50 protein-coding genes (2 of these 50 cut by a window edge) are annotated in these 57,671 nt (G+C 63.0%); 28 read left to right on the top strand and 22 right to left on the bottom strand.

Annotation, left to right across the window (positions count from 1 at the left end):
* On the bottom strand, positions 1-257 hold the 5' end (the start) of the coding sequence (locus tag NKJ67_RS13895; protein ID WP_352581677.1) for a phosphogluconate dehydrogenase C-terminal domain-containing protein. 571 nt of this gene lie to the left of the window's left edge; only the first 257 of its 828 coding nucleotides appear in the window; it begins with the start codon at positions 255-257; its stop codon lies off the left edge, out of view.
* A gap of 280 nt (positions 258-537) precedes the next feature.
* Entirely contained in the window at positions 538-1,212 is a 675-nt protein-coding gene (locus NKJ67_RS13900; protein WP_013533053.1) for a GntR family transcriptional regulator, read from the bottom strand.
* 219 nt (positions 1,213-1,431) lie between these two features.
* On the opposite strand from NKJ67_RS13900, the gene NKJ67_RS13905 reads away from it, so the two are divergent.
* From NKJ67_RS13905 to NKJ67_RS13935, 7 genes are all read left to right on the top strand, one after another.
* Positions 1,432-2,559, top strand: coding sequence for a sugar ABC transporter substrate-binding protein (locus NKJ67_RS13905; RefSeq protein ID WP_127255110.1), 1,128 nt, complete (start codon positions 1,432-1,434; stop codon positions 2,557-2,559).
* 83 nt (positions 2,560-2,642) lie between these two features.
* The gene (locus NKJ67_RS13910; RefSeq protein WP_352581678.1) at positions 2,643-4,175 is read left to right on the top strand and encodes a sugar ABC transporter ATP-binding protein; all 1,533 of its coding nucleotides are present in this window, start codon (positions 2,643-2,645) and stop codon (positions 4,173-4,175) included.
* The gene (locus tag NKJ67_RS13915) at positions 4,172-6,256 is read left to right on the top strand and encodes an ABC transporter permease subunit (RefSeq protein WP_352581679.1); all 2,085 of its coding nucleotides are present in this window, start codon (positions 4,172-4,174) and stop codon (positions 6,254-6,256) included. The genes NKJ67_RS13910 and NKJ67_RS13915 overlap by 4 nt, the downstream gene beginning before the upstream one ends.
* Before the next feature lie 13 nt (positions 6,257-6,269).
* On the top strand, positions 6,270-7,076 hold the full coding sequence (locus NKJ67_RS13920; protein WP_352581680.1) for an SDR family oxidoreductase: 807 nt from the start codon (positions 6,270-6,272) through the stop codon (positions 7,074-7,076).
* Between the two features lie 11 nt (positions 7,077-7,087).
* Positions 7,088-8,035: a 3-hydroxyacyl-CoA dehydrogenase gene (locus tag NKJ67_RS13925; RefSeq protein WP_352581681.1), complete on the top strand. Its 948-nt coding sequence runs from the start codon at positions 7,088-7,090 to the stop codon at positions 8,033-8,035.
* Positions 8,032-8,994 (top strand): 3,5-dioxohexanoate:acetyl-CoA acetone transferase, encoded by a 963-nt coding sequence (gene kce, locus NKJ67_RS13930; RefSeq protein WP_352581682.1) that lies wholly within the window; start codon positions 8,032-8,034, stop codon positions 8,992-8,994. Before NKJ67_RS13925 ends, kce begins: the two co-directional genes overlap by 4 nt.
* Positions 8,995-9,041: 47 nt before the next feature.
* Entirely contained in the window at positions 9,042-9,920 is an 879-nt protein-coding gene (locus NKJ67_RS13935) for an SMP-30/gluconolactonase/LRE family protein (protein ID WP_127319829.1), read from the top strand.
* Positions 9,921-10,049: 129 nt separating this feature from the next.
* Here the strand turns inward: NKJ67_RS13935 and NKJ67_RS13940 are convergent, their stop codons facing one another.
* Complete coding sequence (locus tag NKJ67_RS13940) at positions 10,050-10,811, bottom strand: GntR family transcriptional regulator (RefSeq protein WP_081738640.1); 762 nt, start codon at positions 10,809-10,811, stop codon at positions 10,050-10,052.
* 149 nt (positions 10,812-10,960) lie between these two features.
* Between NKJ67_RS13940 and NKJ67_RS13945 the strand changes: the two genes are divergently transcribed.
* From NKJ67_RS13945 to NKJ67_RS13970, 6 genes are all read left to right on the top strand, one after another.
* Positions 10,961-12,208 (top strand): enolase C-terminal domain-like protein, encoded by a 1,248-nt coding sequence (locus NKJ67_RS13945; protein ID WP_128309001.1) that lies wholly within the window; start codon positions 10,961-10,963, stop codon positions 12,206-12,208.
* Positions 12,209-12,270: 62 nt separating this feature from the next.
* Positions 12,271-13,347: an ABC transporter substrate-binding protein gene (locus NKJ67_RS13950; RefSeq protein ID WP_128364341.1), complete on the top strand. Its 1,077-nt coding sequence runs from the start codon at positions 12,271-12,273 to the stop codon at positions 13,345-13,347.
* Positions 13,348-13,360: 13 nt separating this feature from the next.
* Positions 13,361-14,851, top strand: a complete 1,491-nt coding sequence (locus NKJ67_RS13955; RefSeq protein WP_292135723.1) for a sugar ABC transporter ATP-binding protein — start codon at positions 13,361-13,363, stop codon at positions 14,849-14,851.
* Positions 14,852-14,912: 61 nt separating this feature from the next.
* Positions 14,913-15,818, top strand: coding sequence for an ABC transporter permease (locus NKJ67_RS13960; RefSeq protein WP_352581761.1), 906 nt, complete (start codon positions 14,913-14,915; stop codon positions 15,816-15,818).
* Positions 15,815-16,753, top strand: a complete 939-nt coding sequence (locus NKJ67_RS13965) for an ABC transporter permease (RefSeq protein WP_352581683.1) — start codon at positions 15,815-15,817, stop codon at positions 16,751-16,753. Before NKJ67_RS13960 ends, NKJ67_RS13965 begins: the two co-directional genes overlap by 4 nt.
* Complete coding sequence (locus NKJ67_RS13970) at positions 16,750-17,454, top strand: cyclase family protein (protein ID WP_164895539.1); 705 nt, start codon at positions 16,750-16,752, stop codon at positions 17,452-17,454. Before NKJ67_RS13965 ends, NKJ67_RS13970 begins: the two co-directional genes overlap by 4 nt.
* Positions 17,455-17,461: 7 nt before the next feature.
* Here NKJ67_RS13970 and NKJ67_RS13975 read toward each other — a convergent pair whose 3' ends face one another.
* The gene (locus tag NKJ67_RS13975) at positions 17,462-18,478 is read right to left on the bottom strand and encodes a Zn-dependent oxidoreductase (protein ID WP_256747206.1); all 1,017 of its coding nucleotides are present in this window, start codon (positions 18,476-18,478) and stop codon (positions 17,462-17,464) included.
* A gap of 376 nt (positions 18,479-18,854) precedes the next feature.
* Between NKJ67_RS13975 and NKJ67_RS13980 the strand changes: the two genes are divergently transcribed.
* Positions 18,855-20,294 carry a DHA2 family efflux MFS transporter permease subunit gene (locus NKJ67_RS13980; RefSeq protein WP_256747207.1) on the top strand — a complete coding sequence of 480 codons (1,440 nt, stop codon included), beginning with the start codon at positions 18,855-18,857 and terminating at the stop codon, positions 20,292-20,294.
* Positions 20,295-20,401: 107 nt separating this feature from the next.
* On the opposite strand, the gene NKJ67_RS13985 is transcribed toward NKJ67_RS13980, so the two are convergent.
* From NKJ67_RS13985 to NKJ67_RS13995, 3 genes are read right to left on the bottom strand one after another with little or no spacing between them, the layout of a single operon-like run.
* Entirely contained in the window at positions 20,402-21,664 is a 1,263-nt protein-coding gene (locus NKJ67_RS13985) for a RhtX/FptX family siderophore transporter (RefSeq protein ID WP_127272287.1), read from the bottom strand.
* Positions 21,661-22,041 (bottom strand): hypothetical protein, encoded by a 381-nt coding sequence (locus NKJ67_RS13990; protein WP_352581684.1) that lies wholly within the window; start codon positions 22,039-22,041, stop codon positions 21,661-21,663. Before NKJ67_RS13990 ends, NKJ67_RS13985 begins: the two co-directional genes overlap by 4 nt.
* 1 nt (position 22,042) lies before the next feature.
* Entirely contained in the window at positions 22,043-24,124 is a 2,082-nt protein-coding gene (locus NKJ67_RS13995) for a TonB-dependent receptor (RefSeq protein ID WP_352581685.1), read from the bottom strand.
* Between the two features lie 559 nt (positions 24,125-24,683).
* On the opposite strand from NKJ67_RS13995, the gene NKJ67_RS14000 reads away from it, so the two are divergent.
* The 4 genes from NKJ67_RS14000 to NKJ67_RS14015 all read left to right on the top strand — a co-directional run bounded on the left by NKJ67_RS14000 (position 24,684) and on the right by NKJ67_RS14015 (position 29,641).
* A complete protein-coding gene (locus tag NKJ67_RS14000) occupies positions 24,684-25,409 on the top strand; it encodes a helix-turn-helix transcriptional regulator (RefSeq protein ID WP_164898579.1) in 726 nt (241 codons plus the stop codon).
* A 149-nt stretch (positions 25,410-25,558) separates the two neighbouring features.
* Entirely contained in the window at positions 25,559-26,215 is a 657-nt protein-coding gene (locus tag NKJ67_RS14005) for a GntR family transcriptional regulator (RefSeq protein ID WP_352581686.1), read from the top strand.
* Positions 26,216-26,295: 80 nt separating this feature from the next.
* Positions 26,296-27,084: a DeoR/GlpR family DNA-binding transcription regulator gene (locus tag NKJ67_RS14010; RefSeq protein WP_127266984.1), complete on the top strand. Its 789-nt coding sequence runs from the start codon at positions 26,296-26,298 to the stop codon at positions 27,082-27,084.
* Between the two features lie 82 nt (positions 27,085-27,166).
* Positions 27,167-29,641 carry a GcvT family protein gene (locus NKJ67_RS14015; protein WP_352581687.1) on the top strand — a complete coding sequence of 825 codons (2,475 nt, stop codon included), beginning with the start codon at positions 27,167-27,169 and terminating at the stop codon, positions 29,639-29,641.
* Here NKJ67_RS14015 and NKJ67_RS14020 read toward each other — a convergent pair.
* Positions 29,638-30,507, bottom strand: coding sequence for a LysR substrate-binding domain-containing protein (locus tag NKJ67_RS14020; protein WP_352581762.1), 870 nt, complete (start codon positions 30,505-30,507; stop codon positions 29,638-29,640). The two genes, NKJ67_RS14015 and NKJ67_RS14020, sit on opposite strands and share 4 nt — an antisense overlap.
* A 152-nt stretch (positions 30,508-30,659) precedes the next feature.
* Here NKJ67_RS14020 and NKJ67_RS14025 point away from each other — a divergent pair, with 152 nt between their 5' ends.
* The 8 genes from NKJ67_RS14025 (at position 30,660) to NKJ67_RS14060 (ending at position 42,817) form a co-directional block, all read left to right on the top strand.
* Positions 30,660-32,366: a Na/Pi cotransporter family protein gene (locus NKJ67_RS14025; protein ID WP_352581688.1), complete on the top strand. Its 1,707-nt coding sequence runs from the start codon at positions 30,660-30,662 to the stop codon at positions 32,364-32,366.
* 139 nt (positions 32,367-32,505) lie between these two features.
* On the top strand, positions 32,506-33,705 hold the full coding sequence (locus NKJ67_RS14030) for a 2-aminoethylphosphonate--pyruvate transaminase (RefSeq protein WP_352581689.1): 1,200 nt from the start codon (positions 32,506-32,508) through the stop codon (positions 33,703-33,705).
* 24 nt (positions 33,706-33,729) lie between these two features.
* Entirely contained in the window at positions 33,730-34,989 is a 1,260-nt protein-coding gene (gene phnA / locus NKJ67_RS14035; RefSeq protein ID WP_127266988.1) for a phosphonoacetate hydrolase, read from the top strand.
* Between the two features lie 262 nt (positions 34,990-35,251).
* Entirely contained in the window at positions 35,252-36,709 is a 1,458-nt protein-coding gene (gene phnY / locus NKJ67_RS14040; RefSeq protein ID WP_127266989.1) for a phosphonoacetaldehyde dehydrogenase, read from the top strand.
* A gap of 71 nt (positions 36,710-36,780) precedes the next feature.
* Positions 36,781-38,139, top strand: coding sequence for a (R)-1-hydroxy-2-aminoethylphosphonate ammonia-lyase (gene pbfA, locus NKJ67_RS14045; RefSeq protein ID WP_127408610.1), 1,359 nt, complete (start codon positions 36,781-36,783; stop codon positions 38,137-38,139).
* Positions 38,140-38,539: 400 nt separating this feature from the next.
* A complete protein-coding gene (locus NKJ67_RS14050; RefSeq protein ID WP_127381958.1) occupies positions 38,540-39,565 on the top strand; it encodes a putative 2-aminoethylphosphonate ABC transporter substrate-binding protein in 1,026 nt (341 codons plus the stop codon).
* A 122-nt stretch (positions 39,566-39,687) separates the two neighbouring features.
* Positions 39,688-40,821 carry a putative 2-aminoethylphosphonate ABC transporter ATP-binding protein gene (locus tag NKJ67_RS14055; RefSeq protein WP_352581763.1) on the top strand — a complete coding sequence of 378 codons (1,134 nt, stop codon included), beginning with the start codon at positions 39,688-39,690 and terminating at the stop codon, positions 40,819-40,821.
* Entirely contained in the window at positions 40,805-42,817 is a 2,013-nt protein-coding gene (locus tag NKJ67_RS14060) for a putative 2-aminoethylphosphonate ABC transporter permease subunit (protein ID WP_127320015.1), read from the top strand. The genes NKJ67_RS14055 and NKJ67_RS14060 overlap by 17 nt, the downstream gene beginning before the upstream one ends.
* A 27-nt stretch (positions 42,818-42,844) precedes the next feature.
* On the opposite strand, the gene NKJ67_RS14065 is transcribed toward NKJ67_RS14060, so the two are convergent.
* From NKJ67_RS14065 to NKJ67_RS14100, 8 genes are all read right to left on the bottom strand, one after another.
* Positions 42,845-43,300, bottom strand: a complete 456-nt coding sequence (locus tag NKJ67_RS14065) for a MaoC/PaaZ C-terminal domain-containing protein (RefSeq protein ID WP_164781743.1) — start codon at positions 43,298-43,300, stop codon at positions 42,845-42,847.
* A complete protein-coding gene (locus tag NKJ67_RS14070) occupies positions 43,297-44,370 on the bottom strand; it encodes a Gfo/Idh/MocA family protein (protein WP_352581764.1) in 1,074 nt (357 codons plus the stop codon). The genes NKJ67_RS14065 and NKJ67_RS14070 overlap by 4 nt, the downstream gene beginning before the upstream one ends.
* Positions 44,366-44,695 (bottom strand): L-rhamnose mutarotase, encoded by a 330-nt coding sequence (locus tag NKJ67_RS14075; RefSeq protein WP_352581690.1) that lies wholly within the window; start codon positions 44,693-44,695, stop codon positions 44,366-44,368. Before NKJ67_RS14075 ends, NKJ67_RS14070 begins: the two co-directional genes overlap by 5 nt.
* A gap of 9 nt (positions 44,696-44,704) precedes the next feature.
* Complete coding sequence (locus NKJ67_RS14080) at positions 44,705-45,817, bottom strand: mandelate racemase/muconate lactonizing enzyme family protein (RefSeq protein WP_352581691.1); 1,113 nt, start codon at positions 45,815-45,817, stop codon at positions 44,705-44,707.
* 5 nt (positions 45,818-45,822) lie between these two features.
* Complete coding sequence (locus tag NKJ67_RS14085) at positions 45,823-46,920, bottom strand: ABC transporter ATP-binding protein (protein ID WP_352581692.1); 1,098 nt, start codon at positions 46,918-46,920, stop codon at positions 45,823-45,825.
* Positions 46,921-46,924: 4 nt separating this feature from the next.
* Positions 46,925-47,791 (bottom strand): carbohydrate ABC transporter permease, encoded by an 867-nt coding sequence (locus NKJ67_RS14090; RefSeq protein WP_127267476.1) that lies wholly within the window; start codon positions 47,789-47,791, stop codon positions 46,925-46,927.
* A gap of 2 nt (positions 47,792-47,793) precedes the next feature.
* The gene (locus NKJ67_RS14095) at positions 47,794-48,690 is read right to left on the bottom strand and encodes a carbohydrate ABC transporter permease (protein WP_352581693.1); all 897 of its coding nucleotides are present in this window, start codon (positions 48,688-48,690) and stop codon (positions 47,794-47,796) included.
* A gap of 134 nt (positions 48,691-48,824) precedes the next feature.
* Positions 48,825-50,144, bottom strand: coding sequence for an ABC transporter substrate-binding protein (locus tag NKJ67_RS14100; protein ID WP_352581694.1), 1,320 nt, complete (start codon positions 50,142-50,144; stop codon positions 48,825-48,827).
* Between the two features lie 169 nt (positions 50,145-50,313).
* Here NKJ67_RS14100 and NKJ67_RS14105 point away from each other — a divergent pair, with 169 nt between their 5' ends.
* Complete coding sequence (locus NKJ67_RS14105) at positions 50,314-51,099, top strand: IclR family transcriptional regulator (protein WP_127267478.1); 786 nt, start codon at positions 50,314-50,316, stop codon at positions 51,097-51,099.
* Between the two features lie 65 nt (positions 51,100-51,164).
* On the top strand, positions 51,165-52,004 hold the full coding sequence (locus NKJ67_RS14110; protein WP_352581695.1) for an amidohydrolase family protein: 840 nt from the start codon (positions 51,165-51,167) through the stop codon (positions 52,002-52,004).
* A 9-nt stretch (positions 52,005-52,013) separates the two neighbouring features.
* Here the strand turns inward: NKJ67_RS14110 and NKJ67_RS14115 are convergent, their stop codons facing one another.
* The 6 genes from NKJ67_RS14115 to NKJ67_RS14140 form a co-directional block, all read right to left on the bottom strand.
* Positions 52,014-52,985: an ABC transporter permease gene (locus NKJ67_RS14115; RefSeq protein ID WP_352581696.1), complete on the bottom strand. Its 972-nt coding sequence runs from the start codon at positions 52,983-52,985 to the stop codon at positions 52,014-52,016.
* 1 nt (position 52,986) lies between these two features.
* Entirely contained in the window at positions 52,987-53,937 is a 951-nt protein-coding gene (locus NKJ67_RS14120; protein ID WP_352581697.1) for an ABC transporter permease, read from the bottom strand.
* Entirely contained in the window at positions 53,934-54,692 is a 759-nt protein-coding gene (locus NKJ67_RS14125) for an ATP-binding cassette domain-containing protein (protein WP_352581698.1), read from the bottom strand. Before NKJ67_RS14125 ends, NKJ67_RS14120 begins: the two co-directional genes overlap by 4 nt.
* Positions 54,685-55,422, bottom strand: coding sequence for an ATP-binding cassette domain-containing protein (locus tag NKJ67_RS14130; protein WP_352581699.1), 738 nt, complete (start codon positions 55,420-55,422; stop codon positions 54,685-54,687). Before NKJ67_RS14130 ends, NKJ67_RS14125 begins: the two co-directional genes overlap by 8 nt.
* 70 nt (positions 55,423-55,492) lie before the next feature.
* Positions 55,493-56,680 (bottom strand): ABC transporter substrate-binding protein, encoded by a 1,188-nt coding sequence (locus tag NKJ67_RS14135; protein ID WP_352581700.1) that lies wholly within the window; start codon positions 56,678-56,680, stop codon positions 55,493-55,495.
* A 26-nt stretch (positions 56,681-56,706) separates the two neighbouring features.
* Positions 56,707-57,671, bottom strand: partial view of an extracellular solute-binding protein gene (locus tag NKJ67_RS14140; protein ID WP_256747222.1) — the 3' portion only. 205 nt of this gene lie beyond the right edge of the window; the window shows 965 of its 1,170 coding nt (coding positions 206-1,170); its start codon lies off the right edge, out of view — the gene reads right to left on this strand; its stop codon occupies positions 56,707-56,709.

Below are 57,671 nucleotides of genomic sequence, written 5' to 3' on the forward strand. Positions count from 1 at the left end.
GTGCCTTGCGCCAGCTTGCTCTCGATGCTGGCCGCTACCTTGCCGATATGCGTGTCGGGGACGGCCAGGATCACCACATCGGCGTCCTTGAGCGCCTCGTCGGCACTGACCGTATCGAAACCCAGTCCGGTCTTCAGCCGTTCGCGGCCGGCATCGCTGACCTCGACATGGCGTATCGTGTAGGGCGACCCGCGAAAATTGGTCGACAGGCGGTAGCCCATTTTCCCGCCAGCCCCGAACAGCGCAATCGTTGTCATCTGGTCACCACTCCTGTTCTTCGCCGACGGCATCGCCCGTCGTCAACTGATCAACTGGTATAATCACGCTACCAGATTTTGGCAATCCGATAATGACCATGCGTGCGTTCGCCGCGTCATCGGCTGCCGCCGGCAAGCTCCAGCACGAGAACCATGGAGGGCGCGCTCGGGATATGATCTCTAGAGAAGCCCGCGCTTGCCCGCTGAGTGCGCATGAGTGCTGCTCTGCCATCCCCAGAAATAGGAGGCATGTGATAGGGGTCGGAGGCCGGGCCGGGCGCTACTTCAAAAGATCGACCAGCATGTCGAAAGCCGCATCGATATCGCCGCGAACCGCCGCCTGAACTGCCTGCTCGTCCCGGTCGCGCAGGGCCGCAAACATCTGTTGATGGTATGTGTTCGCGGTCGAGTAGGACCCATGCAGCATATTGAAATAGGGGCTGATCTGCAGCCATAGATCCTTGATGATCTTGAGCAGGGTTTCGGATCCCGCTGCTCGGTAGATTGCGAAGTGGAAGGTGTAATTCGCTCTGAGATAGGCCTTTACGTCGTCCGCGCCATTCGCGCGTTCCAGCGAGTCCAGATCGCGCGCGAAAATCGCAAGATCCGCATCACTCCGGTTCTGTGAGGCCCAGCCGGCGGCGATGGCCTCTATCTCAAAACGTACATTGCGCAAATCGGTGAGCCGCTCGCGGCTGAGCGCCGGAATGCCAATGGAGCGCCCGGATACCACGGTCAGCGCGTTGGCTGCCGTCAGGCGCCGCAGCGCTTCCCTGACCGGCATCGGGCTGACGCCAAAGGCGTCGGCGAGGCTCTGAACCGTGACCATCTCGCCCGGTACGATGCTGCCGTCGAGGATCAGTTCGGTGACCTGATTGTAGACCCGGTCCTGCAGAGTTTCCTTGGACAGTGGAATGATCTCGACACCAGGCTTCCTGAACGCCGATCCAGCCATCTCCGGTCAACCTTCCCGCCCAAGGGCGACACTATTGCTTGTGTCGGAATGCAAGGTTCGTGGTGCCACGTCAAGCGGCCAACATAGCCCGTTTTGATATAAACGATTTCATCATTGATATTTGATCAAATCATGTTACGGTCGCTGGCATCGAATGGCAAGGGTTACGTTTTGTGCCCTTGGGAGGCATTCGGTCGTTCTGTTTGGGAGGAGTTTCACATGGGTATCGGATCGAAAGTCCGGCGGCTCGCGCTGCTGGCTGGGATGGCTGCATGCGCCTTCGGCCTATCCGCCGCGCAGGCAGCCGAGAAGCACAAGATCTTTCTCAGCATGAGCTACATCGGCAATGATTGGCAGGCGGAGGCAGCCAACATGGTCAAGGCCATGGCCGCCCACAAGAGCCTGGCCGACAAGGTCGACCTGCAGGTCCAGGTCGCTGGCCCCAACGCGCAACGCCAGATTCAGCAGATCAACGCAATGGTGCAAAGCGGCGCCGAGGCCATCGTCGTATATCCGATCTCGCCGACCGCGCTCAACCAGGTCGTCAAGAATGCCTGCGACAAGGGCGTGAAGGTCTTTGCCTACGACGCCGAGATCACCGAGCCTTGCGCCTACAACGTCCACATCGACCAGCTGGAAGCCGGCAGGGTGACCGCCGAATGGCTGGTCAAGAAGCTCAACGGCAAGGGCAACATTATCGCCATCACGGGTGTCCCGGGAACATCCGTTGACGATCAGCGGACAAAAGCCGCCAAGGAAGTCTTCGCCAAATATCCTGATATCAAGATCGTCGGCGAGGCTGTCGGCATGTGGAGCCAGGCGGTCGCCCGCACCGAGCTTTCGAAAATCCTGGCCACCCGCAATTGGGACGACATCAACGGGCTGTGGATGCAGGTCGGCTGCTTCACCGCCAACTCGATGCAGCTCGAGGCCGGCAAGAAGACCAGCGAACTCCTGCCTTGCGCCGGCGAAGGTTCCAATGGCGGCCGCATCCAGATGCTGCCGGAGGGCACCGAAGTCGAAGGTGCCGCTCCCCCTTATGCACCGGCGGGCGCACAACGCATTTCCTATGCCTCGCCGCCTTATTCGGGTGCGCTGGCGCTGAAGCTTGCCGTCGAGGCGATCGAAGGCAAGGACGTGCCGAAGACCACCATCCTGCCGCTGCCGGTCGTCACCAATGAGACGATCAAGCTGTGCGACGAAGGCACATGGGCGGAGATGAAGGCCGGCTGCAACGCCTTCAAGCCGTCGCTGGTCTCCAATCCGGGCTGGTTTGCCTCGATCTTCTCGGACCAGACACCCGAGGTCGGCCTCGCGGCTGCCCTCGTCGGACAACCGGAAGAATAAGCCTCCCAAGGCGATCTTGACGATGCGCGGACATTTTCTGTCCGTGCATCGTCGGTCCATGCCAAGCCCGGCGATCGAGGACAATGACAGAACATTCCGAGCTTCCCGCCATCGAGATCGACGGCATCAGCAAGGCGTTCGGACCGACCGTCGCGCTGGACGGCGTGACGTTTGCGATCGCGCCCGGCAGCGTCCATGCCCTGCTCGGTGAAAACGGAGCGGGCAAGTCGACACTGGTGAAGCTGCTGTCCGGACTGGTCCGGCCGAGCCAAGGCCATGTCCGTGTCTTCGGCAAGGAGATCGCTTACGGCGCCCCGCGCGCAGCCCATGCGCTCGGTATGCAGACTGCGTTCCAGGAGATGACCCTGGTGCGCGACCTCTCCGTCCTCGACAACATGATGCTGCCTTACGCCCCCGTGGGCGTCTCCGGCCTGATCCGCCGCGGTGCTGCCCGCAAGGCCGTCCGTCGCCATATCGAAAATCTCGGTTTTTCCGTCGATCTCGATGCCGAGGTGAGCGAACTTGAGCTTTCGGTGCGCCAGAAGATCGAAATCGCCCGTGCCGTCTACCGTAAGCCGCGCATCCTTTTGCTCGACGAACCGACCTCCACGCTCGCCGGCCGCGACGTCGACTGGCTGGGCGCGATCATCGCCAGGCTGAAGGCGGCGGGCACCACCATCGTCTTCATCACCCATCGCATGCGCGAGGTCCGCGCCTTTTGCGACACGCTGACGATCCTGAGAAACGGCCGCCACATCGTCACCGCGCCGGTCGCCGATGTCTCGGATGCCGACGTCATCGAAAAGATCATCGGCCGCAGCATCGAACAGACCTTCCCGCCTAAGCCGGACAGCGCCCAGGCTTTCGGGCCGCCGGTTCTGGGCGTGCGCGACCTCAAGGTCGGGCGCAAGCTCGACGGCGCCGGCTTCGATCTGCGCAAGGGCGAAATCCTCGGCGTCGCCGGGTTGCAGGGCATGGGCCAGCAGGACCTGTTCCTGGCCTGTTTTGGCATGGCCGAGATCGAGCGCGGCCACATCCTCGTCGACGGCCGCAAGGTCTGGCTCGGTTCGCCGGCCGATGCTTTGCGCCCCAACATGGCCATCGGCCTGGTGCCGGAAGACCGCAAATCCGAAGGCCTGTTCCTGAAACTGTCGGGCAGCCAGAACGCCACGCTGCCGGTGATATCGCGCTTCACACGGCTAGGCCTTGTCGACGCGCAAGCCGAGACCCGCTCCGTCGAGGCGGCATTCGCCACTGTCGAGGTCGACCGCCGCGCGCTTTGGACGCGGGCCGGTGCGTTTTCCGGGGGCAACCAGCAAAAAATCGCCATCGCCAAATGGCTGGTGGCGCAGAGCCGCATCCTTCTGTTGTTCGATCCCACCCGAGGCATCGACGTCGGCACCAAGCACGAGCTTTATGTGATGATGCGAAACTATGTGGCTTCGGGCGGTTCGATCTTGCTGCACTCGACGGAGATCCCCGAACTCGTTCACCAATGCGACAGAGTCCTGGTCCTCTATGACGGGCGCATCGCGGCCGAACTCGAAGGCGACGCCATCACCGAACCGGCCATCATGCGCCCGGCGCTTGGCCATGCCGGGGAAGCCGCCGCATGAGCAGCGCAGCATCCTCATCCCCTGTTCCCGGCCGCTTCGGACTGCGCCGTGCGCTGGTGCGCAATCGCGGCGCGCTGATCGCCGCGGCCGTCCTGGCGATCCTGCTCTTCGTCGTCGACTGGATCAGCGCCGGGCCGCTGACCTATTTCGACGTGTCGTTCCTGTCGAGCGGCGGCGCCACCTCGGCGCTCGCGGCGATCGGTCAGACCATCGTCATCCTGTCGGGCGGCTTCGACCTGTCCGCCGGGGCGGTGATATCGCTGGTCAATGCCGTGCTGGCATCGAGCATGGACCCGATGGCGCCAGGCGCCAGCATCATCCTGTGGACCGCCGTCGGCATCGGCGTCGGCATGGCGGTGGGCGCCTTCAACGGCTTCTTCATCGCCGTGCTGCGCATGCAGCCCATCGTGGTGACGCTGTCCACCATGTTCATCCTGCAAGGCGTGACGCTGCTGGTGATGGACAAGCCCGGCGGCTTCGTGTCGCCCGATCTTGGCACGTTTTATCTCGGCGACGCGATCACCGGCTGGCTGCCGATGCCGCTGGTGGTGATCGGCGTCGTCCTGCTCGCCTGGTTCTGGCTGAAGGGAACCCGCTTCGGCACAGCACTCTACGCGGTCGGCAGCGATCCGGAGTCGGCCGCTTCCGTCGGCATCAATGTCGTGCTGGTGCGCTTTGCCGTCTATGTCATCGCCGGCGGCTGCTATGGCCTTGCCGGCGTCTTCATCAGCGCCCAGACCGGCAGCGGCGATCCGCTGGTCGGCAATCCGCTGCTCTTGTCGATGTTCGCGGCGGTCGTCGTCGGCGGCACGCGCCTCGGTGGCGGGCAGGGCGGCCCGGTGGGCTCTGTCTTTGGCGCCTTTATCCTGATGATCGTGGTGAACATCCTGCTGGTGCTCAACGTATCGGCCTATTATTCGACCATTGCCGAAGGTACCATTCTGGTGCTGGCGGCACTTGCCGGCTCGATCTCGCATGCATCGGTGCTTGCCGTGCAATTGCGCGCCGCGCGCGCCCGGCTTGCCGCCTGGCGCGCCGGCATATTGCCCTCGCAACTCGAGCGCGTGGACCGGCGTCTCAAGATCGCCGAGCCAGCCCATGCCCAGCGCAGTCCGGCATCGCCGCGCCCTGCCTTCCATCTGCGCAATGCGGAAACGCTGCGCTATGCGCTGCCGGCCTATGTCTGCCTGCTGCTCATCGTGCTCGTCACCCAGATCTGGCTCGGCCGCGCCATCCTCAATCCGGGGTACTGGAATTCGCTGCTGGTGCTGTCGTCCTTTCTAGCCGTCCTGGCGCTCGGGCAGGGAACCGTCATTCTGACCGGAGGCCTCGACCTCTCCGTGCCGTGGACGATCGGCATCTCCGGCATCATCCTGGCAGGCATGGTCAACGGCTCCGACGCCGCCCTTGTCTACGCCTTGCCGGTCGTACTGGTGATGGCCTGCGCCATCGGCTTCGCCAATGGTTTCGGCATCGTCTATCTCGGCATCTCGCCGATCGTCATGACGCTCGCCACCAACGGCATTCTGCAAGGCTGTGCGCTGCTCTATTCGCAGGGAACGCCGGCCGGGTTTTCCTCGCCGATGCTGCGCTGGGTCATGACGGCCAAGCTTGCCGGCCTGCTGACCCCAATCGTCCTGCTGATGGTCGTCTTTGTCGTCGCGGCGGTATTGCTGCTTGGCCGCACCCCGTTCGGACGACGCGTCTACGGCATCGGCAATGGGCTACGCGCGGCGCGCTTGTCGGGCATCGGCGTCGAGCGCACGCTGATCCTGGTCTATATGCTTTCGGCCGTCTGCGCGGCTGTTGTCGGCATCATGCTGACCGGCTTTTCGGGTCAGGCAAGCCTTGGCATGGGCGACGACTATCTGTTGCCGTCGATCGCCGTGGTGGTGGTCGGCGGCGCGCTGATCACCGGCGGACGCGGCCACTATCTCGGCATGCTCGGCGGCGTGTTGTTGCTGACCGCACTGCAGATGCTGCTCGCCGGCACCACGCTTCCCTTTGCCACGAGGGCAATTCTTTACGGACTGGTCGTTCTGGGCGCCGTCATGGCGCTGCGCGAACGGCGGCTGCAATGAGAAGGACAGGACCATGAGCACAAGGGCGCCGGCATTGGCGGACGAATTTTTGACCGGGCTGAAAGGCCAGCGCGTGCTGGTCACGGCGGGCGCCGGCGGCATCGGGTTTGCCATAGCCGACACGCTGTCACGCCTCGGCGCCCGCATCGTCGTCTGCGACGTTTCCGACGAGGCGCTGGCCGCTGCTCCCGGCAAGATCGACCTGGTCGCTGCGGTCAAGGCCGATGTCTCGCGCGACGAGGATGTCGACCGCCTGTTCGAGGCGGTCGAGAAAAAACTCGGCGGGCTCGATGCGTTGATCAACAATGCCGGCATTGCCGGGCCGACCGGCGGTGTCGACGAGATCGACCCTTCCGATTGGCGGCGCTGCATCGACATCTGCCTGACCGGCCAGTTCCTGTGCGCCCGTCGCGCAGTGCCGCTGATCAAGGCGGCGGGCGGTGGTTCGATCGTCTCGATGTCGTCTGCCGCCGGCCGCCATGGCTACGCCTTCCGCACACCCTATTCGGCGGCCAAGTTCGGTGTCATCGGTTTCACGCAGAGTCTCGCCAAGGAGCTCGGACCGCACGCCATCAGGGTCAACGCCATCCTGCCCGGCATCATCGAGGGGCCCCGCATCGAAGGTGTCATCTCGGCGCGCGCCAAGCAGGTCGGTATCAGCCACGAGGAGATGACCGGACGCTATCTGCAGAACATCTCGCTGCGCCGCATGACCAGCCCCTATGATGTGGCGTCGATGGTCGCCTTCCTGCTCTCCGATGCGGGGATCAACATTTCCGGCCAGTCGCTCGGCGTCGACGGCAATGTCGAAACACTTTGAGGAGCCTATCCATGGCCAATGTCGCAATTGTCGGAAGCGGGTTCATCGGGCGGGCCTGGGCGATCAGCTTTGCCCGCGCCGGCCATGACGTGCGGATGTGGGACCAGTTGCCCACTGCCACGGGTGGCGCCCGCGACTACATTGCCGGCGTGCTCGGCGATCTCGCCCAGAACGACCTATTGCGGGGACAGGCGATCGACACCGTGCTCGGTCGGATCACCATTGTCGCCGAGCTGGCAGAGGCGCTGGCTGGTGCGGTCCATATCCAGGAGAACACGCCTGAAAACCTCGAGGTGAAGCGGGAGGTGTTCTCGCTGATCGACAGCCTTGCCGATCCGCGGACAGTCATCGCCAGTTCCACCTCGGCGCTGTTGCCGTCGAAATTCACCGACCATCTGCAAGGGCGGCATCGCTGTCTGGTCGTGCATCCGATCAACCCGCCCTATCTCATTCCGGCGGCCGAAATCGTGCCGGCGCCATGGACGTCCGCCGAGACGGTCGAGACAACCCGCGCCTTCCTCATTGACGCCGGTCATGCGCCCCTGGTGATGAACCGCGAACTCGACGGCTTCATCATGAACCGCCTGCAAGGCGCATTGCTGGAGGAGGCTTTCCGGCTTGTCGCCGACGGCTACGCCAGTGTCGAGGATGTCGACATCGGCATCCGCGACGGGCTGGCGCTGCGCTGGTCGTTCATGGGTCCATTCGAGACCATCGATCTCAATGCGCCTGGCGGCGTGCGCGACTATGTCGAGCGTTATCAGGGCATCTATTCCAACATCTTTCCCCAGACGCAGCGACGCGTCGACTGGGCCGGCAAGGTCATCGACACGGTCGAGGCTGATCGCCGCAAGCGACTGCCACAGCAAAGCCTCGGCGAACGGCAGGTATGGCGTGATCGTCGGCTGATGGCGCTGGCGGCACACAAGAAAAAATCGGACCAGGAGTACGGACAATGATAGAAACGAGCCGCAAGCCAGGTGCTGCGCAGACCAGGGGCAAGGTCATCATCACCTGCGCGGTGACAGGTGCCATCCACACGCCGACGATGTCGCCTTATCTGCCGATCACGCCAGACCAGATCGCTTCGGAGGCGATCGCGGCTGCCGAAGCCGGTGCCGCAATCCTGCATCTGCATGCGCGCGATCCGGAAACCGGCAAGCCCGACCAGACGCCGGAGGCCTTCGCTCGCTTCCTGCCGCGCGTCAAGCAAGGCACCAACGCCGCCATCAACATCACCACCGGTGGCAGCCCGTACATGAAGGTCGAGGAGCGCGTGCGCCCGGCCGCCCAGTTCAAACCGGAAGTCGCCTCGCTCAACATGGGCTCGATCAATTTCGGGCTCTATCACCTCGCCGACAAATACGAGACTTTCAAGTTCGACTGGGAAAAGCCGCATCTGGAAGCGACCCGCGACCTCGTCTTTCGCAACTCGTTCAAGGACATCGAGTACATCCTGGCGACCTGCTACGACAACGGCACGCGTTTCGAGTTCGAGTGCTACGACATCGCCCATCTCTACAACCTTTCCCACTTCGCCGACCGCGGACTGGTGAAGCCGCCTTTCTTCGTGCAGTCGGTGTTCGGACTGCTCGGTGGTATCGGCACCCATCCCGAAGACGTCGCCCACATGAAGCGCACTGCCGACCGGCTGTTCGGCGACCAGTTCCGCTGGTCGGTTCTCGGCGCTGGCGCCAGCCAGCTCCGCATCGCCGCGCAATCGGCAGCGCTTGGCGGCAACATCCGCGTCGGGCTGGAGGACAGTCTGTGGGCTGGCAAAGGCAAGCTTGCCAAATCGAACGCTGAGCAGGTCTTGCTGGCCCGCAAGATCATCGAAGGGCTCGGCATGGAGGTCGCGACGCCCGACGAGGCACGCCAGATCCTGTCATTGAAAGGCGGCGACAAGGTCGCTTTCTGAGGCGGCCCGAGCAATCGCCGCGAGACGCAAAAACGGAGGAGGACGGCATGAAGATCGAAGTCGTGGTGGACGTGAAGACCACACTGGGCGAGGGGCCGCTGTGGGACGTCGAACAGGAACGACTCTACTGGATCGACAGCTTCGACGGGCGCGTGTTTCGGGCGACCGCCGACGGACGCGAGATCCGGTCATGGGACGTGCCGATGAAGATCGGCTCGATGGCGCTGCGTAAGGATGGCAGCGGCGCCGTGGTGTCGCTGCAGCGCGGCTTCCATCTGCTCGATTTCGCCTCCGGCGATGTGACGCTGATCCACGATCCCGAGCCGGACAAGCCGATGAACCGGCTCAACGACGGCAAGGTCGACCGGTACGGCCGTTTCTTCGCCGGCTCCATGGATACGATGGAAGAGGGGCCGTCCGGCGGGCTCTACAGGCTCGATCCGGACTTCTCCGTCACCCGGATCGATTCCGGCATCATCTGTTCCAATGGTCCATGCTGGAGCCCCGACGACCGCACCTTCTATTTCGCCGACACCTGGACCGGCGAGATATGGGCCTACGACTACGACATCGCGACCGGTGCCGCCACCAACAGGCGCACCTTCGTGCGCGTCGACACCAGCCGGGGCGGTGCGGCGGACGGCTCGACCGTCGATGCCGAGGGCTATCTGTGGAATGCGCTGGTCTATGACGGAAGACTGGTGCGCTATGCGCCCGATGGCAGCATCGACCGCGTCATCGATATGCCGGTCAAGAAGATCACCAGCGTCATGTTCGGCGGGCCGAAGCTGGACACCCTCTACGTCACCTCGATGGCCAAGCCGCCGCTGCCGCGTTTTCCCGGCGACGGCGTTTTGCGCGGCAGTCTGTTCGCCATCACGGGCCTTGGCATCACGGGCGTCGCGGAGCCGCGCTTCGGCGGTTGACGCCAGGCAAGCGAAGCGCCCGTAGCATACGCGGATCAGGCCTTGGCGCGCAGGAATTCCTCATCAAAAATGTGGCAGCACGTCCGCGGCGCTGCTCTTCACCCAATGGCACAATGAGCGGTCAATGGCTCATTGGCCAAAGAGGTCCGGGCGGGCCACGTTGAGCCGTTGAACCGTGCGGAGCACTTCGCGCAAATGCGCCGCCATACGCGCGCCTGCCTGCTTTGCCTCGCCGGTCTCCACAGCCTCAAAGATCGCCACATGCTGAGCGAGCAGCGTTTCAAGGTGGCCGGGTTCGGGCAGGCTCAGATAGCGCACACGGTCCATCTGCAGCTTGACCACCTGGATCACCCGCCAGCTCTTGGGCAGGCCGGCCTCTTCGCAAAGGCTGCGATGGAAGCCCTCGTCAAGCTCAAGAAACAGCTCGCGGTCGCCCTCGGCCACTGCCTTGGCCTGTTGGGCAAGGTTCACCCTGCCTGCCGCGATGAAGGCGCTCGAACCGTGTCCGGCCAGCTTCTGCACGACGGAGACTTCAAGCGCCTCGCGAATGAACTGCGCTTCCTCGACGTCACTTAGCCGGATCGGCGCGACGAAGCTGCCGCGTTGCGGCAGGATGTCGATCAGCCCTTCATCGGCAAGCCGGATCAGCGCCTCGCGCACGGGTGTACGGCTGACACCGAGCTGCTGGGCAAGGTCCTGTTCGCTGAGCGCTTCCGACGGCAACATCGCCAGCGTCGTGATGGCGCGGCGCAGGCGCTCGTAGATCTGCGGTGAGATCGGCATGCGATTGTTGACCGGCTCCAGAACCCGCGAGGGTTCGCGCTGACCGGCGTTTTTCAGCCTGGCAGCATTGCCTGAAAATCTGGTCGCTCCCGAAAGCTTGGTCCCCATGACGAATCCGTTGCTGTGAATGGCGCTGCACTGCTCCGGTCATGACACTGCGCACGCCCCAACTCAAGCGGCAAGCAGGATTGACGCTGTATTGACATACTACCATGGTAGTGTGTATGACGCCGGTAGGCCAGGGGAGAGGAGCCGGCATGAAGATCACGGACATCAAGGCGACCACCATCACCGTTCCGCTGGAAGCAGCATTGCGGCACAGCAACGGTACGCATTGGGGACGCTTTGTCCGCACCGTGGTCGAGGTCGAGACCGACGAAGGCATTGTTGGGCTCGGCGAGATGGGCGGCGGCGGCGCCGGCGCCGAACTCGCTTTCGCCGGGCTGAAATCCTACCTTGTCGGCCACGATCCCTTCGACCTCAACCGCATGCGCTACGCCATCTGCAATCCGACGGCGTCGCTCTACAACAATCGCACGCAGCTCCACGCAGCGCTGGAATTCGCCTGTCTCGACATTATCGGCAAGAAGCTCGGCGTGCCGGTCTACCAACTGCTTGGCGGGCGTGTGCGCGACCGGATCGGCTTTGCTTCCTATCTGTTCTTTCGCTATGCCGACCGCCGCAGCGGCAAGGGCGAGGTCCGCACCATCGATCAATTGCTCGAACATGCCCACGCGCTCAAGGCCGAGCATGGTTTTCACGCCCACAAGCTCAAGGCCGGCGTGTTTCACCCCGACTACGAGTTGGAATGTTTCAGGGCGCTCGCCGCCGAATTTCCTGCCGACACACTGCGCTACGATCCGAACGCAGCCCTGTCGGTCGAAGAGGCGCTGCGTTTCGGCCAAGCCATCTCCGATCTCAGGAACGACTATTTCGAGGACCCGACCTGGGGCCTTGCCGGCATGCGCCGCTTGCGCGAGAAGCTCTCCATCCCGCTGGCCACCAACACCATCGTCATCGATTTCGAACAGCTCGCCACCAATGTGCGCGATCCTGCGGTCGACGTAATCCTGCTCGACACCACCTTCTGGGGCGGCATCCGCGCCTGCGTGCGCGCGGCGCAGATCTGCGACACGTTCGGCCTGGGCATTGCCGTGCATTCCTCTGGCGAACTCGGCATCCAGCTCGCCACCATGCTGCATCTTGGCGCTGTGCTGCCCAACCTCGTCTTCACCGCCGACGCGCATTACCACCACCTTGCCGACGACATCATCGTCGGCGGCAAGATGCGCTACGAGAATGGTGCGATCGCGGTGCCGGAGGCACCGGGCCTCGGTGTCGAGCTCGATCGCGACAAACTCGCAACCTATGCCGAGCTCTATCGCTCGCTGGGCGGCTACGCCTACGACCGCGATCCTGGCCGTCCGGGCTGGTATCCGCTGCTGCCCAACACCAGTTTCGCCGACCATTTGAACGATGCCGTGCCCGATCTCGGGCTGGGCTGACATTTTTCGTTCGAAAGGATCGGCGGGAGGACGCTATGACTTTCAACCGGAGGAGAACAACAATGAGCAGGACCACAGCCTTATTCCTTGCAGCCATGCTCGGCTGCACCAGCTTTGCAACGCTGGACGCGCGCGCCGATGACGGCGTCGCCAAGGGCGACACTTCGGCCAAGAAGATCGCCTTCAGCAATTCCTACGCCGGCAATTCCTTCCGCCAGGTGATGATAAAGAGCTTCGAGGAAATGGGCGCCAAGGCCGTGGCCGACAAGCAGGTCGCCGCAACAGCCGTCGTCAGCTCGAACAATTCGGTGACCGAACAGGCCAGCCAGATCGAGAACCTGATCCTGCAGGGCTACGACGCGATCATCGTCCTTGCCGGCTCCGACACCGCACTCAACGGCGCCATCAAGGATGCCTGCAATGCCGGTATCACGGTCGTTGCCTTCGCCAGCGGCGTCACCGAGCCTTGCGCCTATGTCGTCGACTACAACCTTGACTCCTATGCCAAGGCAGAACTGGATTTCATCTCCAGCAAGCTCGGCGACAAACCGGCCAACATCCTCGAGATCCGCGGTATGGCCGGCGACGGTTTCGACAAGCGCCTGCATGAGGGCGTCGAGAAGGCGATGAAGGCGCACGCCAGCTACAAGGCTGTCGGCGAGGTCTATGGCCAGTGGACGGCGACCGTGGCACAAAAGGAAGTGTCGGGCATCCTGCCGTCGCTGCCTCAGGTCGATGCGGTGCTGACGCAGGGCGGCGACGGCTATGGCGCGGCGCAGGCATTCAAGGCCGCCAACCGGCCGCTGCCGATCATCATCATGGGCAACCGCCAGGACGAATTGGCGCTGTGGAAGCAGGAGCATGATGCCGGCGGCTACGAAACTTTCTCGCTGGGCGCCACGCCCAGCGTCTCGCAGGTCGCGTTCTGGGTCGCGCAGCAGATCCTGGCCGGCAAGCAGGTGCCGAAATTCGTCGAGGTGCCGCTCCTGCAGATCAATCAGCCTGACCTCGACGCCTGGCTGAAGACGGTTCCCGCAGGCGGCGTTGTCAATGCCGAATATCCGCAGGAGCTGGTGGCCAAGATCATCGACGCCAACGTAAAGAAAGAACCTCTGCCCGGCGTACCCGCGCCGAAATGAGCAGCATGGCCGAATGATGAACGATCCCACGTCGCCCAAAAAGGACGCAGCAGAGAGAGGCGATGCTGACAGCCCTCTTGTCGAGGTAGGCAATGTCCGCAAGAGCTATGATGCCGTGCATGCCTTGGGCGGCGTGGATTTTCATCTGAACCCCGGCGAGGTCGTTGGCCTGGTCGGTCACAACGGCGCCGGCAAGTCGACGCTGATGAACGTGCTGGCCGGCACCATCGAGCGCAGCAGCGGCAGCTTTCGCGTCGGCGGACGTGAGATCGGTGCCTGGAGTGCGGCCAGTGCCCAGCAGGCCGGTCTGCGCTGTATCTTTCAGGAACTGTCGCTCTGCGCCAATTTGACGTCGGCGGAAAACACCCGCATCGTGCACAGGTCCTTGCGTGGGTTGGGCTGGCGGCGGCGCGCGCGCCAGGTAATCGGTCCGGTGCTGGACGAGATCTTCCCTGGCCACGGAATCGACCTCGACAGGAAGGTCGCCGACCTGCCGATCGGCGAGCGACAGATGGTCGAGATCGCTCGCGCCTTCACGCAGACCAGCATCAAATTGCGCGCCGTCATTCTCGATGAGCCAACCTCGGCGCTCGGCCATGAGGCGACGGAGCAACTGCTCACCCACATTCGTCGTGCCGCCGGACGTGGTATCGCCTGCATCCTGATCACCCATCGACTGAACGAGATCCTCGCCGTCTGCGACCGCACCGTCGTCATGGTCGACGGCAAGGTCGTCGCCGAGCGGGCGACCGCCGGCCTGTCGCGCGCCGCGCTTGTCGAATTGATGGGCAGCATCGAGCGGCCCCGCGATCGCTCCGCAGGCAAGGCGTCGTCGGTGCAAGCTCCGGTTATCCGGCATGCCGGCCGCGACACCGCTGATCTGACCATCGAAGTCGGCAAGGGCGAGATCATCGGTTTCGCCGGGCTCGACGGCCACGGCCAGCGCGAGCGGCTGCGCGCGATGTTCTATGCCGCGCGCCGGCAGCGCGAGGCCTTGCCGGGTGCCTATGTTGCCGGCGACCGCGGCTCTGAAGGCGTGTTCTCACTGTGGTCTATCGCCGACAATCTGACCATCCGCAGCCTGAATGCGCTGACGCGGGGCGGTATGATTTCAGGCGCCGCCGCTCGCAAGCTGGCCGAGACCTGGTCGGAGCGGCTCAAGGTAAAGGCGCCTTCGATCGACACGCCGATCATGTCGCTGTCCGGCGGCAACCAGCAGAAGGTGCTGTTCGCTCGTGCGCTGGCGTCGGACGCCGAGGTGATCTTCCTCGACGATCCGATGCGCGGCGTCGATGTCGGCACCAAGCAGGAGGTCTACCGGCTGATCCGCGCGGAGGCCGAGAACGGACGCGCCTTCGTCTGGTACACAACCGAACTCGAAGAGCTGACCAATTGCGAGCGCATCTATGTCTTCCGCGAGGGCCGCGCCGTGACCAGGCTGGAAGATGAGGCCATCGAGACCGGCCGTATCCTGCAGGCGTCGTTCGGAGGCGACCATGTCTGACGCGGCTGCCCGAGTTCCGGCCCGTTCTCCTTCCAATCCGCGTTCGGCCTTGCTCAATGCCATGCAGGTCGGCCTGCCGGCTATCGCGCTGCTGGTTATGCTGGCCATCATCTTCAGCATCCGCCCGGCGGCGATGAGCTATTTCGGCTTCCATCTGCTGTTCAAGCTCTCGGTGCCGCTGGTCTTTGCCGCGCTGGCGCAGATGATGGTGATCATGCTGGGCGACATCGACCTGTCGAACGGCGCCTTTGTCGGGCTGATCACCTGCGTCACGGCGCTCTATCTCGGGGACGCGCCGGCAATCGCGGCGCTGTGCTACATCGTCCTGATCGCCGCCTATGCCGGTTTCGGCCTGCTTATTCATGCACGGCAATTGCCCTCGATCATCGTGACGCTGGGCATGTCCTTCATCTGGCTCGGCATCGCCGTGATCCTGTTGCCGGCACCGGGTGGCTCGGCACCCGCATGGCTTGCCGCCTTCATGAGTTGGCAGCCGCCTTTGATGCCGCTGTCGATCTGGCTGGCGGTACTGGCGGCGCTCGCCGGCCATCTCGTCATCTCGCGCTCCTCCTATGGCGTGGTGTTGCGCGGCGCCGGCGGCAATCCGCGGGCCGTCGAGCGCGCCGGCTGGTCCGTTATCGGCATCCGCGTCGCTGTCTATGCCGCCGCCGGCCTGCTCGCCTGTCTGGCCGGACTGACGCTGACCGGCCTCACCACATCGGGCGACGCCAATGTCGCGCCGGCCTATACGCTGCTCGGCGTCGGCGCGGTGATCCTCGGCGGCGGCGCCTTCACCGGCGGCGTCGTATCGCCGGTCGGCACGGTGGTCGGCGCTCTGACGCTGTCGCTCGCGGGCTCGCTTCTGTCCTTCCTGCAGGTGCCGCCGACATGGCAGATCGGCGCCCAGGGCGTCATCCTGTTTCTCGTGCTGGCCGGGCGCGTGCTTTTGTCGGAGCGGACGCGATGACCCGGAGATTGAGCCTCGCGCCGTGGACCTACGGCTTCATCGTGGCGCTCGCAATGTGGCTGGCGACGACAGCCTATTCGGGCATCGGCAATGCCGGCGCCACGCTGTCGGGCGCACTCGCCTTCGGTGCCTTCAGCGTGGTGGTGGGAACCGGGCAGATGTTCGTGGTCGCTTCCGGGCCGGGCAATATCGACCTGTCCGTGCCATCCGTGCTGACGCTGGCCGCCTATGTGTCGATGACGGTCATGCAAGGGTCCGACGGCATGCTGCTGCCTGGCCTGCTTGCAGCACTTGCCGTCGGCGCTGTCGCGGGTGCCGCGAACTTCCTTGCCATCGTCGCGCTCAGGCTGCCGCCGATCATCGCCACGCTCGCCTGGAGCTTCGTCTTCCAGTCGCTTGCCTTCAATCTCGGCGGCCAGGCGACGCTGAAGCCGCCGGCAGGCCTTTCCCGGTTCACCTCGATGAACCTTGGCGGCGTGCAATTCATGCCGATCGCGGTGATGCTGCTGACGCTGGCCGCCATGATCGCTCTCAAACGCACGGTCTGGGGCCGGCAAGTGCTAGCCACCGGCCAGAGCGAACCGGCGGCGCGGCTTGCCGGCATCAACGTCGCACGGGTGCGGTTGATTGCCTATATGCTGTGCGGCACGGCGGCGGCGCTCGCCGGCTTCCTGCTTGCCGGCTTCAGCGGCGGGGCAGCACTCAACATGGGTGACGCCTATCTGATGGAATCGATCGCCGTGGTGGTGCTTGGCGGCACCAGCGTCGCTGGTGGGCAGGCCAACGCGGTCGGCATATGGGGGGCTGCGTTGTTCTTCAACCTGATGTCCACCATGCTCAACACCTTTGGCATCCAGGCAGGCGTGCGCTTCCTTTTGACCGGCGTGCTGATCATCCTGATCGTCGCTCTCGTGCCGAGGCCTCGCGTCAGATGACATCCGCCACTGACACGCTCGCCAAGCTGTTCGAAACAGAGGCGGTTTCCTTCGTCGATCTGACGCATCCGATGAAGCCCGGCATGCCGGTGTGGCCGACGCACCCGCATTATTGCCAGGAGATGGTGGAATCCTATGACCGCGGCGACGTCGCCTGTAACCATGCGTTGGCCATGAGCGAGCACACCGGCACGCATTTCGATGCGCCGGTCCATTTCATCCGCGGCGGTGCTGCCATCTCCGGCATTCCGGTCGAGCGTTTCTTCGGCCGCATGGTGACGATCGATGCCCGTGGCTGTCGGCCCCGGCAGGCGGTCGAGCCGGATGCTATCTTCGCTTTCGAGGCCGAACAGGGCCGCGTACGGCAGGGCGACGCCGTGTTCTTCCATTTCGGCTGGGACCGGTTCTGGGACGATCCGGCCACATTTCTCGCCGACTGGCCCGGCCTGTCGCGGCAGGCAAGCGAATTGCTGGTCGAGCGCGGTGCGCGCATCGTCGGCTCGGACTGCCTGTCGATCGATTGTTTCGGTAGCGAGGATTTCCCGGCGCACAACACGTTGCTTTCAGCCGGCATCCTGATCGGCGAGAATTTCGCACGGCTTGGTGACTTGCCGCCTCGGTGCTTCCTGATCAGCTTGCCGCTGGCGATCGAAGGCGGTACCGGATCACCGCTGCGCGCCGTCGCGCTGGTCGAGGGCTAATTCCGGCTTACGAGAAGTCCAGCTGAACCTTGAGCGTTCGCTCCGGTTCCTTCTCGATCAAGTCGAAGGCTGCGCGTGCATCGGCCGCCGCGAACACCTGCGTGATCATGCCTTGCGGATCGAGCCGCTTGTCGGCCAGCCATTCGACGACGCGCGGCAACAGCCGGCGGTTCAGGCGCGAGCCGACGATGGTCAGTTCCTTGCGCACCACTTCCTGCTGGCTGAGGTTGGATGGGGCGTCCGAAAAGCCGAGCAGGCCGATGCGGCCCGCCGGGCTGGCCAGCCGGCAAGCCTCGTCGAGAAGTGCGGGAATGCCGGCGCCGTCAATGACCAGCGTCGGGCCAAGACCGTCATTTTCACCGCGCACCGCGGCCGGCACGGGATCGCGCACGGAGTGGATCACCCTGTCGGCACCGAAGCGGAGCGCTCGCTCCAGGCGGGCTTCGTCGATATCGGCAACGATGCAGCGTGCGCCCTTGAGCTTGGCGACCTGCAGGACAGTGACGCCGACCGTGCCGGCGCCATAGATCAGCACCGTGTCCTCGGGTCCGCAACCGGTACGATCGAGCACATTGGCGGCGATGGAAAACGGCTCGGCCAGTGCCGCCAGCCCAAACGGCATATCCCTTGGAACCGGTATGACATTTGCCGCCGGCACCGCGACGAAGGCGCGAAAACCGCCGTCGCGGTGAACGCCCATCACTTCGAGGTTGGCGCAGACGTTGGAGCGGCCGACCCGGCAGGGATAGCAGTGGCCGCACGACACCACGGGATCGACCACCACACGGTCTCCCGTCGCAATGCCGGTCACATTGCGTCCGAGCGCTGTTACGGTGCCGGCGAATTCATGGCCGATGATACGTGGATAGACGGCGAACGGATTGGAGCCATGGAGGATGTGAATGTCGGAGCCGCAGATGCCGGCACGGCTGACATGAACGACGACTTCGCCTGCCCCGGGCTGGGGTATCGTGCCCTGCCGGACTTCCAGCGACTGCGGCGCGCGAACGAGAACTTCAAGCATGGCCTCACCACTTGTATACTAGTCGACAAGTGGCTCAATCTCGCTGTTTCGTCAAGCGCTCATGGCGGCTGTTAGACAGCCTCTTACCCGACACGTTGCGACACGAAATCGGAACGGGCGTTCACTGAAACGCAAATGCCCTGGCGTCCGCAGTTTGGACGCTCAAATGCGCTGTCTTGCCGGTCTCCTCTCGAAGGGGCGGGCAGTCAAAATTTGTTGACTTCCATCAAGGAGGAAATGACTACCGCTTGCCTATCCGTCGGACCATAAGACAGGCTGTGCGATCGGGGCCTCGGCCGGCTTGCCGCACGGAAGGCGACCTTGCCTTTGAACGCGGACGCGCCATCTGGAATGGGGCAGCCGCCTGCATGACGGAATGGCAACAGCATTGGAACAGCCTCAATTTGCCACCGAGCGCGATCCGAGGCTGAGACTGATTATTCCAATCATCGTCGCCATCGCCTTTCTGATGGAGCAGCTCGATTCCACCATCATCACCACCGCGATCCCTGCCATCGCGCGCAGCCTCGACACGACGCCGGTCAGGCTGAACCTGGCGATCACCACCTACATCCTGACGCTGGCCGTATTCATTCCCGTCAGCGGCTGGTTCGCCGACAGGTTCGGCGCACGAAAAGTGTTCGCGCTGGCGCTTTTCACCTTCACCCTCGGCTCGGCGCTGTGCGGCATGGCCAACAGTTTCGGCATGCTTTTGGCGATGCGCGCCCTGCAGGGGCTGGGCGGCGCCATGATGACGCCGGTCGGGCGGCTGATCCTGCTGCGCAGCTTTCCGCGCAGCGGGCTTATCACCGCCATGACCTACACGACCTTGCCCGCCATCATGGGGCCGGTGATCGGGCCGCTGCTCGGCGGCCTGTTGACCACTTACGCGTCGTGGCGCTGGATATTCTATGTCAACGTGCCATTCGGTTGTCTCGGCATTCTGGCGGCGCTGCGCTTCGTCGACGATTTCCGCGAGGAGGCGGTGCAGCGCTTCGACTTCGCCGGGTTCCTGATGGTGGGATGCGGAGTCGCGCTGCTGCAGTTCGGGCTGGAAAGCATCGGGAGGCCGATCATCTCCGTTTCGGCGACAGCGTTGGTGTTGGCCGCGGCGATCCTGCTGCTGCTCGCCTTCGGGTGCTATGCGCGCCGCGTCGTTGCACCGGCAGTCGATCTGACACTGTTTCGATTTCGCTCGTTCTGGGTCGGTACGCTCGCAGGCGGCCTGTGCCGCGTTGGCCTTAATGGCGTGCCTTTCCTGTTGCCGCTGATGCTGCAGGTCGGCTTTGGCATGAGCCCGGTCACCTCGGGCTCGCTGACATTCGTCGGCAGCTTCGGCGCCTTGCTCATTCGGCCGCTGCTGTCGCCGCTGTTGCGGCGCTTTGGCTTCAATGTCGTGCTCATCGGCAGCGCGGTGGTCGGCTCCGCCGCTGTCGGGGGCTTCGCTTTGATCGAAGCCGATACGCCGCACTGGATGATCGGCCTTTACGTCTTTGTCTTCGGGGTCATCCGGTCGGCGCAGTTCATGACCTCCAACACGCTGTCCTATGCCGACCTGCCGGACGACAAGCTCAGCCGCGCCACCAGTCTCGGCGGCGTCCTGCAGCAACTCAGCGTTTCCCTGGGCGTTTCGATCGCCGCCATGGTGCTGGGCCTTGTCGCAGGAGAAACCCACATCGTGACAGCGGAACGCTTCCACCAGGTGTTCCTGCTGACCGCGGTCATCCCGCTGCTGTCCGTCCCCGGCTTCTTGTACCTGCGTGCCGAGGACGGCGTGCAGGTCAGCGGCCATGTTCGACCACGAAATTCTCGTTGACGCCGCGCCTTCGGCTGTCCTGGAGACATCGAGCCCGCCTGTCTGCCTGGCTGCCACCAATCGGCCCGGACCAGCTCGTGGCGCTCGATGTCTTCCATGCTGGAATTTCAGGCGAAGTCCGCTCCCGCGCTTTTCTTCGAGAGCCGCGAAAGAAGGTGAACAGTCAGCACGACGGCCAGACCGGAGACGAGCGTCGAGAGGGTGAAAAGTGCGCCATAGCCGATGCGGTCGGCGATCGCACCGGCCATCATCGAGCCGATCAGGTAGATGATGATCTGGGCGCAGGACAGAATGGTGAAGTCCGTTCCAGGCTGATCTTTCGATGACACCGCCATGAACAGGCTGTAGAGCGCCACAATCTCCATATAGCGGATCAAGGTCTGAAACCCCGCCGCTCCCAAAAGAGTCCATATGCCCGTGATTTCGCCGGCCGCATGCAGGGCAAACAACAGGAAGCAGATCGTGCGCAAGGCGCCGAGCAGCAGCAGCGTTCGGCCGGCGCCGGAACGTCGAACAAGCATGGCCGCTATGAAGGATCCGGCAATGCCGGCCGTCGCCGCAGAAATACCGCTCAGATATCCGATCGCCGACAGCGGCAATCCGACGTCGACGAGATAGGATCCCTCCATGGATTTCACCAGCCCTTCGCTCGCCCGGTAGGTCAGTGCGATCATCAGGACGGTCACGGCTTCCGGGCGCTTGAGAAAGCTGGAGATCGAAGGTTTCGCCCGCGGTTCGGCGTTTTTTGTAGCGGTGTCCTCCGGCATAAAGGCGATCGCAATCAATGGCAGGGCTGAGACCGCCGCGATCGTCAGCACCATCGCCTGCCAGCCGACCCAGCCATAGAGAAGCAGGGAAACGGTGCCGCCGACGATGACGCTGAGTGCGACCGCTCCGCCCTGGATTGCGTTTCCAACGGCGCGATCCTCTTGCCTCAGGGCTAGCGTGGCATAGCCGTCGGTTGCAATGTCCTGCGTCGAGGTCAGCACCGCGATCGCGAAACCTATTGCGAATATGGCTTTCAGATTGGTCGGTTCCACAAGGGCGAGTGCCGCAATGGCGATCACAGTCCCGATCTGCGTGGGAAGAATCCATCCGCGGCGGTGCCCGATCGCCATCGGCCTGATCCGATCGACGAGCGGTGCCCAGAGGAATTTCACCGTCAGCGGGATCATCAGGACGGCAAGCATGCCGATGGCCGTTCTCGACACGCCAAGCTCGCGCATGATCGGCGGCACCGCGGCGACCAGGAGATAACCCGGAATACCCTGGGCGAGGTAGAGACCCGCCAGCACGGCGAACAGCCGCAAACGCTGCCAATCCCGCCGCTCTGCCGGCCGGCTGATGGTCTCGGATGCGAGCCCGCTCATGGCCGAACTGCCTCGTCGAGATGTTTGGCGGCGAACTGCCGCGCTTCCTCTCTGTCGCTGGTGACGTGGACCGGAATAGCCCAGAGCCGCTCGAACGATTGCCGCGATCGTGGGTTGGGATTGTCACGCACCAGTGCCAAGGCCCGGCATGCGCTGGAGATGCGCTGCCGCGTGGCCTTGGCCCATGCGGCCTGACGGACTTCCCCCTCTCGGGAGAGATGAGTGCTGCCGGCAATATCCACCACGATGGCATAGGGTCCATCGAGGTTGCCGATCCGGTCGAGCGCCTCGAGGTAGTCGGCCTCGTCGGTTGCCGCGTGCGGAGGGTAGAGGCGCAGGTCGACGATGCCGTCCTTGTGCATCTCGAAACGAACCATCTCAGAAGGTGACCTTGTAGCCGAGCGATACCGTGCGGCCGAAACCATTGACGACATTGTTGCGCGTGGCGCTAGCTGTCGGATTCATGTAGTTGGTGTCGAAGACGTTCTCGACGCCGACACTGAGATCGCCCTTGCCGACCTTGTGGCTCGCAAGGATATTTACCAGTGCCGCGCCCTTGATCTCGGGTACGGTCGTTATCTTGTCCCGGCTGGTGAAGAACTGGACCTCGCTGCGAAGATTGAGGCCGTTGTCGAAGACATAGGTCCCGTAGACCGTGCCGTGCACCGGGGTCGCTATCCTGTTGTTCGGCAGCCACGCATCGATATTGCCATCGCCGTCATTGTCGTAGCGCCCCTCGGTATAGCCAAGGAGGCCACCGACGGTGAGGTTGCCGGTCAGGTTCCACCATGCGGTGACTTCGACGCCCCAGATTTCCTCCTTCTGCTGCGACACGCGGTTGGAGGCGATGTCGTAGTTCACGCCTTGGTCGGAGGTGGACAAAAAGGCCGACAGCGAGCCGCCATAGTCGACATCGCCGCCGCGAATGCCGATCTCGTAATTGTTGACGACCTGAGGGCTGGGAGCGATGTCAGCGTAGCTGACCGTATAGTCGGGTGCGCCTGCGCCGGGACATGCCAGCGCCCCGTAGGCGTCGCACAGTTCGGCACTGCTGTTGGCGCCGGCTCGCCGCGTGAAGCTGCCGATGTCGGTCAGCGAGAACCCCTGCGAGAAGCCACCGTAAAGCTGGACATCGGGCGTGAGATCGAATGTGCCGCCGACATTGAAAGTCAGATTGTCGTAGTCAAAGGACCCGCCGATGACGTTGATCGCCGGATATGGCCGGTTGATGTAAAAGATGGCTGGGCGGTTGAAATCCTCGATGTCGAGGAAGTAGCGTTCGTAGCGCAATCCACCTTGCAGGCGCAGCCGGTCGGTCACAGGGACCTGCAACTGGGCAAAGCCGGCGACCGAGTTCTGCTTCATCGGACTGATGACGTCCCAGCCGTTCTCGAGTTTCTGGAAGGTCTTGTCGTGGATGAAGTCCAGGCCCCAGGTCAGCGTCGACCCCTCCAGCAGCATGTCGAGAGGGGTCTCGACCGTAGCGGTGAGGCCGGCGCGCTTACTGAAGAGCGTGGTCTGGGCAAAGCTGGCCTGCGGGTTGAGCGGGTTGCCCGAATAGTAGACCTGATTGTTCACGAAGCGATCGAAGCGGGTGAAGGGAAAGCGCTTCTCCATATCGTTGTAGAACGACTTCACTTCGAGCGATCCCAAGGCGAAGGCGGTGTCGGTATAGCGCGCGGTGAAATATTTTGAATTCTCTTCCACGGATTCGCCCGTATACGGCGCCGTGTAGTCGGGCGCCGCTGGAGTGGCCTGGAAATTGGAAAACCAATCCGGATTCTGTTCCATGCGGACCAGTTCGCCGGAGACCTCGAAACGACGGGCCCCGTCCTCATATCCCAGTCTTGCATAGAGGTTGCCGAAGTCGGTGCGATCGCCCCCGCCTTGGCCGAGCATGGCGTCGGACGGCAGTTCGCGACCGTCTCCGTCATAGGTCCGGCGCGTCCGCTGGCCGCTGGCCGAGAACATGTAGTCGAATTTGCCGATCTTCTGCGTCGCCGAAACCGAAACTTCCGGCGCCAGGGACTTGCCGGGATTTGCAGTGAACGCCTTCACCTTGGTCTCGACGGTGACGGTTGGTCTTTCGGTCGCGTCCCGCCTGGTGATGAAATTGATGGTGCCGCCGGTCGCGCCGGAGCCGTAAAGGCTGCTTGCCCCGTTGACCACCTCAATGCGCTCGACTTTGCCGAGATCGATAAGCGAAAGCGTTCGTGAAACGTCACGCAACGGGGTGTTGCGGGGAATGCCGTCGACGAGAATCAGCACGCCGCGACCGCGAAAGCTTTCCGAGGCACCTGAAATCGTCTGGTTTGCGATCGAAAAACCGGGAACCAGCTTGGAAATCAGGGTCGCCGGGTCGCTCGTCAGCTTGAGCTGTTGTGCCAGCTCATCACCCTCGATGACCTGGACGGACCCGGGAATGCTGGAGATCGGCTGCTCCGTTCTGCTCGCCGTCACCAACACTGTTTCCAGCTGTATCGCGGGTGCCGAATCTCCAGTGTTCTGCGCCTGCACGGGCATGGTCGTGAAAGCAAGTGGCAGCAGTGCGAGGCAAGTTCCCGCGATCAGTTCATTCCGCATAGTCGCACCCCAAATTGGCCCCTCGGGTGCCGCAAAGGCATTGAGGGCCACAAATCGCTGGCTCCCTTTTCCCGGATCGATTAAATATGTCTCAATTACTCATGTTATCGATCAGGGCGATGGCGCGCTTGGAGTGAAGCGAAGCCGGCACTGCTGAAAACGAACTCCGACGATCCGAATTGAAAATGTTGCAGTTATATCACAGGTCGACCAACCCCAGCGGGATCAGCCCGGTGAGCTTCGACATGTCGGGTCACGACGACGCGGAAGCCGAGCGGTTGTGCGCCGGCCATTTTTTAACGGTCATCGGGGAGGTCGCGATCGAAACAGGGCTGGGTGTCCTCTCCGCCGTGCGTGGCGTGACATGTGGCCTCGCCGATCTGAACGTCATGACGTGTTTCTTCCCGCCCTCGCCGTTACGGGTGCGGGGATTGGAATGCCGGGTTCGGACAAGGTGCTCATGTTGCGAAGCATGGAAGGTCCGCTGGTCGTTGAGCAGGATGGACGGAAGATAGAAGCCGCGCTTGGAGATTTCCTCTTTGTATCCGGTGAGATGGCCTACGACTGGTATCTGCCGGAAGGGGGCAGGCTGGACTGCGGCAGCCTGCCCGGCGCCGCTTTCCGCGTTTCCGGCGAGACGCTTTCCAGGCTGATGCTGCGACCGATCCCGAGAACGTTTCCTCCGCTCCAGCTTCTGATCACCTACGGCGCTTATCTGTTGATGCGTGGCCCGCATTCAGCCAACGAGGCGGAGATGGCCAATGCCCATTTCAACGAAATACTTCCGCTCGTCGTCGCCTATCTGGAAACCCCATCAACGGTGGAACGTGACCGGCTGCACCCTGTTAAACGCTATATCGATGATCACCTGGGGGATGGCGATCTGAGCATTTCCGCTGTGGCCGCTGTCCTCGATGTTACACCACGATATGTCCAGAAGTTGTTTCAGCGCGAAGGGACGACATTTTCGAGATATCTTCTCGAACGGCGCCTGGCCGAGGCGCGCAAGCTGCTGTTGCGGGGAACGGGAACGCTTTCGATAGGCGCCACTGCCTATGAAGTCGGTTTCGGGGATATCTCCTACTTCAACCGCACCTTCCGAAAGCGTTATGGCGTGGCGCCTTCCAGCGTTCGGGATGAAGCGCGGCAGACCCTTGGTTGAGTGGCCAATAGCCCGGGCAGAGACCGTCGGAATAGTGCGGCGAACCCTTGGGGCGTTGCCGATACTGCGTATACGAGGATACCTACATCCGTTAAGCTGAGCGCCGCGTCAAACGGGAGCATCGATTGCGAGGATTTGCGGAAAGCGTGATGCAGGGGCCGCGAACCGTGGCCGAACAGGTCGCCAATGTCCTGCGCGAAGCGATTGCCAGTGGAACCATCAAGGCGGGCACTCCGCTGCGCCAGGACGAATTGGCCGAGCAGTTTGGCTTCAGCCGCATGCCAATTCGTGACGCCCTTCGCCAATTGGAAGCCGAAGGCATTGTTTCCATCCATCCGACAAAAGGCGCGCAGGTCGCCCGGATGGACGGCGCCGAGATCGGTGAAATCTACGCACTGCGCGAACTGCTTGAATGCGAGGCGGTGCGGCTTTCGCTTCCCAACCTCGCCGGCGCGAAGCTCGACGAGGCGGAACAGGTGCTCGACCAGATCGACGCGGAGCGCAATGTCGGCCGATGGGGTGCGCTGAACCGTGCCTTTCATCTGGCTCTCTACGACGCCTGCGGTAACCGTCGATTGCTCGGCCTGATCGAGGCGCACCACAATGCCGCAGATCGCTACGTCCGCATCCTCCTGTCGAACCTGGATTATCGCAGCCGCTCGCAGACGGAGCACCGCGACCTGCTGGCCGCCTGCAGGGCGCGCAAGGAGGACAAGGCCATAAGCATTCTGAGGCGGCATCTTCGCGAGGGAAGCGAGACGCTGGTCAGCGCGATCAGGGAAGATGGCCTGTCGCGAAAATCCTGACGGCGTGGCTTGAGCTCCGGTTGCCTCTGCGCGCGATCACTGCCACATATTGCAACATCGATACTCGATCCAGGATCATCATGTCCCCCGACAGCAGCCTGCCGGCGCGCGCCCTTGCTCCACGTCGCCACGAAGAGATCCTGCGGCGGCTGGGCGCTCACGGGTCTGTCAGTGTCGCCGAGCTGGCCGGGTTCTTCGATGTCTCACGCGAAACCATCCGCCGCGACCTGAAACTGCTGTCGGATAAAGGGCAGCTCGGCATCGTCCATGGCGGCGCTGCCCGTTTCGAGCCGAGCGAACCGGCAATGAGCCTGCGCAGCCAGGAGAATGCCCGGGGCAAGGCTGCGATCGGCAGGATAGCTGCCGGTCTTGTGAAGGACGGCATGGTGGTGTTCCTCGATTCCGGCACCACCACGCTGGCCGTCGCACAAGCCATGACCGACCTGCGCGATCTCACCATCTGCACGGCGAGCCTCCCGATCGCGCTTCTGCTGTGCCACGTCTCAGGCATGCGCGTGCATATGCTGGGTGGCGAAGTCGATCCCGGCGAAGAAGCAGCCTCCGGCATCGACATGCTCGAAGCCATGGCGCGCTTTCGCGTCGACATCGCCTTCCTCGGTGGTGGCGCGCTGTCGCCCGACGGCGAGGTGACCGATTTCACCCGCGCCGGCGCCGAACAGCGCAGCCGCATGATCGCGCTTGCCGCCAAAACCTACTTCGTTCTCGACAGCAGCAAGTTCGCAAAGCTGACGCCGCTCAGGATCCCGAATTTTCAGCACGCCGCCGGCGTGATCGTCGATGCGAAGCCGCAGGCCGACATCGCCGAAGCGCTTGCGCGCAAGGGGCCTGAGCTGATGGTTGCATCTTGATGTGATATTTTGTGGCATTTTGTGTTGATATTTGGAATTCGACTGCTATGATCCGGCTCGTGTCAAAACGGCAGGATCTCCCATGACAAACCAATTCCCCACGCAGGCGCGCGTCGTCATTGTCGGCGGCGGCATCATCGGCTGCTCGGTCGCATATCATCTGACGAAGCTCGGCTGGACCGATGTCGTGCTGCTCGAGCAGGGGCAACTCAGCGGCGGCACCACCTGGCACGCCGCAGGGCTTGTCGGCCAGTTGCGCAGTCATTCCAACATGACCAGCCTGATCAAATACTCCACGCAGCTCTATGGCGAGCTGGAAGCCGAGACCGGGCTTGCCACCGGCTGGAAGAATTGCGGCTCGCTGTCGGTGGCGCGCACCGCCGACCGCATGACGGTGCTGAAGCGCACGGCCGCATCGGCACGCGCCCAGGGCGTCGACATCGATGTGATTTCGCCCAAGGAGGCGGCTGATCTCTGGCCGGTCATGGCGACCGACGATCTGGTCGGCGCCGTCTGGCTGCCGGGCGACGGCAAGGCCAATCCGACCGACCTTACGCAATCTCTGGCCAAGGGCGCGCGCAATGGCGGCGCGAAAATTATCGAGCGGGTCAGGGTCACCGGTATCAGCCTGAGGAATGGTGTCGCCTGCGGTGTCGAGACGGATCGCGGCAACATTGCCGCCGAGATCGTCGTCAATTGCGCCGGCCAGTGGGCGCGCAAAGTCGGGCTGATGTGCGGCGTCTCGGTGCCGCTGCATTCGGCCGAGCACATGTACATCGTTACCGGCAAGATCGAGGGCGTGCACCCGGACCTGCCGGTCATGCGCGACCCCGACGGTTTCATCTATTTCAAGGAAGAGGTCGGCGGCCTGGTCATGGGCGGCTTTGAGCCGCACGCCAAGCCGTGGGGCATGAATGGCATTCCCGAAAATTTCGAGTTCGCGCTGTTGCCGGACGATTGGGATCAGTTCGAGATCCTGATGGAAAACGCGCTGATCCGCGTGCCGCAATTGGCCGACGCCGAGGTCAAGAAATTCTATAACGGTCCCGAGAGCTTCACGCCGGACAACAATTTTCTCCTTGGCGAGGCGCCGGAGCTGAAGAATTTCTATGTCGGCGCCGGCTTCAATTCGATGGGCATCGCCAGCGCCGGCGGTGCGGGTAGGGCGCTGGCGGAATGGATCGTCAACGCCGCGCCGACCATGGATCTATGGCCGGTCGATATCAGGCGTTTCGCCCCCTTCAACAACAATCCGCGCTGGCTGCATGACCGTGTCAAGGAAACGCTCGGCCTGCACTACGCCATGCCGTGGCCGAACCGCGAACTGGATACCGCACGGCCGTTCCGCCGGTCGCCGCTCTACGACCGGCTCGCCGTCAAGGGCGCCTGCTTCGGCTCTAAAATGGGTTGGGAGCGCGCCAACTGGTTTGCCGCACCGGGAGAGAGGGCCGAGAACGACTATGCCTTCGGCCGTCAGAACTGGCACGAGGCGGTCAAGCGCGAGATGAAGGCGACACGCGAAGCCGTCGCCGTCTTCGACCAGACCTCTTTCGCCAAGCTCCTCGTGCAAGGCCGCGATGCCTGCGCCGCGCTCAACTGGATCTGCGCCGGTAATATCGACGTACCGGTCGGTACGTCTGTTTATACGGGCGTGCTCAATGCACGTGGCGGCTATGAAAGCGATCTCACCGTGATGCGGCTTGGCGTGGAGAAATTCCTTATCGTCACCGGTTCGGCGCAAGCCATCCACGATGCCGACTGGATCGTCAAAAACATCCCGTCCGACGCGCATGCAATCTTGACCGATGTCACCTCGTCCTACGCGGTACTGGCATTGATGGGGCCGCGCTCGCGCGATCTGCTGGGCAAACTCTCCTCGGCCGATCTCTCCAACGCCGGCTTTCCCTTCGCCACCATCCGCGAGATCGATGTCGGCTATGCCACCGCCTATGCCAACCGCATGACCTATGTCGGCGAACTGGGCTGGGAACTGATCGTGCCGACCGAATTCGCCGTCGGCGTCTATGAGGCACTGCATGAGGCTGGCAGCGAGTTTGGCCTGATCGATGCCGGTTACTACGCGCTCGACGCCTTGCGCATCGAAAAGGGTTTTCGCGCCTGGGGTCGTGAGCTGACGCCAGATATCAATCCCTGGCAGGCTGGGCTTGGCTTCGCCGTCGCGATGGACAAGCCAGGTGGCTTTATCGGCCGCGACGCGCTGGTTGAGACGAAGCCATCAGCACCGGCAAGACGCGTCGTGCTGTGCACGCTCGATGATGCCGAGCCGATGCTGTGGGGCGGCGAACTGATCCTGCGCGACGGCAAGCCGGTCGGCGAAGTCCGCTCGGCGGCCTACGGCCACACGCTTGGCCGCTCGGTGGCGCTCGGGCTGATCGAGAACGAGGCGGGCGTCGATGCTGCGTTTCTCACCGGTGGTCGTTTCGAGATCGACCTTGCCGGCGTTCGCCATGCCGCGACAGCACATCTGCGCAGCCCCTACGATCCGAAGTCGGAGCGGGTGAAGGCTGATGTGGTGGAGGTTCGCGCTGCCGCCTAATCCGCCGACATGGACCTTGCCATATCCAGGAACGCCCGCACCAGTTTGCCGCCGCTGCGTTCACGCAGACAGATCAGCGCTTCGTCCATCAGGGTCTCGGGAGCATCGATGGTGATCGGCACCAGCCGCGAATCCTGGCCGAATTCGGCCGCCGAGACAAAGCCGATGCCGGCGCCCGATGCGACGATCTCGCGGACCGCTTCGCGGCCCTCGGCTTCGATCGCCGGCCTGAGTTCGATTTTCGAGGCGGCTGCGAGATCTTCGAGTTTCTGACGCGTCTTCGAACCGCGCTCGCGCATGACCAGCGATTCCTGCGCGAGCTGCTTGAGGGTGAGCGACTTTTTCGCGGCCAGCGGGTGGTCGACGGATGCAAACGCGATGATCGGCGTCGAGTTGAGTTTCAGCACCTCGAAATCGCGCCCGGTCGGCACTTCGCCCAGCACGCCGATGTCGGCATCGTAGCTGTAGAGGCTGCTGATCACCGTCTCGGTGTTGCCGGTGCGCACCGAAACCTGCACGCCGGGGTAGCGGGCCCGGAAGCTGCCGAGAATGTGAAGCAGATGATGTGCGGCATCGGCGACGATGCGTAGCGTGCCGGAACGCAGCGCGCGCGACTCCGTCAGCAACTCCAGCGCCTGTTGCTCGGTATCGAACATGCGGTGGGTTATCTCGAGCAGCTTTTGGCCCGAATGGGTCAGCGTGACCTGCTTCTTGTTGCGGTTGAACAACAGCACATCATACTCTTCCTCGAGCTTGCGCACCTGGTCCGAGATCGCCGGCTGGGTCAGGAAGAGCGCTTCGGCAGCGCGTGAAAAGCCACCGGAGATGGCCACCTGGTGAAAGGCCCGCAATTGGACGTAGCGCATCTTACGTGCCTCCGACATTTCTGAAATCGCCAACATCCTATCATAAGTACAGCTTGGGAAAAGATAGAAATGAACGATTTGACTTATGTTTAGGCAGCAATCAGCCTGAGTGTGGGTCGACGTCTCTGCCGGCCGTTGGCCGGGAGGTCGCTATGCAATTTTCCATCATCCTGCTGCACCTGGCGGGTGCCGTCATGCTGCTGCTCTGGGCCGTGCACATGGTGCGCACGGGCGTCGAGCGCGCCTGCGGCCCTGCCTTGCGCGATGCGCTGAGACAGGCGCGGGGTGCGCGGATCAGGTCGGCGGGCGTCGGCACCGTGCTTGCCGTGCTGCTGCAAAGCTCGACCGCAGTCGCGATCCTGGCGGCCGGGTTTGCCGCCAGCGGCATGGTTTCGGTGTCATCAGGGCTGGCGATCCTGCTGGGCGCCGATCTCGGTTCCGCCATGGTCGTCCAGGTGCTGTCGTTCGATCTGAGCTGGCTGGTGCCGGCGCTGATCCTGGTCGGCGGCGCGATGGTCCTGAAGTTCGAGGTGGCTGGCATCAGGCAGAGCGGGCGAATCCTGATGGGGGTCGCCTTCGTCCTGTTGTCGCTGCATATGATCGGCGAGGCGACCGCTCCGATGCGGCAGAGCAATTTGCTGCCACTGGTGATTTCCTATCTGCGCACGGACTATTTCACCGCCTTTGCCGCAGCTGCCCTGTTCACATGGCTGATCCACTCCAGCGTCGCGGCGATCCTGCTGTTCGTCACGCTTGCCGCGCAAGGCGTCTTGCCGGTCGAGGTCGGCCTGTTCTTCATCCTCGGCGCCAATTGCGGTGGTGCGCTGATTGCGGTGTGGCTGACACGCGGCGATGCCGTCGAGGCGCGCCGTGTCCCGCTTGGCAATCTGATCTTTCGCGGCACGACGGCGCTCGCCGCCTTGTTTGCGCTTCAGGCCGTGACCTTCCCGGCGCATCTGTTCGGCGCAACCGAAGGCCGCCAACTGGTCAACCTGCACCTTGCCTTCAATATGGTGCTGGTCATCTGCTGCTTGCCGTTCACCGGCACGATGGAAAAGCTCGCCACCTTGCTGATCCCCGACAGGCCAGCGGCAAAGGCAGGGGAGGCTGGGGACCTGATGTCACGCCGCACCAGCGCGCTCGACCGCACCGTCATGCGCACACCCGGTCTCGCTCTGGCCAGTGCGACCCGCGAGTTGCTGCGCGTGGGCGAAGTCGTCGAGGTGATGCTGCGCCCGGTGATGGATTTCTTCGACGCCGGCACCGCCGACCAGATTCGCCAAGCCCAAAAACTTGATGAGGAGGTCAACCGCGCCCACACCGAGATCAAGCTCTACATTGCCGAAGTCAATCGCGGCAGCATGAGCGCGGCCGAGGCGCAGCGCGGCATAGAACTCACCGACTTCGCCATCAATCTCGAACGCGCCGGCGATATCGTCGCCAAGAACCTGCTCGTGCTCACCCAGGAGCTGCGTGACAAGAACCTGCGCTTTTCACGCGACGGCTGGAGCGAACTGGCCGGGCTTCACAACCGTGTCATGGCCAACATGCAGCTTGCACTCAATGTGCTGGTGTCGAGCGATCTCGAGTCGGCGCGGCAACTCGTCGTCGAGAAGGAGCGGATGCGCAGACTGGAACGCATGAGCCATGACCGTCACCTCAAGCGCCTGCAATCAGGAATGCCGCAGAGCATCGACACCAGCGACATCCACCTGGAGGCGGTGCGGGCGCTGAAGGAGATCAACTCGCTGATGGCTTCTGTCGCCTATCCGCTGCTGACGCAGAGCGGTGATCTGCTCGAAAGCCGGTTGGCGAAAGGCGCTGGGGCCGCGGAAGCGATGGCTCCGGCGCTGGCCTGACGGGCGACATTCTCCGCTGGCGAGTGGCAATCCTTACCATCGTTAAAATCGATACATCGATACAAAATAACGATTTTACAAATAGATCATTCAGGCCAAGAATAAGGCCACATCGAACGCAGATCGAGCGGAGGACAACATGCTCGCCGAGACGAAATTTGCCGCGGAGCCGCTGGCCAGTCCGGCGCTGGGCGAGCCGTATCTTCTGACCCCGGGGCCGCTTACCACGGCCTATTCGGTCAAGGAGGCGATGTTGCGTGACTGGGGATCGTGGGACGGCGACTTCCGCGCCATGACATCGGATATGCGTCGCCGCCTGCTGGCACTGACCGGGGACAGGAACGATGAGTTCGACTGCGTGCCGATGCAAGGCAGCGGTTCCTTCTGCGTTGAAGCGATGCTGGGTTCGTTTGTGCCCAGAGATGGCAAGGTTCTGGTGCTGGCCAACGGCGCCTACGGCCTGCGCGCCGCGCAGACCATGCAGTATCTCGGCCGCGCCTACACGCTGATCGACAAGGGCGACTATCTGCCGCCGCGCGGCGACGAGGTGGCGGCGGCCCTCGCGGCCGACCCTGATATCACCCATGTCATCGCCATCCATTGCGAGACCAGCTCCGGCATCCTCAATCCGGTCGCCGAGATTGCGCAAGCCGTCCATGCCAAGGGTCGCAAGCTGCTGGTCGATTCCATGAGCGCCTTCGGTGCCATCCCACTTGACGTCAATGAGATCCGCTACGAGGCGATGGTCTCGTCCGCCAACAAATGCATCGAGGGCGTGCCGGGCTTCGGCTTCATCATCGCCCGCAAGAGCGAGCTGGAGGCTGCCAAAGGCAGGAGCCATTCGCTGTCGCTCGATGTCCACGCCCAGTGGGCGCACCTCAACAAAACCGGCCAGTGGCGCTACACGCCGCCGACGCACGTCGTCGCTGCCTTCCTCGAAGCACTGCGCCAGCACGAGGCCGAAGGCGGCGTCGCCGGCCGTGGCGCTCGCTATACGAGGAACCGCGACGTCATGGTGGCCGGCATGCGCGACCTCGGTTTCGAGACACTGCTCGGGGATCGCTGGCTGTCGCCGATCATCGTCACCTTCTTCAACCCGGCCCATGCCAGTTTCGCCTTCGACCGCTTCTACGATCTGATGAAGGACAAGGGCTTCATCATCTATCCGGGCAAGCTGACCGCCGTCGATAGCTTCCGCGTCGGCTGCATCGGCCAGATGGACGAACATGTCATGCGCCGCGTCGTCGAGGCGGCGGCTTTTTCACTGCATGAAATGGGCGTCGACACCGCCGCTCCACCCGCCGCGGCACTCGCCGAACGCGCCAAACTCGCCGCCTGAAGCGGCCGATCTCGAGGATATCAGATGAACCAGATGTCTCCCATCAACGTCGCGGTCAACGGTCGCACCTACGCCTGGCCGCGTGTGCCGGCCATCGCCATCTGCCTTGACGGCTGCGAGCCTGCCTATCTCGACGAGGCGATCGAGGCCGGGCTGATGCCGGCTCTGGTCAGGATCAAGCAGAAGGGCACGGTGCGTTTTGCGCACTCGGTCATTCCGAGCTTCACCAATCCCAACAATCTGTCGATCGCCACCGGCCGGCCGCCGTCGGTGCACGGCATCTGTGGCAACTATCTCTATGAGCGCGAGACCGGCAAGGAAGTGATGATGAACGACCCGCGCTTCCTGCGCGCGCCGACCATCTTCCAGGCCTTCTATGATGCCGGCGCCAAGGTCGCCGTGGTCACCGCCAAGGACAAACTGCGTGCTTTGCTTGGCAAGGGCCTTGCCTTCGATGAAGGCCGCGCGCTGTGCTTCTCGGCGGAAAAATCCGACACCACCACCAGGGCCGAGCACGGCATCGACAATGCCTCGAAACATTTTGGGCTGCCCGTGCCGGAGGTCTATTCGGCCGAACTGTCGGAATTTGTCTTTGCCGCCGGCGTCCAGCTGCTGAAGGAGTTCCGTCCCGACATCATGTACCTGACGACCACAGACTATGTGCAGCACAAATACGCGCCGGGCGTGCCGCAGGCCAACGCCTTCTACGAGATGTTCGACAAATACCTGACCGAGCTTGATGCGCTGGGCGCGGCGATCGTCGTCACCGCCGACCACGGCATGAAGCCCAAGCACAAGGCGGACGGTTCGCCCGACGTCGTCTATGTCCAGGACCTTCTCGACGAGTGGCTGGGCAAGGACGCCGCCCGCGTCATCCTGCCGATCACCGACCCCTATGTCGTGCATCACGGCGCGCTCGGCTCGTTTGCCACCGCCTATCTGCCTGATGGCGCAGATCAGGCCGGCATCATGGCCCGGCTGGCGAAGATCGACGGCATCATGCTGGTCGTCGACAGCCCGACGGCGTGCGAGCGCTTTGAGCTGCCGGCAGATCGCATCGGCGACATCGTGCTGATCTCGACCGAGAACAAGACGATCGGCACCTCAGAACATCGCCATGACCTGGCGGCTCTGAACGAACCGCTACGGTCGCATGGTGGGCTGACCGAGCAGGAGGTGCCGTTCATCGTCAATCGTGTGCTGCCGGAATTGCCTGATGAACCTGTGTTGAGAAACTTCGACGCCTTTTACTACGCCACAATGGCGGCGGCACTGGCGGGCTGAGTGAGTTGGATCGCCGGGAGGGCGTGTCGCCGTCCATGATGGCGCTGGCCGACCCCCACTCCGGCCCTTCGGGCCACCTCTCCCCCGATCGACGGGGGAGAGGAAGGGCGCTGAGCTCGCCGGCCTTGGCTCCCTTCCTCTCCCTCCGGAGGGGGGAGAGGTGGCGCCGCGAAGCGGCGACGGAGTGGGGGAAGCCATTGCAAAGACGCGATGGTCTCGCCGACAAAGATCAATGTGCTCTCCGAGCACCGGGAAAACTCACATGACCAAGCTCGACCCTTCCATCAAAGTCCGCCACGAGCCGATGCGCATTGCCGGCAAGAAAGTTGATGCCGACGGCGTCGTCGAGGTGCGCTACCCCTGGAACGACACCGTCATCGGCACGGTGCCGGCCGGGCGTGCCGAGCACGCGCGAAAAGCATTCGAGATCGCCGCCAGCTACAAATCGAAGCTGACGCGCTACGAGCGTCAGCAGATCCTGTTCCGCGCCGCCGAGGCATTGGCGTCGCGCCGCGAAGAAATCTCCGATCTCATCACGCTCGAGCTCGGCATCTCCAAGACGGACTCGCTCTATGAGGTCGGCCGTGCCTATGACGTGTTCACGCTGTCGGCGCAGATGTGCATCCAGGATGACGGCCAGATCTTCTCCTGCGACCTCACCCCGCACGGCAAGGCGCGCAAGATCTTCACCACCCGCGAGCCGTTGAAGGCGATCTCGGCGATCACGCCGTTCAACCACCCGCTCAACATGGTCTCGCACAAGGTGGCGCCGGCGATCGCCACCAACAATTGCGTGGTGGTCAAGCCGACCGAATTGACGCCGATGACGGCGCTTCTCCTGGCCGACATTCTCTATGAAGCCGGTCTGCCGCCCGAAATGCTGTCGGTGGTGACCGGCTGGCCCGCAGACATCGGCAACGAGATGATCACCAACGACAATATCGACCTGATCACTTTCACCGGCGGCGTGCCGGTCGGCAAGATGATCGCCCGCACCGCCGGCTACAAGCGCCAGGTGCTGGAACTCGGCGGCAACGACCCGCTGATCATCCTCAACGATCTCTCCGACGAGGATCTGGCCAGAGCCGCGGATCTGGCCGTCGCCGGCGCGACAAAGAACTCCGGCCAGCGCTGCACCGCGGTCAAGCGCATCCTGGTTCAGGAAAGCGTCGCCGACCGCTTCGTGCCGCTGGTGCTGGAGCGGGCGAAAAAAATCCGCTTCGGCGATCCGATGGACCGCTCGACCGACCTTGGCACCGTCGTGCACGAGAAGGCGGCGGCGCTGTTCGAAGCCCGCGTCCACATGGCCGCCGAGCAGGGCGCCGAAATCCTCTACAATCCGGGTCGTCAGGGCGCGTTGCTGCCGCCGATCGTCGTCGATCGCGTTCCTCACACATCCGAATTGGTGATGGAGGAGACGTTCGGCCCGATCATCCCGATCGTTCGCGCGCCGGACGACGATGATGCGCTGATCGCACTGTCCAACTCGACCGCCTTCGGCCTGTCGTCGGGCGTCTGCACCAACTCTTTTCCGCGCATGCAGAAATACATCGCCGGCCTTCAGGTCGGCACCGTCAACATCTGGGAAGTGCCGGGCTACCGCATCGAGATGTCGCCCTTCGGCGGCATCAAGGATTCGGGCAATGGCTACAAGGAAGGCGTCATCGAGGCGATGAAGAGCTACACCAATGTGAAGACATTTTCGCTGCCCTGGTCCTGACCGGGCGGCATTGACGGATAAACAATGGAGGGAGCGTTCGCCGCTCCCTCATTCGCGTTTCGGAGACCATGATGGCCGCGATCAAAGAGCTTGTGCACACCGAAGGCGATTCCAACACCACAGCGGCTCGCGGCCGATGGGATGCCGGGCAGGACGATCCGCGGATCCGCGGCTTGCTCGATCGCGACGCGGCTGCCTTCATGCACCAGAGTCTGTCCAGCCCCTGCCTTTCGACCATCGCGAAGGCGCAAGGCATCTGGATCGAGGACACCGCTGGCCGCCGCTTCATGGATTTCCACGGCAACAGCGTGCATCACCTCGGCTACGGCCATCCAAGGCTGGTCACGGCGATCAAAAAGCAGCTCGATGAGCTCTGCTTTGCGCCGCGCCGCTTTACCTGCGAGCCCGCCCTCGAGCTGGCGGAGAAGCTGGCGGCATTGGCGCCCGGCGATCTCGGCAAGGTGCTGTTCACCACCGGTGGTTCGGATGCCATCGAGGTCGCGCTGAAGATCGCCCGCGCCGCGACCGGCCGCTTCAAGACGGTGTCGTTCTGGGATGCGTTCCACGGGGCCGGCTTCGGCGCTGCAAGCGTCGGCGGCGAGGCGACCTTCCGCTCGCACATATCAGGCCCGATGATGACCGGCACCGAGCACGTCGCACCCTGGGACGGCTATCGCTGTCCCTATGGCCACGATTCCCTCGAAACCTCGGGGCTCGCTTGCGCCAACATGATCGCCTATGTGCTCGGCCGCGAACAGGACGTGGCGGCGGTCGTCGCAGAACCGATGCGGGCGACGCCCAACCCGCCGCCGCCCGGTTTCTGGAAGCGGGTTCGCGAAGCCTGCGACCGGCACGGCACGCTGCTGATCTTCGACGAGATCCCGACCGGGCTGGGCAAGACGGGAAAATTCTTCGCCCACGAGCATGATGATGTGACGCCCGACATCGTCGTCCTCGGCAAGTCGCTCGGCGGCGGCATCCTGCCGATCGCCGCCGTCATCGCGCGCCGCGACCTCGACGTCACCGGTGGCTTCGCGATCGGCCACTACACCCACGAGAAGAACCCGGTGACGACCCGCGCCGCACTGACGACGATCGACATCATCCTGGAGGAAGGATTGGTCGAACGCGCGGCCGAACTTGGCCGGCACATGCTGGAGCGTATGCAGCACCTGATGGCGCGCTCGCCCCATGTCGGCGACGTCAGGGGCAGGGGACTGATGGTCGGCGTCGAGCTCGTCGAGGATCGCGATACGCGCGAGCCGGCGCGCGATCTCGCCGAACGCGTCTTCTATGCTTGCCTGGGGCAGGGGCTGAGCTTCAAGGTCAGCCAGGGCAATGTGCTGACGCTGTCGCCGCCGCTGGTCATTTCGAAAGCTGATCTCGATCGTGCGCTCGACATCCTCGAGACCGCCGTGCTGGCGGCCTGACCATGAAGGCCGTGCGCACCGACCGCGAGCTCGAATGCCCTGAAATCGACGCGGGCTTGCGGGCGAGGGGGGGCGATCTGGTGGTGACTGTCCGCTCGTCCGACCCGCGTTTGCGGGCACAGACAACGGGCGTTTCGTTCGGCTGACCATAACCGTCTCCGTTGCCAATCGTGGGCTTTCGCAAGCGCGGAATCGCGGCCGCAACAGGCATGCGACAGTTCCATGACAACTATCAGTAGAAGTTTGCCTGTCATAAAATAAATAGATTTTACTTATCGATCACCAATCCCCAGAGTTGACCCAACGACGACATCCACAAGCGCTACAGGGCCGCAATGTCCACCGGCGCGATCGTCACAGTGCATCGCAGAATGTGCCAACAATCAAAGGGGAACTGAGCATGAAATCGCGCAACGCAACTATCGCAATGGCCTTCGCCGCGGCATTGATGTCATCCGCCGCCTTTGCCGAAACCTCCGAACTGACAGTCTATACCGCCATTGAAGCCGAAGATCTCGCCCGCTACGCCGAGACTTTCACAAAGAGCCATCCCGACATCAAACTGAACTTTGTCCGCGACTCAACGGGTGTCGTTACCGCCAAGCTGTTGGCCGAAAAGGACAATCCGCAGGCCGACGTTGTCTGGGGCCTTGCCGCTACATCGCTTCTGGTGCTGAAGACCGAAGGCATGCTTGAGCCCTATGCGCCAAAAGGCGTCGAATTGCTCAAGCCGAAGTTTGTCGACAAGGACACGCCACCGGCCTGGGTTGGCATGGACGCCTGGGCGGCTTCGATCTGCTTCAACACCGTGGAGGGCAAAAAGCTTGGCCTCACCGAGCCGACCAGCTGGAAAGATCTTACCAAGCCGGAATACAAGGGTCACATCGTGATGCCGAACCCGGCCTCGTCCGGCACCGGCTTCCTCGATGTATCGAGCTGGCTGCAGTTGTTCGGCGAGAAGGATGGTTGGGCCTATATGGACGCCCTGCATCAGAATATTGATGCCTACACGCATTCTGGTTCGAAGCCGTGCAAAATGGCCGCCGCCGGTGAAACCGTAATCGGCATCTCGTTCGAGTTCCGCGCCGCGAAATCGAAGAAGGAGGGCGCCCCCCTCGATATCGTCATCCCGTCCGAAGGCATCGGCTGGGACATGGAGGCATCCGCGATCGTTGCGGGAACGAAAAATCTCGAAGCCGCCAAAACGCTGCTCGACTGGTCGATCAGCAAGGAGGCCAACGAGATGTACAATGTAGGTTATGCGGTTCTGGCTATGCCGAATGTCGCCAAGCCGGTCGAATTCCTGCCCGCAGATATCGAGTCCAAGATGATCGACAATGACTTCGAGTGGGCGGCCAACCACCGCAAGGCCATTCTCGACGAGTGGACGAAGCGCTACGACGCCAAGTCTGAGCCCAAGAGCTAGACGCAGAGCATTTCGACAGGGCGCCGTCAGAGCGGCGCCCTTCTCGTAACTCTTCCCGGATGGTCAAAATGAGACACGAACCCGTCGCTGATCTATCGGCAACGCTGGCCGAGGTGCATCCCATGACCGCTGCCGGCAACACGGCCTACCTGCAGATCGAACATCTCTGGAAGGCCTTCGGCGAGTTCCATGCGCTGAAGGACATCTCGCTCGACATCAACGAAGGCGAATTCATCTGTTTTCTCGGCCCTTCGGGTTGCGGCAAGACCACGCTGCTGCGCGCCGTCGCCGGCCTCGACCTGCAGACCAGAGGCGTCGTCCGCCAGGGGGGCAGGGATATCTCAACGCTGCCGCCGTCAAAACGCGACTACGGCATCGTGTTTCAGTCCTACGCGCTGTTTCCCAATCTGACGATTGAAAGGAACATCGCCTTTGGCCTGGAAAACACCAAACGGCCGCGCGCCGAGATCGATGCCCGCGTCAAGGAATTGCTCATGCTGGTCGGCTTGTCCGATCAGGCGAAGAAATACCCAGCGCAGCTTTCCGGCGGACAGCAGCAGCGCATCGCGCTCGCCCGGGCCATCGCCACCTCGCCCGGCCTGCTTCTGCTCGACGAGCCGCTGTCGGCGCTCGACGCCAAGGTGCGCGTGCACTTGCGCCACGAGATCAAGGGGCTGCAGCGCAAGCTCGGCGTCACCACGATCATGGTTACGCACGACCAGGAAGAAGCATTGTCGTTGGCCGACCGCATTGTCGTCATGAACCATGGCGTCATCGAGCAGGTCGGCAGCCCGACTGAAATCTATCGCCATCCCAGGACGCTGTTCGTCGCCGATTTCATCGGCGAGACCAACAAGTTCGATGCGACGGTAGGAGCAGATTCGGTAGGCTTCGGGACGAAGGCTTTCAGATGCGCGCCGCACAGCTTTGCGAACGGCGAAGCAGTCGTCGCCGCCATTCGGCCGGAAGACGTGATTCCACACGGGCCGGGCTCGCGCTCGCCTGGAGCGCCCGATGTGGTGAAGACTTCGGAAAACCTGATCGAAGTGACCGTCGGTGAAATGGAATTCCTGGGTTCGTTCTGGCGCACCCGGCTGCGCGGCGGAGAGCTTGGAGACGAGATTCTGATCGCCGATTTCTCGGTCAACGCCACGCGGCGTCTCGGCCTCGCCGAAGGCGGAGCGCTAACGGTGGAACTGCCCGCCGACCGACTGCTTGTCTTCCCGCAAGGAGAGCGCCATGGCGGCGGCAACTGATATCCTGATGCCGTCCGGTCGGGCGCTCCGACAGTCGCTCGACAAGGACGAGTTGATCAAGCGCGGCCTGCTGGTCGTCATCTCGTTCTATCTGGTCCTGTCGCTGGCAGCCCCGCTCTACGTGATGCTGTCGAAATCGTTCTCGACCTACAGCTTCGATCTTGGCGCGTTCGAATTCCAGGTCAGCGACAAGCTCGGCAATTTCGGCGAGCCAGTGACGGCCGCCGCTCTGAACGAGAAACTCGCCGCGGTCCCGCCAGAAAAGCTTGCGACCAGTTCCGATGGTCGGCTACCGGCCACCAGCTTCTTTCCGGATTTCAGTTTCCGCAGCCCGGTCAAATACAAGGTCCGCGGCACGACCGATGACGCTTATTTCCTGATCGGCACGCAACTCCACCGCGGCACCGAATGGCAGGAAGTCGATTCGAACACCTTTCGGCGCATTATGCTGAGGCCCGCGCGCGAGCTTGGGTTGGACAACTACACAACCTACTTCTCGACGCCAACGCTGTTCCGCTCGATCCAGAACTCCTTCCTGATCGCGCTGATCAGCACCATCATCACGGTCGGCATAGCCTTCGGCTTCGCCTACGCTTTGAACCGAAGCAAGATGCGCTTCAAGGGCCTATTCAGGCTCATCGCCATGGCTCCCATCCTGGTGCCGTCGCTACTGCCCGGCATCGCCCTCATCTATCTGTTCGGCAACCAGGGCCTGTTGAAAAGCCTGCTTGGCGGCATATCGATCTATGGTCCGTTGGGGATTGTCGTCGGCTCGATATTCTTCACCTTTCCCCATGCTCTGATCATTATCTCGACGGCACTGGCGATCTCCGACCAGCGCCAATATGAAGCCGCCGCTTCGCTGCGCGCCAGCAAGTGGCGGACGTTCTGGGTCGTTACCATTCCGGGCGCGCGCTACGGTTTGATCTCCGCGGCGTTTGTCGTGTTTACGCTCGTCATCACCGATTTCGGCTTGCCGAAGGTCATCGGCGGCCAGTTCAACGTGCTCGCCGTCGATATCTACAAGCAAGTGATTGGTCAGCAGAATTTCGAGATGGGGGCGGTGGTCTCGGTCATCTTGCTGATCCCGGCCATCGCCGCCTTCGTCGTCGACCGCCTGGTCCAGCGCAGGCAGGTTTCGCTCCTGTCGGCCCGCTCGGTGCCTTACGAGGCAAAACCCAATCGCCGCTTCGACCTGGTCTGTCTGGCTTATTGCAGCCTGGTCGCGTTGTTCATCGCCGGCATCATCGGCATTTGCCAGTACGCCGCGCTGGTCAAGTTCTGGCCCTACGACCTCAGTCTCAGCCTGAAGAATTTCGCGTTCGGTCGCATGGATGGCGGAGGCTGGGCTTCTTACTACAACTCGATCACGCTCTCGTTGCTCACCGCTGTGTTTGGAACCGTCATCGTCTTCGTCGGCGCTTACATCGTCGAAAAGACCGAAGGCTTCAGGACCGGACGGGCAGCCTTCCACTTCCTCGCCATGCTGCCGATGGCGGTGCCGGGGCTTGTGCTTGGCCTGGCCTATATTTTCTTCTTCAACAATCCGGCCAATCCGCTGCACGCGATCTACGGCACAATGGCGATCCTGGTCGTCTGCACCGTGACGCACTTTTACACGGTCGGTCATTTGACGGCCCTGACGGCGCTGAAGCAGATCGATCGTGAGTTCGAGCCGGTCGCGGCCTCGCTGAAGCAGCCTTTCTATCGCCTGTTCACGCGGGTGACAGTGCCGATCTGTCTGCCGGCAATCCTTGACATCTCGATCTATCTTTTCGTCAACGCCATGACGACGGTTTCCGCGGTGGTCTTCATCTATACAACACACACGGCGCTCGCCTCGGTTGCAGTGCTCAACATGGACGACGCTGGCGACACCGCGCCTGCTGCTGCCATGGGCATGATGATCTTCTACACCAACGCATTCGCGCGGATCATTCACTTGGCTGTTTCGAAAGGTATCCTGAAAAGAACTCAGGGTTGGCGGGTACGATAATGAAATGCTCTAGGACTTTCCCAAGTCTCAGCCCTGCGTCGGCCTGCGTTCGACGATGTAGATGTGGTCGGCCGCCAGCACCACTTCGCCGCGCTGGTTGATCACCTCGCAGCGTTCGATCACCCGTCCCGACCCCGGCCTCTTCGGGTCGTCTTCCCTGGCCGTAATTGTGGTGCGCGTCCGGATCGTGTCGCCGATGAACACCGGCTTGATGAAGCGCAACCGGTCGTAGCCGTAGGAAAAGGCGACAGGGTTGATGACGGTTGCCGTCAGCCCGATGCCGACCGAGAACACCAGCGTGCCGTGCGCGATGCGCTGGCCGAATGGCGTCGTCTTCATGAACTCGGCGTCCATGTGGTGCGGGAAGAAATCGCCGGTGTGGCCGGCATGGACGATGAAGTCGGTCTCTGTGATGGTGCGGCCGCTGGTCAGGCGCGACGCGCCAATCTCATAGTCTTCGAAATACTGTATCTGTTCCATCAGGGTCTTTCCGCGATCGGCGTCGCCGGTGCCGCACTCGACTGATACGCCGCCTCGACCAGCGCCATCGTGCTCCAGGCATCCTCGACCGGACTGATCAACATAGCATCTTCTCCGGTGGCAAAACGCTGGACATTGGCCATGCGGCCGACGAAGGCGTCTGGAAACCACTCGCCGGCCAAGGGCACCGCGACCCAGTCCGTTCCACCCTTGGGGTAAATCTCCAGCACATCCGGTTCACCTGTGGGATAATCGAGGTTGAGACCCAGCTTGAGATAGGCGGCACCTTCTGTGCCGCAGATGCGGAACTCGCAGGCCTGGTGCCGGCGGCCGAACTTATGGTCGTGGTTGATCGACAGCGCGCAGCGCACGGTGTCGCCATAGTCGAGAATGGCGCTGGTGCGCGTCTGCGCCACGGCATGGTTGGGATGGCCGAGCGTCTTGGCGTGCACACCCTTGGGGTCGCCGAGCAATTGCCTGATCAGGTCGAGATAGTGGATCGAATGCATGGCGATCTCGACGCGCGGCGCCTTGAGCAGGAATTCCCAAAGCTGCCACGGTGTCGCCAGCGCCAGCCAGGCATCGAAGTCGACGATCTCGCCGAGCCAGCCCTTGCCGACGGCATCCTTGAGCGCCAGCATCATCGGCGCGAAGCGCAATTGGAAGTTCACCGCTGCGTGCAGCTTCCGGGCGCGGCAGATCTCGAGGATCGCGGTCGCCTCGGCAAGGTTGCTGCCCATCGGCTTCTGGATCAGCGCCACCGCGCCATCAGGCAAGAACTTCAGCACATCGGCATGACGCGACGGCGGGGTGGCAAGATCGAAGATCGCGCCCTCGACGGCAGCAGCTTCTTCGACCGAGCCAAAGGCCGTCACGCCCCATTGGCTGGCCAGCTTTTCAGCCCTGGCATGATCAGGATCATAAAGCCCGGCTACTGGAAAGCCGGCCTTCCTGTAGGCCGGGAAATGCGCGTCGCCGACGATCGATCCGGCGCCGAAAGTGACGATCGGCCGGGGTTTTGAGGGTTTTGGCCAGGATTGAACGAGCAAGGCAGGGTCGAAACCGCCTTCAATCATGATGGAAGACCTCGTCCATCTCGGCCCACCACTCGCCCTCTTTGCGCGTCGCCAGCGGCTCCTGGCATGGCATGCAGACCGCCCACCATTCCTGCGTCTTCGGATCGGCCGCCATCTTCGCCATGTCGGCTTCGTAGTCGCTGCCGTGATATTCGAAAGTGCTGAACAGCAGGTTCTCCGGCCGCTTCAGGTAGATCGAATAATTCTTGATGTTGCAGGCGGAGATCATGGCCAGCACGTCGGGCCAGACGGCGGCATGGAGGCGGACATACTCCTCGACCTTTTCCGGCTTCAGTCGCAGAACCATCCCCATCCGCTGCATATCAGTCTCCTATTTCGTGATCGCCGTGGTGAATTCGGCGATGCTCATGGCCTTGACCGCGTCCCAGTCCCAGTCGATGCCGATGCCCGGTTCGTCGGGCGCCAGCGCCTGGCCATCCTCGATCCGCAGGCGCTTGCCGGTCAACTGGTCGAGCTGCGGAATGTACTCGACGTATCGGCCGTTCTGAACAGCGCAGGTCAGGCTGACATGCAGTTCCATCAGGAAATGCGGGCAGACCGGAATGTCGAAGGCCTCCGCCGCGTGCGCGATCTTGAGCCAGGGCGTGATGCCGCCGATGCGGCCGACATCGACCTGCACGATCGAGCAGGCGCCTTTCTGCATGTATTCGCGGAAATGGCGGATGGAATAGAGCGACTCGCCGATCGCGATCGGCGTCGGCGTCGAGTTCGACAACCGCACATGCCCGTCAATATCGTCGGCCGGCAGCGGCTCCTCGATCCAGGCGAGGTCGAGCTCGCGCAATCTTGCGGCGCGCCGGATCGCCTCGTCGATCGAAAATCCCTGATTGGCATCGGTCATGATCTCGTAGCCGTCGCCGACCGCCTTGCGCACCGCCGACAGGCGGGCAAGATCTTCCGAGCCGTGCGGCCTGCCGATTTTCACTTTCGAGCCGCGAAAGCCCTTCGCCTTGGCGGCTAGCGCATCGTCAACCAGCGCCTGCGTCTCGATGTGCAGCCAACCGCCTTCGGTCGTGTAGAGCGGGCAGCGATCCTTGGCGCCACCGGCCAGTTTCCACAAAGGCAGATTCTGCTTCTTTGCCCGTAGGTCCCACAGTGCCGTGTCGATCGCCGCGATCGCTATAGCGGTGATCGCGCCAATCGTGGTGGCATGCGTGGCGAATTCGAGATCGTGCCAGATCGCCTCGATCATGTCGGGGTCGCGGCCGATCAGGCGCGGCACCAGATGGTCTGACAAAAGCCGCATCACCGACGAGCCGCCGGTGCCGATCGTGTAGCTGTAGCCGGTGCCGACCGCGCCGTCGGAATCGGTGATGGTCACGATCGGCGTTTCCTGGCTGACGAAGCTCTGGATGGCGTCGGTGCGTTTGACCTTGGGCACAAGGTCCACCATCCGTAGCTCGACTTTCTCGATTCTGGTCATGCCGATCAGCTCCGCAATGTCTTTCCGGTCTCGGTGGCAAACAGATGCGCCTGCGACATGTCGAGGCTCATGGCGACGCGCTCGCCCGGCCGGAGTGGCCTCGGGTTCAGCATGCGCGACACCCAGTCCGTACCGTTGAATTCGACGAACACCAGCGTCTCGTTCCCGAGCGGTTCGGTAACGGTGATCGGCAGTTCGATCTGGTGGACGTCTGCCGCGCCACCGGAACTGATGCCATGGCCGGTTGGATAGATGTCGTCCGGCCGTAGCCCGAACACAACCTTGTCGCCGGTCTCGACATTGGCCTTGAACTGAGCGGGCAGCGGCAGCTTTTCGCCGTTGGCGAAAACCATCTGGCCGTCATCGATCGTGGCCTCGTGCAAATTCATCGGCGGCGAACCGATGAAGCCGGCAACGAAGCGGGTTGCCGGCCGCCGAAAGACCTCGTCGGGCGTGCCGACCTGTTCGATATGGCCGTCGCGCATGATGACGATGCGATCGGCCAGCGTCATCGCTTCGACCTGGTCGTGGGTGACGTAGATCACCGTCGACTGCACCTTGGCATGGAGCTTCTTGATCTCGGTGCGCATCTGCGTGCGCAATTTGGCGTCGAGATTGGAAAGCGGCTCGTCGAACAGGAAGACGTCAGGATCGCGCACGATGGCGCGGCCCATGGCGACGCGCTGGCGCTGGCCGCCGGACAGTTGTGAGGGGCGGCGATCCAGCAGCGTGTCGAGGCCAAGGATGGCCGAGGCCTCGGCGACGCGGCGCTCCATGTCTTCCTTGGCGGCACCTGCGATCTTCAGAGAGAAGCCGAGATTTTCGCGCACCGTCATGTGCGGATAGAGCGCGTACGACTGGAACACCATCGAGATGTTGCGCGAGCGTGGCGGCAAATCGTTGACGATGCGCCCGCCAATCTCTATCGAGCCGGCGCTGATCTCTTCCAGCCCGGCGATCATGCGCAGCGTCGTCGACTTGCCGCAGCCGGAGGGGCCGACCAGCGCGATGAATTCGCGGTCGGCGATATCGAGATCGATGCCGTGCACGATCCCGACAGTGCCGTAGCGCTTGGTCAGCTTGGTGAGGGTAACGGTTGCCATGGTATCAGCCTTTCACCGCGCCGGAGGTCAGGCCGCCGACAAGGTGTTTCTGGACGACGTAGGTGAGGGTGAGCGCCGGGATGATCATCACCACGGCCAGCGCGCACATGCCGCGCCAGTCAATGGTGAACTCGGCCGTGTAATCGAGCAGCCCGACCGGCAGCGTCTTGGCGCTCACCGAACGGGTCAGCTGCGAGGCCAGAGCGAACTCATTCCAGCAGGTCAGGAAGGCGAAGATCGCGGCCGACGCGATGCCCGGCCCGGCAAGCGGGAACTCGACCTGCCAGAACGCCTGCCAGCGCGTGCAGCCATCGATCTGCGCGGCCTCCGCGAGGTCCTTGGGCACCTGACGGAAGAAGCCGTCGATCAGCCAGATCGTGAACGGCACGTTGAGCGCGACATAGGCAAGGATAAGCCCGAAATGGGTGTCGATGATGCCAAGCCGCACATAGAGGAAAAACAGCGGCAGCGAGAGCGCAATGCCCGGCACGGTGCGCGTCAGCATCAGCCCGAGGAAGACGCTCGATTTGCCGCGGAAGCGGTAGCGCGCGAACGCATAGCCGCCGGCCATGCCGATGGCCACTGCAATGACCGTCGAGGTCACCGAGATGATCAACGAGTTGCGGAAATATTCGATCACTGGAATGCCGCCTTTGCCGATACCGCTGAACATGGCGACATAGGCGTCGAACGAAATCTCCTGCGGGATCCAGACCGGCGGCTTGGCCATGATCTCGACCGCCGGCCGCAGCGACGAGAGGACGATCCACAGGCCCGGCAGGCAGATCGTCAGCATCGCCAGGAACAGGCCAATGCGATAGACGATGCCCAGCAGCCGGCGCTTCAGGCGGGCGGAAGAATTCTCGTCCATCTTCACCACTCCGCACCAATCTGCGTGCGCGCCGCGGCGAGCTTGTTGAAGAAGTAGACGGTGAAGGCGATCGACAGCAGGATCGAGAAATAGGCCATGGCGTTGGCCATGCCCATGCGCCCGTCGCTGTAGGCGGTGCGGGCCACCAGGGTCCATAGCAGTTCGGTGCGGCCCGCCGGTCCGCCATCGGTCATGATCTTGACGATGTCGTAGGCGCGCGCCACGTCGAGCGAACGGATAGTCATGGCTATGTAGGCGAAAGGCATGACGAACGGCCACGTCACATAGCGGAATGTCTGCCACGGCGTGCAGCCGTCGACACGCGCCGCCTCGATCGGCTCCTTGGGCATGGCGAGCAGGCCGGCGAGGATCAGGATGGCGAAGATCGCCGTCGACGACCAGATCTCGGCGATCGAAATCGCGATGAAGGCGAGATGGCCCTCGATCAACCACGGTATGGCGTCCTGCGTAATGCCGAGCGACTGCAGCGAATTGTTCACCAGGCCGATATTGTCGTTGAACATGAACTTGAACTGGAAGCCGACGAGGATTGGCGAGAACATCATCGGAAACATCATCAGCGTGCGCAGGATGCGCTGGCCGCGTGTCGCTTTCTCGACCAGCATGGCAAGCCCAAGGCCGAGCAGCATTTCGAGATTGAGCGCGATGGTCAGCAGCAGCACCGTGCGGCCGAACGCCCACCAGAAATCGGTGTTGGACAGGATCAAAAGATAGTTCCGGATGCCGATGAAGACGTAGAACGTTTCGGGCCGCGTCAGGCGGAACGGCGTGAAGCTGGAGTAAAGGGACAACAGCAACGGCACAACGACAACCGCCGCCAGCACGATCATGGCCGGAAGCAGCAGCAGGAATGGCGCGGATGGCTTGAAGCCCTTCATCAGAATCCTTGAGGTGTTTGCATTTGGACGGCGGTGCGTGGGCCGGGGGCGATGGGTTAGCGCAAACCGCTGGCCGCGAAAACGCGATCGCCTCCCCCATTTCTGGTGGGGGAGGCAGCCCTGGGAGCCCGTTTCTAGAGCTTGCCGGCGTCCTGGAGGATTTGCGTCGCCTTGGCGGCTGCATCGTCCAGTGCCTGCTTGGAGGTCCTGTCGCCGAGGATCGCCGCCTGCAACTCGGGATAGACGGCGTTCGAGATCTCGATCCATTCAGGCGTCTGCGGCACGGCAAACGCGTGCTTGGCCTCTTCCTGGAAGGCGGTAAGAACCTCCTTCTTGTAAGGATCGTTTTCGGCCTGCTTCAAATCCCAGTCCCACACCGCGGTGCGGGTCGGCAGCGGGCCGGCGGCGGCCTCGAGCTTCTGGCTGTCTTCGTTGGTCAGCCACCACACCAGGGAAGCCGCGGCCTCCTTGTTCGGGCAGTTCTCGGTCACCGAGAAGCCATGGAAACCGGACCAGCCGGTGCGCTTGCCGGACGAACCTTTCGGGGCAACCTTGACGCCGACATTGCCCGCGACCTTCGACGACTTCGGGTCGTTGAAGAAACCGGCCCAGCCCGGCCAGTCGAGGTTGATGGCGACGGTGCCGGACGCAAAGCCCTGGCCGAGATCGTCCCAGAGGTAGTTGGTGGTGCCGGCCGGCACGGCCTTGGCCTTGTAGAGGTTGACGAACCAGTCGAGCGCCCGAATGCCGGCCTCGGAGTTGAAGACCGGCTTGCCGTCCTTGTCGAGGTATTCGCCGCCCTCGGCGACCACCATCTCGTAGAAGCGGCCGTTGATCGCCTCTTCCTTGCCGGCGAACTGCGTGCCGTAGAAATTGGGCGGGTTGGCGAAGAACTCAGCCTGGTCGGTGACTTCCTTCCAGGTATCCGGCGGCACCAGATCATAGCCGTATTTCGCCTTGAACTTGGTCTTGTTGTCGGCGTTCTCGTACAGGCTCTTCTGGTAGTAGAGCGCCGAAACGTCGAACTGCGCGCGCGGCAGCATCTCCAGCTTGCCGTCGATAGTTGCCGACTTGATGGTCGACGGCACGAAAGCGTCGATCTCTTCCTTGGGCAGCAATTTGCTGAGGTCGGTGTAAAGGCCCGTATATTGCGGCGCGAAGGACGAATGGTTCCAGCCGACGCACCAGTTGGTGCTACCCGAGGCGATGTCGGACTTGAGCTCCTTATCGATGTCGAAGCCGTTCTTCTTGGTCAGGATGTTGACCTTGGCGCCGGTCGCCTTCTCCCATTCGGGAATGCGCTCGTAGAGCTTTTCATATTGCTGGCCGCCGATCAGCTTCACGTCGACGGTCACGCCTTCGAACTTGCCGGGCAGGTCGCCGGCAAGGGCAGCGCCCGCACCTGACGCGAGCAACAATGCACCGGCGCACACGCCGGACAGCAGTCTGTTCATTGGTATCCTCCCTTGGTGCCGCCTCCGCGGCGACCGCAACTCGTCTGATGACAAGAAGTGCTACATTCATATACAAACAAAACATTCATAGACACGTCAAGGCGAAATTTGTTTCCGCCGCGCACGTTCCTGCGTATATGAAGGGTGAAATTCACTGGAGGATGAGCCCATGGACGACAGCGAAGACGAGCGCTATCGCGCGCCAGCGCTCGACAAGGGGCTCGATATCCTTGAACTGCTGGCGGGCGTCGACGGCGGCCTGACCCAGGCCGAAATCGCCAAGAAACTCGACCGCAGTCCCAACGAATTCTATCGCATGCTCGACCGGCTGGTGCGGCGCGGCTACGTCACGCGCCTCGACGGCGACCGCTATTCGCTAACGCTCAAACTGTTCGGTCTGGCACAGTTGCACGCGCCGGTACGGCGGCTGGTCTCCTATGCGACGCCGCTAATGCGTGAACTTGCCGAGACATCGCAGCAGGCCAACCAACTCGTTGTTTTTGATCGCGGTTCTGCCGTCGTCATCGGCCAGCAAGAAGCACCGAATTATTGGGGCATCTCGATCCGGGTCGGCTCGCACATCAGCCTGTTCGACACTGGGTCGGGGCATGTGCTGCTCGCTTTCCGCTCACCGGAAGAGCGCCAGATGATGATTTCCGAACACGTCCGCAGCACCGACAAGACGGCGCAATCGACCGAGTTCTTCACCCGTCTCGACCAGATCCGCGACCGTGGCTACGAGATGATGGCCTCGATGCAGACAGCCGGCGTCTTCAACCTATCCGCCCCGGTGCGCAGTTCCGACGGCAAGGCGATCGCGGCGTTGTCGATTCCCTACATCACGGTGGTCAACGCGCCTTCCGCGCCCGACATCACCAGAACGATCGAACTGTTGCTGGCAACGTGTGAAAAGCTGTCGCACCTCGCTGGATCGGCAGTAGGCTCATCGGCGTGAATTCTTATTTGAATGAAGAATTCCCCCGTGAGATGATTTGAAAAGCCTGAGGGAGGAGCCTCACCATGATCATCGATACCCATCTTCACCTGATCGATCGCTCGGCCCTGCGCTATCCCTGGCTCGTCGGCGTGCCGGCGCTCAACCGCGATTTCTCTTATGAAGACTACGCGATGGAGGCGCAGCGTGTCGGCGTCGGGCGTGTGCTGCATATGGAGGTCGATGTCGATGCGGCCGACATCGAAGCCGAGACCGCTCGTGTGGAAGGACTGTCACGGCAGTCCGGCAGCATGCTGGCCGGGGTGATCGCGTCCTGCCGCCCTGAGGAAGGGGACTTCGCGGCCTATCTCGAACGGCAGCGGGCAAACCCGTTCGTAAAAGGCTTTCGCCGCGTCCTCCATGTCGTGCCCGACGATCTCTCGGAAGGTGCGGTGTTTCGCGACAGCATAAAGCGGCTTGGCGGCACCGGCCTGACCTTCGATCTCGTCGTGCTGCCGCACCAGATCCCCAAGGCGATCGCGCTGGCCGATCTGGCACCCGATGTGACGTTCATCCTCGACCATTGCGGCGTCCCCGACATCAAAGGCAAGAGCGAACATCCATGGCGCGAGCATATGAGCGACATCGCCCGGCGCCCGAATGTCATGGCCAAGATTTCCGGTGTCGTCGCCTATGCCGATGCCGGCAGCTGGACGGTTGAGACGTTGCGGCCGTACGTCGAGCACACCATCAATTCATTCGGCTGGGACCGCGTCGTCTGGGGCAGCGACTGGCCGGTCTGCACGCCAGGCGGCGGCCTGTCGACCTGGGTGGCGGCGACCCATGCATTGCTCTCGGGCTGCAGCATTGCCGAGCGCGACAGGCTGTTGTCCGGCAATGCCCGCAAGCTGTGGCGGCTCGACTGACTGGTCCTTTCAGATGGTTGTCGAGACGTGCCGTTCGCGGCCATAGAGCGAAACCAGCAGCACGATGACGAAGCCGAGCGCGGCCTGCACCGCTGCGGGCTGGAAGCCGAGGCCGATCAGCAGCGTGTTGATCTCGGTCAGCACCAGCACGCCGGCGATCGTGCCGAGATAGCTTCCCCGGCCGCCGACAAGTGCTGCGCCTCCTACGACGACCGCCGCGATGGTCTGGAACAGATAGGGCTGGCCGACATCGCCATAGGCCGAACCGGTGAAGCCGAGCAGCAGCACCCCTGCCACGGCGGCGAAGAAAGCGCTTGCCGCATAGGTGATGACCCACATGCGAACCGGGTCAATCAGCGCCAGCGGCGCCGCGCCCGGATTGCTGCCCAGCGCGTAAAGCCGGCGGCCATAGGGCGTTCGCTCCAGCACCAGCACGACGAGTGCGGCCAGCACGACCAGGCTCGGCACCAGCCACGGCACCGGCAGCGGTCCGGCCGATCCGCCGATCGAGACGAAGCTGGATACCGCTTGCGGCGCGGAGCCCGATGGGAAGCCGGCTGTCCACAGCAGCACCAGCCCTTGCACGACCAAGCCGATGCCGAGCGTGACGATCAGCGGCTGGATGTCGAGACTGCGCGAGATCAGCCCGTTCAGCCCGCCGATGATGAGCGCCAGCGCACCGACAAGGCCGCAGACCACAACAAAATTCCAGCCGTCGCCATAGAGCTGCGCCGCCACGACATTGGCAAAGCCGATGACGAACGGGATCGACAGATCGATCCCGCCCATGATGACGACCAGCGTCTGGCCGATCGAGGCGACGGCAAGCAGCGAAGCGAGCACCAGCATGGCGCGTATCGCAAACGGCGCCGAATAGCCGGGAATGAGGAGGGTGCCGGCAAGGTGCAGAAGGGCGGCGACGCAGAAGGCGCCGACGACGCGGGCGTTGGTTGTGGCGAAGAGGTTTTGGCGCAAAAACATGTCAGCGTCTCCCCATGGCAAGACGTTCCTGCAGCGCTGTCAGCATCACGGCCAGCACCAGGATCGCGCCGTAGGCGATCTGCAGCACGAAGGTCGAGACGTTGAACGTCGTCAGCACGCTTTGCAGCAGGAAGATGTCGATGGCGCCAATGGCTGCACCGGCGACGCCGCCACGCCCGCCGGCCAGGCTGACGCCGCCGAGCGCTACGGCGGCGATGGCGATCAGCGTGTAGGTCGGCCCGATGTTAGGGTCGGCGGAGCCGATCAGCGCGGTCAGCATCAGCCCGGCGCATCCGCCCAGGATGCCGGTCATGACATAGGCGGTGAAGCGCACGCGCGTGACATCGACGCCGGCGGTGTAGGCCGCGCGGTCGTCGCTGCCGACCGCCATCAACTGGTCGTAGTAGGGGGTGCGCCGCACCAGCCACCAAGCGATGAACATCAGTGCCAGCGGAAGCATCGAGAGCGGGCCGGACAAGGCCTTGAGCCAAGCCGGCGCCGGGCCGATCGGCGCCGGCAGGATCGTCAGCGTGACGCCGGCCAGGATCAGATAGGTGCCGAGCGTGGCGACGATCGGCTGGATGCGCACGATTGTCGCCAGAAAGCCGTTCGCAGCACCGACCAGCGCGCCGACGAGCAACGCCGCCGGAACGAGCACCAGGGGTGATGAGATGCCGGCGCCGAGGAACAGCACCTGGATCGCCAAAGCGTTGATGAAGCCCATCAATGGCCCGACCGAGATGTCGATGCCGCCACGCCCGGCGAGGATGACAGGCGTGGACGCAATGGCCGCACCGATCAAGGGCGCCGCCAATCCGACCAGCGCGCCCCAGGAACCCGGCTGGAACCGCCCGGGGCTGAGGATGAGATTGACCGCGAGCAGCACGACCAGCAGCACGACCGCGAAGCCGAAATTTCGCCCAAGGGACAGGAGGCGCGCAACAGGGTTCATGCCGCACGTCCGAACATGGCTGATATCACGCTGTCGGTGGTGAGCGCGTCGCCGGAGATCTCGGCCGTGACTTCATTCTCACGGAACACCAGCACGCGCTGGCACAGGAGAAGAATCTCCTCGATTTCACTGGATAGGATGACGAGCCCCATGCCGTCGGCCGCCAGCCCGCGAAACACGTCGTAGAGCACATGCCGCGTCGCCACGTCGACGCCACGCGTCGGATCGTTGAGGAGCAGGATCGCGGGCTCCAGCGCCAAGGCACGCGCCAACAGCACCTTCTGCTGGTTGCCGCCCGACAAAGTGGTGATCGGCGCATCGGGCCGGGGTGCGGCGATCGAGAGTTTTTCGCGATAGAGGTCGTAACGCGCCTTGCGTGCCGACAGGCTGATCAGGCCGAGCCGCGTGTCGCGCGACAAGGTCGAGACGGCGAAATTGTCGAGCACCGACTGTGTGGGGAAAATGCCGTTGGCGCGTCGGTCGCGCGGCAAATAGGCGATGCCGCTGGCGACAGCCTTGCGAAACCCGGTAATCTTGCGCGACGCACCCGATGCACCGAGTTCGATCGAGCCGCCATGCGGCGGTTCCAGACCGGCAAGCATCTTGAGGAACAGCTCCTGGCCATGACCATCGAGGCCGGCAAGTCCGACGATCTCACCTGGAGCGATTGCCTGCGTGATCGGGCTGGCTCCAGGCGCGATGACGAGTTCGCGAACGGCAAGACCACCAAAATCGAGAGCACTGCGATCAGCCATGCGCCAATTCCACGGCGGTACGTGGCGCCATCGCCTTGAGAAGTTCCGCCGGCGTGGAAGCGCCGCGCTCTTCGGTGCGCACCACGCTGCCGCCCCGCAGGATCGAGATGCGATCCGAAAGCGACATCACCTCGTCCATGCGATGGGTGATGAACAGGATCAGGCAGCCTTCGCCGGCAAGCGCACGCATCAACGAAAACACCGATTCGCGGTCGGCAAAGTCAAGCGCGGCGGTGACCTCGTCGAGGATCAGGATCTTGGGGTTGCGCACGATCGCGCGAGCAAGGACGACCAGTTGCTGCGCGGCAAGCGGCAGCAGGCCGGCTGGCTTGTCGAGGGGGACGTCGGTGACCGCGAAGCGCTTCAGCGCAGCTTCCGCCCGGTCACGGCGCTCATGACGGGGAACGGCACGCCGGACCAGTCCGTCGAGGCCGAGCAGGATGTTGTCGGTTACGCTGCGGTCCGGCGCGATCAGCACCTCCTGGAATACCGTGGCGAAGCCTTGCGCCTGGAAGGCCGATGGATTGGCGCCAGAGAATGGCTTGCCGTGCAGCAGGATCACGCCGCTGTCCGGCTGGACGATGCCGGACAGCAGCTTGACCATCGTGCTCTTGCCCGAACCGTTCTCGCCCAGAATGGTGTGGATGGTCCCCGCCCGGAACGCGATCGATGCGTCCGCGAGCGCGATCGTCTCGCCATAGCGCTTGGATATGGTTTTGATTTCAAGCATGTCACAATTCGATGCTGGCAGGCCGGCTCCGCGAAAGGGCCGGCCTGCTGAGAGACTGGTTCGCGCAGCGTTATTTTGCGCAGGCGTCGGGGACCTTCGAATAATCCCAGCCCTTGGTCGGCGCCGGGTTCGAGAAATAGGCGTCGAGCCATTCCTCGGGCATCGGATCTTTCGGCGGGATCGGGAAGATCGACACGGCATCGGTCGTCATGCAGTCCTTATACCAGGCACCGAGATCGGCGTTGTGGACAGGCGGGATCGGGATCAGCAGCGTGTTCAGCTTCGGCTTCTGTCCGTCGAGCATGCGCTCACCGACGCGGAACAGCGTTTGCGCGGTCCAGTGCGGCAGCACCGCATGGCCTTCGAAGCGGTACTTGTCGGGGTTAGCCTTCCAGTAGCCCAAAGCATCGCCGGTGATCGAGCCGGTGATCAATGGCGCCGGCCGGCCGGCTTCCGCGAAGGCTTCGGCAACGACACGGCTCTCGCTGCCTGTCGTCCACACCGCATCGATCGGCGCCGGGTTGGTGGCGATCGCCTGCAGCACCACTGTCTTGGTGACGTTGGCCGTCCAGTTGCCGTTGACGTTGCGCGAGATCTTCAGCTTCGGATTTTCGGCCAGCGCCTTGTCCGCGCCCTGGCGCTCCTGCACGACGATCGGGTGTCCCGCGATGCCTTCGACCAGAAGGATGCTGGCGCCGTCCGGCTGCGCCTTGCCGATCGCCGCCATCATGTCATAGCCCCAGCGCGCATAGTTGGAATCGACATTGATCGCGTTCGGGCTGGTCACCGAGCCGGCCGCCGTGATGAACGGAATGCCGGCCTTGGCGGCAGCGTCGATGGCGTCGTCAAGCGCCGTCGCCGAACCCGGGATCGAGGTGATGATCGAGCACTTCTTGTCGATGAAGGCGCGGATTTGGTTGATCTGCTGGCTGGCATCGTTGTTGGAATCAGACACTTCGAAGCTGGACACCATTCCGTCGGCAATCAGCCCGTCGACAAGACGCTTCAACTCCTTGGTCACCGTGACCCGCCACGGATTGCCCTGGTATGATTCCGAGTGGCACCATTTCCACGGCTTGGGCGGCGCGGTGAAATTGTCCCAGGCCGAGGGCAGCACCTTCTGGGGCGCGCCGTCATACTGCGCCTTGAGTTCGGTCGGCAGTCCACCCATGACGCCTTGCACATCCTGTGCAAAGGCGGTCGTTGCAAGCGAGGCAAGCGCCGTTGCGGCCAGCAGGCCGCGGATCATTCCTGTCATTCTTGTTCTCCTCCGTTCGGTTTGGTTCAGGCTCCTCCACCGGCAGCGCCGGACACCTGCGCCGGGAAACTCTCCCGAAACAGGCGATTGAGATCGGCAACGACCTGTCGGGCTTGATGCCGGGAGGTCATGCCGGAAAGGATGCGTTCGGAAGCCGCCTGCTGGAACGCCATGTAGCCGTCATGGCGCGGCCGCACCCATGCGCCCTCCAGCGTCGCGCGCGTATCCCGATAGAAGTCGCCGGTCGCTTCATTGACGGCTTGATCTTCCCAGGCCGCTGCATGGCCGGGCTGGCCCCCGGCGGCGGCATAGGGGCCGCGCTGGACATCGTCGCTCGCGACCCAATAGGCGAAGTCGATCGCGGCATCCCTGGCTTTGGAAAAGGCTGAAACCGCTATGCCGGTGCCGCCAAGCGCCGAACCGACAGGGCCGCCGGAACCGATGACCGGAACATCGGCAAAGGCCAGCCGGTTCGCCCGAAAGCCATCCGTCGCATAGGACACGTAGCCATAGATCAGTGGCGCGCAGACGAACCTGGAACTGGCCTCCGCCATACGTTCGGAGACGGCAATCGGGTCCATCTCGAAACACGCGGGATCGACCAGCGCTGTGATCTCGCGCATTGCCTCGAAGACTTGGCTACCGATCTCCACATCGATCAGATCGTTGGATGGATCGGTCGTGCAGGCATGCCCTAGATTGCCGGCAAGCGTGTAGAACACCATCAACACGTGAGGCGGCCGCAGCGGCAGCAGCACGCGGTCTTGACGGGCGAGATCGAGCACCTCGCTCCAGCGCGCCGGTGGCGCACTGATCGCATCCGGCCGCCATGCCTGGACCTGGGTTGCCGCATCAATCGGGAAAGCCCATTGCCGTCCTTGCCAGTTGTAGCTCGGATAGGACTGGCCGACGCTGTCCGAGGCAAGGGCCGTGCGCTCCGCCTCGCGGCCGGTGACATCCAGCGGCTCGAGGCAACGCTCCGCCGTGATCT

The organism is Mesorhizobium sp. M0088 (assembly GCF_040322895.1).
In the GTDB taxonomy this organism is placed as follows: domain Bacteria; phylum Pseudomonadota; class Alphaproteobacteria; order Rhizobiales; family Rhizobiaceae; genus Mesorhizobium.

Excerpts from the sequence above, each read along its gene's own strand:
- NKJ67_RS13900 (WP_013533053.1), bottom strand. The coding sequence starts at position 1,212 with ATGGCTGGATCGGCGTTCAGGAAGCCTGGTGTCGAGATCATTCCACTG.
- NKJ67_RS13905 (WP_127255110.1), top strand. The coding sequence starts at position 1,432 with ATGGGTATCGGATCGAAAGTCCGGCGGCTCGCGCTGCTGGCTGGGATG.
- NKJ67_RS13910 (WP_352581678.1), top strand. The coding sequence starts at position 2,643 with ATGACAGAACATTCCGAGCTTCCCGCCATCGAGATCGACGGCATCAGC.
- NKJ67_RS13915 (WP_352581679.1), top strand. The coding sequence starts at position 4,172 with ATGAGCAGCGCAGCATCCTCATCCCCTGTTCCCGGCCGCTTCGGACTG.
- NKJ67_RS13920 (WP_352581680.1), top strand. The coding sequence starts at position 6,270 with ATGAGCACAAGGGCGCCGGCATTGGCGGACGAATTTTTGACCGGGCTG.
- NKJ67_RS13925 (WP_352581681.1), top strand. The coding sequence starts at position 7,088 with ATGGCCAATGTCGCAATTGTCGGAAGCGGGTTCATCGGGCGGGCCTGG.
- kce (WP_352581682.1), top strand. The coding sequence starts at position 8,032 with ATGATAGAAACGAGCCGCAAGCCAGGTGCTGCGCAGACCAGGGGCAAG.
- NKJ67_RS13935 (WP_127319829.1), top strand. The coding sequence starts at position 9,042 with ATGAAGATCGAAGTCGTGGTGGACGTGAAGACCACACTGGGCGAGGGG.
- NKJ67_RS13940 (WP_081738640.1), bottom strand. The coding sequence starts at position 10,811 with ATGGGGACCAAGCTTTCGGGAGCGACCAGATTTTCAGGCAATGCTGCC.
- NKJ67_RS13945 (WP_128309001.1), top strand. The coding sequence starts at position 10,961 with ATGAAGATCACGGACATCAAGGCGACCACCATCACCGTTCCGCTGGAA.
- NKJ67_RS13950 (WP_128364341.1), top strand. The coding sequence starts at position 12,271 with ATGAGCAGGACCACAGCCTTATTCCTTGCAGCCATGCTCGGCTGCACC.
- NKJ67_RS13955 (WP_292135723.1), top strand. The coding sequence starts at position 13,361 with ATGATGAACGATCCCACGTCGCCCAAAAAGGACGCAGCAGAGAGAGGC.
- NKJ67_RS13960 (WP_352581761.1), top strand. The coding sequence starts at position 14,913 with ATGCAGGTCGGCCTGCCGGCTATCGCGCTGCTGGTTATGCTGGCCATC.
- NKJ67_RS13965 (WP_352581683.1), top strand. The coding sequence starts at position 15,815 with ATGACCCGGAGATTGAGCCTCGCGCCGTGGACCTACGGCTTCATCGTG.
- NKJ67_RS13970 (WP_164895539.1), top strand. The coding sequence starts at position 16,750 with ATGACATCCGCCACTGACACGCTCGCCAAGCTGTTCGAAACAGAGGCG.
- NKJ67_RS13975 (WP_256747206.1), bottom strand. The coding sequence starts at position 18,478 with ATGCTTGAAGTTCTCGTTCGCGCGCCGCAGTCGCTGGAAGTCCGGCAG.
- NKJ67_RS13980 (WP_256747207.1), top strand. The coding sequence starts at position 18,855 with ATGGCAACAGCATTGGAACAGCCTCAATTTGCCACCGAGCGCGATCCG.
- NKJ67_RS13985 (WP_127272287.1), bottom strand. The coding sequence starts at position 21,664 with ATGAGCGGGCTCGCATCCGAGACCATCAGCCGGCCGGCAGAGCGGCGG.
- NKJ67_RS13990 (WP_352581684.1), bottom strand. The coding sequence starts at position 22,041 with ATGGTTCGTTTCGAGATGCACAAGGACGGCATCGTCGACCTGCGCCTC.
- NKJ67_RS14000 (WP_164898579.1), top strand. The coding sequence starts at position 24,684 with ATGCCGGGTTCGGACAAGGTGCTCATGTTGCGAAGCATGGAAGGTCCG.
- NKJ67_RS14005 (WP_352581686.1), top strand. The coding sequence starts at position 25,559 with ATGCAGGGGCCGCGAACCGTGGCCGAACAGGTCGCCAATGTCCTGCGC.
- NKJ67_RS14010 (WP_127266984.1), top strand. The coding sequence starts at position 26,296 with ATGTCCCCCGACAGCAGCCTGCCGGCGCGCGCCCTTGCTCCACGTCGC.
- NKJ67_RS14015 (WP_352581687.1), top strand. The coding sequence starts at position 27,167 with ATGACAAACCAATTCCCCACGCAGGCGCGCGTCGTCATTGTCGGCGGC.
- NKJ67_RS14020 (WP_352581762.1), bottom strand. The coding sequence starts at position 30,507 with ATGCGCTACGTCCAATTGCGGGCCTTTCACCAGGTGGCCATCTCCGGT.
- NKJ67_RS14025 (WP_352581688.1), top strand. The coding sequence starts at position 30,660 with ATGCAATTTTCCATCATCCTGCTGCACCTGGCGGGTGCCGTCATGCTG.
- NKJ67_RS14030 (WP_352581689.1), top strand. The coding sequence starts at position 32,506 with ATGCTCGCCGAGACGAAATTTGCCGCGGAGCCGCTGGCCAGTCCGGCG.
- phnA (WP_127266988.1), top strand. The coding sequence starts at position 33,730 with ATGAACCAGATGTCTCCCATCAACGTCGCGGTCAACGGTCGCACCTAC.
- phnY (WP_127266989.1), top strand. The coding sequence starts at position 35,252 with ATGACCAAGCTCGACCCTTCCATCAAAGTCCGCCACGAGCCGATGCGC.
- pbfA (WP_127408610.1), top strand. The coding sequence starts at position 36,781 with ATGGCCGCGATCAAAGAGCTTGTGCACACCGAAGGCGATTCCAACACC.
- NKJ67_RS14050 (WP_127381958.1), top strand. The coding sequence starts at position 38,540 with ATGAAATCGCGCAACGCAACTATCGCAATGGCCTTCGCCGCGGCATTG.
- NKJ67_RS14055 (WP_352581763.1), top strand. The coding sequence starts at position 39,688 with ATGACCGCTGCCGGCAACACGGCCTACCTGCAGATCGAACATCTCTGG.
- NKJ67_RS14060 (WP_127320015.1), top strand. The coding sequence starts at position 40,805 with ATGGCGGCGGCAACTGATATCCTGATGCCGTCCGGTCGGGCGCTCCGA.
- NKJ67_RS14075 (WP_352581690.1), bottom strand. The coding sequence starts at position 44,695 with ATGCAGCGGATGGGGATGGTTCTGCGACTGAAGCCGGAAAAGGTCGAG.
- NKJ67_RS14080 (WP_352581691.1), bottom strand. The coding sequence starts at position 45,817 with ATGACCAGAATCGAGAAAGTCGAGCTACGGATGGTGGACCTTGTGCCC.
- NKJ67_RS14085 (WP_352581692.1), bottom strand. The coding sequence starts at position 46,920 with ATGGCAACCGTTACCCTCACCAAGCTGACCAAGCGCTACGGCACTGTC.
- NKJ67_RS14090 (WP_127267476.1), bottom strand. The coding sequence starts at position 47,791 with ATGGACGAGAATTCTTCCGCCCGCCTGAAGCGCCGGCTGCTGGGCATC.
- NKJ67_RS14095 (WP_352581693.1), bottom strand. The coding sequence starts at position 48,690 with ATGAAGGGCTTCAAGCCATCCGCGCCATTCCTGCTGCTGCTTCCGGCC.
- NKJ67_RS14100 (WP_352581694.1), bottom strand. The coding sequence starts at position 50,144 with ATGAACAGACTGCTGTCCGGCGTGTGCGCCGGTGCATTGTTGCTCGCG.
- NKJ67_RS14105 (WP_127267478.1), top strand. The coding sequence starts at position 50,314 with ATGGACGACAGCGAAGACGAGCGCTATCGCGCGCCAGCGCTCGACAAG.
- NKJ67_RS14110 (WP_352581695.1), top strand. The coding sequence starts at position 51,165 with ATGATCATCGATACCCATCTTCACCTGATCGATCGCTCGGCCCTGCGC.
- NKJ67_RS14115 (WP_352581696.1), bottom strand. The coding sequence starts at position 52,985 with ATGTTTTTGCGCCAAAACCTCTTCGCCACAACCAACGCCCGCGTCGTC.
- NKJ67_RS14120 (WP_352581697.1), bottom strand. The coding sequence starts at position 53,937 with ATGAACCCTGTTGCGCGCCTCCTGTCCCTTGGGCGAAATTTCGGCTTC.
- NKJ67_RS14125 (WP_352581698.1), bottom strand. The coding sequence starts at position 54,692 with ATGGCTGATCGCAGTGCTCTCGATTTTGGTGGTCTTGCCGTTCGCGAA.
- NKJ67_RS14130 (WP_352581699.1), bottom strand. The coding sequence starts at position 55,422 with ATGCTTGAAATCAAAACCATATCCAAGCGCTATGGCGAGACGATCGCG.
- NKJ67_RS14135 (WP_352581700.1), bottom strand. The coding sequence starts at position 56,680 with ATGACAGGAATGATCCGCGGCCTGCTGGCCGCAACGGCGCTTGCCTCG.